48 protein-coding genes are annotated in these 48,707 nt (G+C 57.8%); 14 read left to right on the top strand and 34 right to left on the bottom strand.

Annotation, left to right across the window (positions count from 1 at the left end):
• The 3 genes from ABIL25_02240 to ABIL25_02230 form a co-directional block, all read right to left on the bottom strand.
• On the bottom strand, nt 1–1,835 hold a 1,835-nt coding region (locus ABIL25_02240; GenBank protein MEO0081096.1), incomplete at its 3' end, for a hypothetical protein.
• 225 nt (nt 1,836–2,060) lie between these two features.
• Nucleotides 2,061–4,958 carry an SBBP repeat-containing protein gene (locus ABIL25_02235; protein ID MEO0081095.1) on the bottom strand — a complete coding sequence of 966 codons (2,898 nt, stop codon included), beginning with the start codon at nt 4,956–4,958 and terminating at the stop codon, nt 2,061–2,063.
• A 185-nt stretch (nt 4,959–5,143) separates the two neighbouring features.
• The gene (locus ABIL25_02230) at nt 5,144–6,574 is read right to left on the bottom strand and encodes a metallophosphoesterase family protein (protein ID MEO0081094.1); all 1,431 of its coding nucleotides are present in this window, start codon (nt 6,572–6,574) and stop codon (nt 5,144–5,146) included.
• A 73-nt stretch (nt 6,575–6,647) separates the two neighbouring features.
• Between ABIL25_02230 and ABIL25_02225 the strand changes: the two genes are divergently transcribed.
• The 10 genes from ABIL25_02225 to ABIL25_02180 all read left to right on the top strand — a co-directional run bounded on the left by ABIL25_02225 (nt 6,648) and on the right by ABIL25_02180 (nt 19,156).
• Entirely contained in the window at nt 6,648–8,108 is a 1,461-nt protein-coding gene (locus tag ABIL25_02225; protein MEO0081093.1) for a FlgD immunoglobulin-like domain containing protein, read from the top strand.
• Between the two features lie 148 nt (nt 8,109–8,256).
• The gene (locus ABIL25_02220; GenBank protein MEO0081092.1) at nt 8,257–9,111 is read left to right on the top strand and encodes a carboxypeptidase regulatory-like domain-containing protein; all 855 of its coding nucleotides are present in this window, start codon (nt 8,257–8,259) and stop codon (nt 9,109–9,111) included.
• A gap of 120 nt (nt 9,112–9,231) precedes the next feature.
• Nucleotides 9,232–10,392, top strand: coding sequence for a DNA polymerase III subunit delta (gene holA, locus ABIL25_02215; protein ID MEO0081091.1), 1,161 nt, complete (start codon nt 9,232–9,234; stop codon nt 10,390–10,392).
• On the top strand, nt 10,385–12,985 hold the full coding sequence (gene leuS / locus ABIL25_02210) for a leucine--tRNA ligase (GenBank protein ID MEO0081090.1): 2,601 nt from the start codon (nt 10,385–10,387) through the stop codon (nt 12,983–12,985). The genes holA and leuS overlap by 8 nt, the downstream gene beginning before the upstream one ends.
• Entirely contained in the window at nt 12,982–13,386 is a 405-nt protein-coding gene (locus ABIL25_02205; protein MEO0081089.1) for a hypothetical protein, read from the top strand. The genes leuS and ABIL25_02205 overlap by 4 nt, the downstream gene beginning before the upstream one ends.
• A gap of 9 nt (nt 13,387–13,395) precedes the next feature.
• Nucleotides 13,396–14,943 (top strand): glutamine-hydrolyzing GMP synthase, encoded by a 1,548-nt coding sequence (gene guaA / locus ABIL25_02200; protein ID MEO0081088.1) that lies wholly within the window; start codon nt 13,396–13,398, stop codon nt 14,941–14,943.
• A 26-nt stretch (nt 14,944–14,969) separates the two neighbouring features.
• A complete protein-coding gene (locus tag ABIL25_02195) occupies nt 14,970–15,803 on the top strand; it encodes a DUF3108 domain-containing protein (GenBank protein MEO0081087.1) in 834 nt (277 codons plus the stop codon).
• A gap of 186 nt (nt 15,804–15,989) precedes the next feature.
• Complete coding sequence (locus tag ABIL25_02190; GenBank protein MEO0081086.1) at nt 15,990–16,916, top strand: hypothetical protein; 927 nt, start codon at nt 15,990–15,992, stop codon at nt 16,914–16,916.
• A gap of 862 nt (nt 16,917–17,778) precedes the next feature.
• The gene (locus ABIL25_02185) at nt 17,779–18,819 is read left to right on the top strand and encodes a FlgD immunoglobulin-like domain containing protein (protein MEO0081085.1); all 1,041 of its coding nucleotides are present in this window, start codon (nt 17,779–17,781) and stop codon (nt 18,817–18,819) included.
• 43 nt (nt 18,820–18,862) lie between these two features.
• Nucleotides 18,863–19,156 carry a hypothetical protein gene (locus tag ABIL25_02180; protein MEO0081084.1) on the top strand — a complete coding sequence of 98 codons (294 nt, stop codon included), beginning with the start codon at nt 18,863–18,865 and terminating at the stop codon, nt 19,154–19,156.
• 193 nt (nt 19,157–19,349) lie between these two features.
• Here ABIL25_02180 and ABIL25_02175 read toward each other — a convergent pair whose 3' ends face one another.
• Genes ABIL25_02175 through ABIL25_02160 form a run of 4 tightly spaced genes read right to left on the bottom strand, consistent with a single transcriptional unit; the run spans nt 19,350 to nt 23,631 of the window.
• A complete protein-coding gene (locus tag ABIL25_02175; GenBank protein ID MEO0081083.1) occupies nt 19,350–20,399 on the bottom strand; it encodes a uroporphyrinogen decarboxylase family protein in 1,050 nt (349 codons plus the stop codon).
• Nucleotides 20,396–21,832, bottom strand: coding sequence for a 2-hydroxyacyl-CoA dehydratase family protein (locus ABIL25_02170; protein MEO0081082.1), 1,437 nt, complete (start codon nt 21,830–21,832; stop codon nt 20,396–20,398). The genes ABIL25_02175 and ABIL25_02170 overlap by 4 nt, the downstream gene beginning before the upstream one ends.
• A 3-nt stretch (nt 21,833–21,835) precedes the next feature.
• Nucleotides 21,836–22,981: a 2-hydroxyacyl-CoA dehydratase family protein gene (locus tag ABIL25_02165; protein ID MEO0081081.1), complete on the bottom strand. Its 1,146-nt coding sequence runs from the start codon at nt 22,979–22,981 to the stop codon at nt 21,836–21,838.
• Nucleotides 22,978–23,631 (bottom strand): corrinoid protein, encoded by a 654-nt coding sequence (locus tag ABIL25_02160; protein MEO0081080.1) that lies wholly within the window; start codon nt 23,629–23,631, stop codon nt 22,978–22,980. Before ABIL25_02160 ends, ABIL25_02165 begins: the two co-directional genes overlap by 4 nt.
• Nucleotides 23,632–24,042: 411 nt before the next feature.
• On the opposite strand from ABIL25_02160, the gene ABIL25_02155 reads away from it, so the two are divergent.
• Nucleotides 24,043–24,411, top strand: a complete 369-nt coding sequence (locus ABIL25_02155) for a winged helix-turn-helix domain-containing protein (protein ID MEO0081079.1) — start codon at nt 24,043–24,045, stop codon at nt 24,409–24,411.
• Nucleotides 24,408–24,959 carry a hypothetical protein gene (locus ABIL25_02150; protein ID MEO0081078.1) on the top strand — a complete coding sequence of 184 codons (552 nt, stop codon included), beginning with the start codon at nt 24,408–24,410 and terminating at the stop codon, nt 24,957–24,959. Before ABIL25_02155 ends, ABIL25_02150 begins: the two co-directional genes overlap by 4 nt.
• Before the next feature lie 30 nt (nt 24,960–24,989).
• Here the strand turns inward: ABIL25_02150 and ABIL25_02145 are convergent, their stop codons facing one another.
• The 27 genes from ABIL25_02145 to glmM all read right to left on the bottom strand — a co-directional run bounded on the left by ABIL25_02145 (nt 24,990) and on the right by glmM (nt 45,964).
• Nucleotides 24,990–25,133 carry a hypothetical protein gene (locus tag ABIL25_02145; GenBank protein MEO0081077.1) on the bottom strand — a complete coding sequence of 48 codons (144 nt, stop codon included), beginning with the start codon at nt 25,131–25,133 and terminating at the stop codon, nt 24,990–24,992.
• A 109-nt stretch (nt 25,134–25,242) separates the two neighbouring features.
• Nucleotides 25,243–26,685, bottom strand: coding sequence for a hypothetical protein (locus tag ABIL25_02140; GenBank protein MEO0081076.1), 1,443 nt, complete (start codon nt 26,683–26,685; stop codon nt 25,243–25,245).
• A gap of 223 nt (nt 26,686–26,908) precedes the next feature.
• Complete coding sequence (locus tag ABIL25_02135; GenBank protein MEO0081075.1) at nt 26,909–27,292, bottom strand: type II toxin-antitoxin system VapC family toxin; 384 nt, start codon at nt 27,290–27,292, stop codon at nt 26,909–26,911.
• Nucleotides 27,289–27,522, bottom strand: a complete 234-nt coding sequence (locus tag ABIL25_02130; protein MEO0081074.1) for a type II toxin-antitoxin system prevent-host-death family antitoxin — start codon at nt 27,520–27,522, stop codon at nt 27,289–27,291. The genes ABIL25_02135 and ABIL25_02130 overlap by 4 nt, the downstream gene beginning before the upstream one ends.
• Nucleotides 27,523–27,617: 95 nt before the next feature.
• Nucleotides 27,618–27,872 carry a hypothetical protein gene (locus ABIL25_02125; GenBank protein MEO0081073.1) on the bottom strand — a complete coding sequence of 85 codons (255 nt, stop codon included), beginning with the start codon at nt 27,870–27,872 and terminating at the stop codon, nt 27,618–27,620.
• Nucleotides 27,873–27,985: 113 nt separating this feature from the next.
• A complete protein-coding gene (locus tag ABIL25_02120) occupies nt 27,986–28,954 on the bottom strand; it encodes a site-specific DNA-methyltransferase (protein MEO0081072.1) in 969 nt (322 codons plus the stop codon).
• Nucleotides 28,954–29,577, bottom strand: coding sequence for a ThaI family type II restriction endonuclease (locus ABIL25_02115; protein ID MEO0081071.1), 624 nt, complete (start codon nt 29,575–29,577; stop codon nt 28,954–28,956). Before ABIL25_02115 ends, ABIL25_02120 begins: the two co-directional genes overlap by 1 nt.
• A 296-nt stretch (nt 29,578–29,873) precedes the next feature.
• A complete protein-coding gene (locus ABIL25_02110) occupies nt 29,874–30,443 on the bottom strand; it encodes a hypothetical protein (protein MEO0081070.1) in 570 nt (189 codons plus the stop codon).
• Nucleotides 30,444–31,159: 716 nt separating this feature from the next.
• A complete protein-coding gene (gene selD / locus ABIL25_02105) occupies nt 31,160–32,194 on the bottom strand; it encodes a selenide, water dikinase SelD (GenBank protein MEO0081069.1) in 1,035 nt (344 codons plus the stop codon).
• 13 nt (nt 32,195–32,207) lie between these two features.
• Nucleotides 32,208–32,837: a sulfurtransferase-like selenium metabolism protein YedF gene (gene yedF, locus ABIL25_02100; protein ID MEO0081068.1), complete on the bottom strand. Its 630-nt coding sequence runs from the start codon at nt 32,835–32,837 to the stop codon at nt 32,208–32,210.
• The gene (locus tag ABIL25_02095) at nt 32,834–33,106 is read right to left on the bottom strand and encodes a putative Se/S carrier-like protein (GenBank protein MEO0081067.1); all 273 of its coding nucleotides are present in this window, start codon (nt 33,104–33,106) and stop codon (nt 32,834–32,836) included. Before ABIL25_02095 ends, yedF begins: the two co-directional genes overlap by 4 nt.
• A gap of 60 nt (nt 33,107–33,166) precedes the next feature.
• Nucleotides 33,167–33,571, bottom strand: coding sequence for a T9SS type A sorting domain-containing protein (locus ABIL25_02090; GenBank protein ID MEO0081066.1), 405 nt, complete (start codon nt 33,569–33,571; stop codon nt 33,167–33,169).
• Nucleotides 33,572–33,640: 69 nt separating this feature from the next.
• Nucleotides 33,641–33,898, bottom strand: coding sequence for a hypothetical protein (locus ABIL25_02085; GenBank protein MEO0081065.1), 258 nt, complete (start codon nt 33,896–33,898; stop codon nt 33,641–33,643).
• A gap of 3 nt (nt 33,899–33,901) precedes the next feature.
• A complete protein-coding gene (locus ABIL25_02080; protein MEO0081064.1) occupies nt 33,902–34,249 on the bottom strand; it encodes a hypothetical protein in 348 nt (115 codons plus the stop codon).
• 32 nt (nt 34,250–34,281) lie between these two features.
• Nucleotides 34,282–34,683 (bottom strand): hypothetical protein, encoded by a 402-nt coding sequence (locus ABIL25_02075; GenBank protein MEO0081063.1) that lies wholly within the window; start codon nt 34,681–34,683, stop codon nt 34,282–34,284.
• A gap of 204 nt (nt 34,684–34,887) precedes the next feature.
• Nucleotides 34,888–35,646, bottom strand: a complete 759-nt coding sequence (locus ABIL25_02070; GenBank protein MEO0081062.1) for an acyl-CoA dehydratase activase — start codon at nt 35,644–35,646, stop codon at nt 34,888–34,890.
• A gap of 18 nt (nt 35,647–35,664) precedes the next feature.
• Entirely contained in the window at nt 35,665–36,936 is a 1,272-nt protein-coding gene (locus tag ABIL25_02065) for a double-cubane-cluster-containing anaerobic reductase (GenBank protein ID MEO0081061.1), read from the bottom strand.
• Between the two features lie 12 nt (nt 36,937–36,948).
• Nucleotides 36,949–37,104, bottom strand: a complete 156-nt coding sequence (locus ABIL25_02060) for a hypothetical protein (GenBank protein MEO0081060.1) — start codon at nt 37,102–37,104, stop codon at nt 36,949–36,951.
• A 29-nt stretch (nt 37,105–37,133) separates the two neighbouring features.
• Nucleotides 37,134–37,448 carry a ferredoxin-thioredoxin reductase catalytic domain-containing protein gene (locus ABIL25_02055; protein ID MEO0081059.1) on the bottom strand — a complete coding sequence of 105 codons (315 nt, stop codon included), beginning with the start codon at nt 37,446–37,448 and terminating at the stop codon, nt 37,134–37,136.
• Entirely contained in the window at nt 37,445–38,296 is an 852-nt protein-coding gene (locus ABIL25_02050) for a hypothetical protein (protein MEO0081058.1), read from the bottom strand. Before ABIL25_02050 ends, ABIL25_02055 begins: the two co-directional genes overlap by 4 nt.
• The gene (locus tag ABIL25_02045) at nt 38,250–39,089 is read right to left on the bottom strand and encodes an ABC transporter ATP-binding protein (GenBank protein MEO0081057.1); all 840 of its coding nucleotides are present in this window, start codon (nt 39,087–39,089) and stop codon (nt 38,250–38,252) included. Before ABIL25_02045 ends, ABIL25_02050 begins: the two co-directional genes overlap by 47 nt.
• Nucleotides 39,089–39,934, bottom strand: coding sequence for an ABC transporter permease (locus ABIL25_02040; protein ID MEO0081056.1), 846 nt, complete (start codon nt 39,932–39,934; stop codon nt 39,089–39,091). Before ABIL25_02040 ends, ABIL25_02045 begins: the two co-directional genes overlap by 1 nt.
• A 3-nt stretch (nt 39,935–39,937) precedes the next feature.
• Entirely contained in the window at nt 39,938–41,074 is a 1,137-nt protein-coding gene (locus ABIL25_02035; protein ID MEO0081055.1) for an ABC transporter substrate-binding protein, read from the bottom strand.
• A gap of 110 nt (nt 41,075–41,184) precedes the next feature.
• Nucleotides 41,185–41,982, bottom strand: a complete 798-nt coding sequence (locus ABIL25_02030) for a methyltransferase domain-containing protein (protein MEO0081054.1) — start codon at nt 41,980–41,982, stop codon at nt 41,185–41,187.
• Nucleotides 41,983–42,074: 92 nt separating this feature from the next.
• Nucleotides 42,075–42,476, bottom strand: coding sequence for a DMT family transporter (locus ABIL25_02025; GenBank protein ID MEO0081053.1), 402 nt, complete (start codon nt 42,474–42,476; stop codon nt 42,075–42,077).
• Nucleotides 42,477–42,702: 226 nt separating this feature from the next.
• Nucleotides 42,703–44,556, bottom strand: coding sequence for a glutamine--fructose-6-phosphate transaminase (isomerizing) (glmS, locus tag ABIL25_02020; protein ID MEO0081052.1), 1,854 nt, complete (start codon nt 44,554–44,556; stop codon nt 42,703–42,705).
• A 40-nt stretch (nt 44,557–44,596) separates the two neighbouring features.
• Entirely contained in the window at nt 44,597–45,964 is a 1,368-nt protein-coding gene (gene glmM, locus ABIL25_02015) for a phosphoglucosamine mutase (protein MEO0081051.1), read from the bottom strand.
• A 201-nt stretch (nt 45,965–46,165) separates the two neighbouring features.
• Here glmM and ABIL25_02010 point away from each other — a divergent pair, with 201 nt between their 5' ends.
• Nucleotides 46,166–47,311 carry a PQQ-binding-like beta-propeller repeat protein gene (locus ABIL25_02010; protein MEO0081050.1) on the top strand — a complete coding sequence of 382 codons (1,146 nt, stop codon included), beginning with the start codon at nt 46,166–46,168 and terminating at the stop codon, nt 47,309–47,311.
• Between the two features lie 12 nt (nt 47,312–47,323).
• A complete protein-coding gene (locus tag ABIL25_02005; GenBank protein ID MEO0081049.1) occupies nt 47,324–47,845 on the top strand; it encodes a gamma carbonic anhydrase family protein in 522 nt (173 codons plus the stop codon).
• Nucleotides 47,846–48,707 lie beyond the last annotated feature (862 nt).

Here is a 48,707-nt window from a genome sequence, read left to right as displayed (position 1 = left end):
GTGGTGTCGTTTGACCGCCGAACGTCGTAGGACAAGCTAGTGAAGCTCACGACGTTGTGTACACCCAGCGGTTGGGCAATCCAGTTCGGAAAGTCAATCGTGTCATACTGGCCCGGAACAAGCGTTATCCCGGACACCGTCTGATTGTACACTGAGCCGATTTGTAATGTGGCCGGGAATGTCTCAGTGGTGTTGCCGAAGTTATACACGATCGCCCGTGGTGTTATCACTGTGCCTGAGTCAACTATGCCGGTTGGCGCTAGTATTGCGGTCGCACCGACGTCCATGTTCCGGACAATCACTGAGTCGCGTTTGCAGTCATTGCCCGGGATTATGTCACCAGTTGCCTCGGTTGAGCAGGAGACTGCGAAGGTGCCGCGCGGGCTTGCGGTCCAGGCCGGAAAGGTGACAACTGCAAACTGGCCGGGTTTGTGTCCGGTCACGGTCGCGGTCTGATTGTAGCCGTTGGCGACCTTCATTCGTACCGTGTAGGAGACAGTGGTGTTGCCGTAGTTGTAGGTCGAGCAGGCCGGGATAATGACTACACCCGAGTCTACGACGCCGATTGGCGCCATCAGCCGGTGGCAGGAAACGTCTACTCCAGGACGCACAATCTGGGTGACTTCGGTCCAGGTGTCGTTGGCCGGAAACAGGTCACCGGCGAGCATTGTCGAGCATCGCGCCACATACGTGCCGATGACCTGAGGCTGCCAGTCCGGAAAATAGATTGTATCCTCGGCCCCGGCCCGGATTGTCTTGGTCCTAATCTGGTTGTACCCGGTACCGATGGTTAGTCTTACCGGGCAGGCGACAGTGCTTGCCCCGAAATTGCGCACAACGACCTGGGGCGTGATGACCGTAGCCGAGTCGTAAACCCCGCGTGGTGCAACAAGCGACATAATACCTACATCCGGTGAAATCGGTGAATACCAGCCGTCCAGCTTGTAGATATAGTTGTCCGGGTTCTGCATGATGGTAATCCAGTAGTCACCGTTGCGTGGGTCCCAGGCTACCCCACGGGCATTGTTTACGTAGCCGGCTAGGTTCGGCAGTTTCGCGCGGTGGATGATTGCCATGTTGTCCGGGTTCAACTCAAACAGGACGCAACTATCGAGGATGCCAGAACCGGAAAAGAACGAATACAGAAGCAGTAAAGTGGGCCAGTTCGGGTTTGTGTTGGAGTAGTCAATGTCCAGGCATCGTGCGCCTGAGTAGCTGTACCCGAGATGGTCCAGTCCGAACCGCTGGAGCACGTAACCCATCGTGTCAGTAACGTAAAGGCTGCACGGAAACACGCCCTCTGGCATCCGGTCAACAAGGTATAGCCGCTTGGCCCGTTCGTTGAATGCGATGCCGGTCGGGTAGCGCGTGCACGGCGAAGGAAACTCGCGCTTGATAACACCGGTCACCGCATCCATCTTGTACACCCGCTTCAGTTTTGAGGAATGAAGCCAGACCGACCGGTCATACCGGCAATAGGCCAGGTCCTGAAACGAGTCGGTGACCGGCGACGGAACATAGCTGTGGATGATGGTCTCGGGCATCGCCGGGTTGGTCGAGTCGGCCGAGCGGTAGCGCCGCACCCGGTTTTCCCAGAAATAGTTTGCGTGTAACTGGTCATTCAGTCCTTGGTAGGAAACACCGTACAGCCCCCAGCCAAGCCCGCGCAAATCCGGCATAATGAATGGCCCCCAGACAACAGACGGAGGCGGGTCCTCGTAAGGCACGCGCTTCGGGTAGGCATACTCACCACCCGGCACTCCCTGGGTTGCCTGAGAAGACACAGGCATGAGCACTGCAACCATAACCGCGAGCATTATCATTCGGCTCCGCATCTTGCTCCTCCTTGAGTTACCAACTCCTTACGCCGACACTTCTCGTCCTACTGTGCAGAACGATAGGTCGGTGGATCTCGCGGTACGCGGGCCTCGACCATTCGTTCCGCACCAGGTGACATGAACCGGGCTGTTGCCAGCAGCCCTATCACTTCAGGTTTCTCCTTGCATCGTTTCCTGGCCAAGCATAATTGCAATTATTGCTGCCGTCAACGTCATTCTTGACTATCGCTGGATGACGAGCTTTTGAGTGGCAGTTGCGCCGTCCGCTTCAAGGCAAACAAGATAGATTCCATTGGCCAGCCTGCGGACGTCTAACGGGATCTCAAAATGCCGGTTACCCGTTGCCAGTGGCCGGACGAGGACACACCGTCCGGCAGCGTTGAAAATACGCAACCGGCCACCGGACGACCTGCCGGCCTTACCGCTGAGCCTAAGCGTCGCCCAGTCCTTCGCAAGTGGATTGGGGAATAGCTGAAACCGCAGCATCTCGGTCGCGACGTTGGCAGCTTGTACTCCGGTCCGGGGTTCAGGGACAGCCGTTCCGTCGTAGTCCGTACCTGGATAGTACTGCCAGAACTCAAACGTCTTGTTGCCTTTGAGCGCCCATACGTATCCGCCGCCAAAGGTGAGGGCACCGCCGCCTTTGACCGGTTTGTCGCTTGGCAGTCTTGGTAAAGAATCGAGCTCAATCCAGGTGTCGGCGAGTGGGTAGTAGGCCCAGAACTGGCACGTGCCGCCTTTGAGCGCAAATATCCGACCGGTGCCAAAGCACATTGCGGTTCCCATCTTGGCCTTCTTTTTCCGGCCGCTGATATTATACAACGGCATTGATTCGCACATGTACCAGGAGTCGCCATCGCCAGGCTTGTAGGCACAGAGCCAGTTGTAGGAACCCATCAGCGCATAAAGCGTGCCGCCGGCATTCACCAGGCAGCTGCCGTCGCCCCATCCTTTGCCTTTGGCTGTGCGCGGCAGCGTATCGAGCGCAAACCAGGTGTCACGCTGCACATGATAGGCGTAGAACTCGGTAGTCTTGTTGCCCTTCATGCAGAAGACAAGGTCCGAATCCGGACCGGCATGATAGAACGCCAGCCCAGCCCCGCCCTTGACTTTCTTCTCCTGCGGTCCGGCCGGCACGCTCTCGCACTGCGTCCAGGAATCCCGCAGCGTATAGTACTTCCAGAATTCGAGCGTACTGTTTCCCTTGAGTGCAAACACAAGCGAGTCGTAGCGGTCGTAGCACAAAGCCCCGCCTTTCTTGACTGTCTTGCGGCGGTCCGGGGCGAAGGGTAGGGACTCAAGCTGGTGCCAGGTGTCGCCGGAAATCTCGTACCGGTAGAATTCGTTGGTGCCGTTACCCTTGAGTGCAAACACTGCCCAGTTTGATGACGTGTACCGGCCATAGCAGAGCGCGCCGCCATCCTTAACCCCTCTGAGACTCAAACCAGGACTGACGTCGTCGTCCAGTTTGGACCAGCCCGGCATTGTTGTCCACTGCACCACAAACTGAATCTCGGCGGTGTCGTTTACCGGGTTCTGATCCCCTGCCCGGTAAGTCGAGCAGCGCAGCGTATAAGAACCAGCCTCGGCATAGAACGCACGGAATACGACCAGTTGGTCATCACTGGGCTCAAGCCCGGCCACCGTCTGCACATCCGAATGCACCAGCGTCGCACCACGATATAACTTGACATAGGTCTGGAACGTATCGGTCACCAGGCCGTAGTTGGCAAACCTGACCTGAGGCGCCAGTGGCTGGGGCGGCAGCTTCTCGTTCGGTTCTGGGTCAACAAACGCAGCAATTCCCGGGTCGCGTTCGAAGTACTTCAGGGTTATCATGTCGTCTTGGTCGTTGCCGTCGCTGTAACCAGTCACGTAAACTGCACCGGTGCTGACCGTGATCGCGGTCCCGCCGTCATCAAACTCCTCGCCGTCCCAAGAAACAGCCCAGACCCGGTTGCCGGCATTGTCATACTTAACCGTCAGAATATTGAGCCACCTATTCGGGGTTTCGCTCGTACCGGTTACATAAACATTTCCGTTTTCGTCAACCGTCAGCGCGAAGGCAGTATCCTCGCGACCACCACCCTCGCCATAGTACTGCCGCCAGGCTTCGCTGCCGGCCGCAGTGTACTTCACTATAGCAAAGTCGGTCCCAGGAGCAGGCCGGTTGGAATAGCCCGCAACAAAGCAGTTCCCAGAAGCATCCAATCCGAGACAGAAAGCCTCATCCGCATTTGCGCCGGACACATTATGCCGGTTTACCCAGAGTTGTGCGCCGTCCGGGTCGTACTTCAGCGTGGCAAAGTCAAGGCCGGTTGTTGTACCGGTACTTGTTCCGGTGACATAGACATTGCCCAAATTGTCAACGCCAATTGCGGTCGCGTAGTCATCGCTGCCGGCTGAGCCGTCGTAGCGTCTGACCCAGTCGAGCGAGCCGCCGGCATCGAGCCGGGCCACAAGATAGTCGCTCGTACCTGCGCTCCGCTCGTACCGGCCGCACACGTATACTCCACCCCCGGGTGCGGTCGCAACGCCGGTCGCATAGCTAGCCAGGTCGCCAACATCAGGCGGTATCTGCACGGCCCACTGCTCGATACCGTCCGGGTCGTACTTCACAACCGTGGCCTCGTCGTGACCGTTCTTGCGGACATGTCCTGCGACAAGCAAGTTCCCGAGTCCGTCCAAGGCCAGCGATGTCGCCCGGTCGTTGCCTGAACCCGGACCATTGTAGAACCTGGCCCACTGCTCAGCCCCGGTCGCCGGGTCGTATTTCATGACCAGAAAGTCCTCAGTTGCATTCTGCACGTAGCCGGCAACATACACCCCGGTGGCTGACAGCCGGATTGCGACTGCCCGGTCGTTGCCCGCGACCGTGCCGGACTTGCGCTGCTGCCACAGCGCCAAGCCGGTGGCCGAGTATTTGATGGTAAAGCAGTCTTCGTCCACGTCGGTGCTGAATCCAGTGACGTAGACGTTGCCCGCAGCGTCCGTCGCCAGTGCCAGCGCCCGATCGAAACTGTGAGCCGGGCCGTCATATCGCTGCTCCCAGCCTTGGCCATGACTGACCATGGTTACGACGACAAGCCCTGCAACCGACAGCATACTTCTGTTCATCATCTAGGCCTCCTTAATCGTTCTATGACGACGATGCGGCTCGCCCGGCGCAGACAACAAACCGGAGAGCAAAGCCAGGCTCACTGTGCCAGGATGATTCTAGCGCCTGAACCTACTCCAAGTCAAGCCGACGCTCTAGCTGTTTGGACCAACTAGACCGCCCGGTTTCAGATATGTTGCTTCTTGGCCTATCTTGCAAGCACCACTCGGACAACAGAATACCCGGGCCACCAATGCCCCGATTTCCGGCGCAGTGCACCAGACTTGGTCCTGAGTACGCAGAAGTACTGTCCCGGTGTTACACCTGCCGGCTTCCAAGTTACCGTGTGTTCGCCCGGCTGAAGCATTTGGTCGAGAAGAGCCGCAACCTGGCGACCGCTGGGGTTGAATAGCACAAGTTCGATGTGCTCTGGTTCACTCAATCGGAAGCTTATCCGAACCTGCTGAGCAGCGGGTAGCGGCAGGGCGGTAGGTCCGGATACCGATAGGTACGAGACTGGCCCGGTAGTGAGCCAGGTGTGCGATGCGACGATGGCGAATGAATCGAACACGGTTCCGTCCGGCTTGATTCCGCGTGAGAACACGGTGTCTCCCCGGATGTCAAGCAGTGTGAAGTGATAGGTCGCCTGGCGGTACACAGTCCAAGGCTGGGCTGCATTCCAGCCGGTAGCCAATGCTGCGCCGCCGCCGCCGGTCGTAATGTAGTGCACTCCGCTCACAAGGCTGTGCTCGTAAGCGTGGACATGACCGTTGAAACACACCCTGATGCCGAAACGCTCGAACAGTGGGCACAAATATTGACGTGCCCGCATGTTGCCAGTGTACGCCTGATTAGTGGTGTAGGGCGGGTAGTGAAACCAGACAAATACGTGACGAATATTCGGGTTGGCGCTATCGGCGAGAAGTTCGGACAAGAACCACTCGTACTGCTCGCTGCCCGGCGCGTAGCTCGAAGAATCGTCCAGACAGTGGAACGCCGCATTTCCGTACCGCACGCTGTACCAGCGCTCGTTGCCCGGCAAGCAGAAGAATCGGCGCCAATTGGTGATGCTGCCCAAATCATGGTTACCAAGACACGGGAAGAATGGTGTCCGGCAAAGCAACGGTCGCTCGACGTTGAAGAAAACCCGGTACTCGTCCAGCGTTCCGGAAGCAGTGACGTCGCCACAGTGGACAAGCAACCCGGGCCGGGGTTCGACGAGGTTCATACGGTTCACGACCGTCTGCTGGGTCGTGCTGTCGCCATGGGTGTCGGCGTACACGATAAGCCGAAAAGGCCGGTCTGGACTGGCGATTGTTGAGAACTGTGCGTCCGGGGACGTATCCGGCTCGGAAATCACACGGTAGTGATAGACCGTATCGGCAACGAGGCCGGACAGTGTCAGCTCATGGACGGTATCCGGCGTTGAATGTGATACTTCAAAACCGTACCCTGAGGAAAAACCGTATTGCACCAACCCTGGCGCAGCGGTAGATGTTTCCCATCGGACCACCGCACTTGAATCGGTAAGGTTCTGGACATATGGATACTTGGTAAAAGCTGCCTCGGCCGTCCCAGCGAAGAGCAGCGCCAAGCTGAATTGCGACAGTCCGGCCGGTATAATCCGCACTGCACTCACCAATTCCAGCCTACGCAAGGCAGTTCTGCTGTCAACCGTATTGGCTTGACAGTCAGACTGGCCATACCTAACCTTGTTCCCGTATATGGCTGCGCTTCTGACCATTGTCCTAGTGACGATGTCCCGCGAAAGTCTTCCCGGGCCAATCGTCCATCCGTACTCCTTTGAAGTGTTGTCGAACAGTCGTTACTCGGTCCACTCCGGGTTTACCGACTCCTTACCAAGGCAGGTACTCGCGAATGTATTGTGGGCCATGAATCGGACGCCGAGGCTGGGCGTTAACAGGACATTCTACGTCGCAACCCGTCAAGGAGTTTACACTTACGAACCGGCGGGCAATGTCCTGGTTCTACACAGGGCTGGCGACCTGCGCTATTCCTCATCGGCTGCGTTTGAAGTCGGTGTCGCTTGCGATCGGCACGAAGAGGCTGGGATGGCTGTCCAGGCCGGACTTTTGGCTGGGGTTGCGTTTGCGGACTCGGCCGGGCCGGGCGTAGCCTCTTGTCCGATGAAGTGGGCAGCAGATTATGCCAATGCAAACTGGGCACCAAGCAAGCCTATTCTGATGGTGAACCTGTACGGCCGGGCCGAAGTCAGAGGTCTTGATACCACTCGGATTGCGGCTTGCTCTGATTCCAGTCTGTCCAGACCCAGAACATCCGGCCCAGACACTTTCGAACTCGTGCTAATGGGACTTGGGCAGGATTCAGTATTCTCCTCGTTGCCATTGTCCGCCGAGGTCCTATCCCAACTGCTCTGGTCCGGATACGGCCCGACGCCGCACACAGTCTACAACGGCCGTATTGGCCTTACTGTGCCGAGCCCAGCTGCCAGCTATCATCTCACCGGCCGTATCTATCTTGTGCGCGACGAGGGTGTTGACCGTTACCACAACCGGCTACCATCCGGCAGCACGAGCACGGCCGACCATCGGCTTGAGCGCATCCTTGCCAGCGACCGCAGACCGGAATTGCGTCAGGCCTGCCCAAGGATTCCATCGACCGGCCAGGCCTATATCGTCGTCTGTGTTGGCGATACCGGTTCCTATGGCCCGATGCAGGAAGCCGGATTTACCGCGTTTCAGTACCTTGCCCAAGCCCGGGCGCTCGGCCTTGCGGGATTTGTGACTGCACCACTGACCCGGGCTGAGCGACAGGACATCGCTCTCGCACTCGGCCTGCCACCAGGCGACCATCCCGCAATCGTGTTTGCGGTTGGCGAGCCGGCAACCGGCATTACCGAGCCCAAAGACTCATGTATCGTAGAGGTCATTCGGGCTAGACCGGTGCTGGAGCCGGACGAAGAGCTGACTGTGGAATACCTATTGCGTCAACCCGGTACGGTACGAATTGACGTTTATGACATGCTGGGTCGGTCGGTCTGTATTTTGCTTGACGCCAGGCAGCCTGCAGGGGTTCACCGCATTACCTGGAATGGCCGGGACGAAAACGGCCACCGCGTCAAAATCGGTAGCTATGTCGTGAACATCCAGTCCCAAGGCTCCACCAGTCAGCATAAAGTAGCAGTGTTCTAGGACGCTACCTACGCTCAACGCTTCCCGTGCCACGCCTGCTAGCCGCCAGCCGGACAGGAGAAGAAACAAGAGCCAGCTAGTCCCGAAAAACGGAGTAGTGACCTGTAGGAGCAGGTTGGCTGGAAAGGGAGTAGCCGGAAAGGCCTGCTTGCCTTCTGGCCCTCTGCCATTACTGACCATCCTGGCCGCGCAGGTCGTGCTTTTTTTCTCCTGTTCTTCACCCGTATTGTTCGTTGCACACGTGTATGACGCGGAAACTGGCCGCCCCCTGCCTGGTGCGCTCGTGACGATTGAACCGACCGGAATGATGGCTGCGGTTGATTCTACTGGCCGTACCCCGATCGCGGCGGCTTGCCCGAACGCACGCCTCGGTGTTGCCAGCAAGGGGTATCGGCCAGCTGCCTTTGTACTGACCACACCAGTCCACAGGAATGACACGGTGCTGATTGACGCCGGAATCTACCCTGACCTGCCCAGGATAGTACAAGGCCGCGTAATCAAAGCCGGGTCCAGGACCGGCTGTTACCCGGCCGTTATCACGACCGGCAGTCCGGAAACGGTAGTGGCAGTTGAACCGGACGGCTGCTACCTGCTGACCGACTTTCCGCCCGGGCCGCAGACCGTTACCGCGTCCTGCTCAGGATTTGCCGCGCAGACCCGAATAGTACAGGCAAAGGGCGGCGATACGACCAGACTCGACTTCTTCTTGCACGATACTACCGACGTCGGTGAACTAGACGGTACCGTTCTTGATGCAACGACTGGAACCCCGGTTTCTGGTGCGCTGCTTGCCATTGAGCAGACCGGCCGGTCAACGATGTCCGATTCGGCTGGCAACTACTCATTTAGCCAGGTTCCAGCCGGCGAACACCGGATAACCGGCCATGCGGACGGGTATCGGGAAAAGACAATTCCTTTCCGCATGGTCAAAGGCTGGGCCGTAACCGTTGACTTCGAGCTCGTCCCGGCGCAAGGGACCGGGAATCAGGGACCTCGACCCTAAAAATCCCAACCGGCCAGAAACTTCGACAAAGTGGAAAGACCGAGCTCTTCCGGCTACTCCATTTCCGGCCACGTCCTGTCCAGCCTGATGAGATTGACTATCTTCAGGCTCTGACTAACATTGAGTTTTGGAATAATGATGCGAGACCGGAATCGGAAGAAGAACCCTGCAGGCCAGGACGTACTCGCGCAGATTGACCGAGGCGAGTTTCAACCAGTGTATGTTCTCCTTGGGCCGGATTCGGTACTGGTCGATACGATAATCGCCAAGCTGAAAGAAAAAGTGGTCAACCCCGGGCTTGAGGCGTTCGACTTGGAACTGCTTGCGGCCGATGACCTTGACGACGAAGACTTGGAGCAGCGACTGCGGCAATTGCCGGTTGGTGCGCGCCGGCTGGTCGTCATCAGGGACATTACCCGGCCGGGACGGGACGGTGTCGTGTTTGATCCGGAACTTCGCAAGAGTGGCGTCGAGAAACTCTGTCAGACAGTGGCGCAAGTCCAGAAGCCAAAGTCCGGAATCCACAATCCCACAATCGTAGTACTGACCGGACTTTCCTCAAAGCCACTTGCGTCCCTGCTTACTACAACCGGGCTTGGTCGGTTCATCGTCGAAATGAAGCAGCCCGAGCGGAACGACCTTGAATCGCTCGTGTCGGCATGGGCGCAGGAACGCGGCATTACTCTGACACCCGAAGCCGTGGAGTTGCTCATCGAGATTTCCGGGACTGATACCGGAACACTGCGGGGTGAGGTCGAAAAGCTAGCCACCTGTCTTGCACCCGGAGCCGAAGCAACGGCTGCCGACGTGCGCGAGCTGGCCGGTTCATCCCGCGAGTACGCATTGAATGAGTACGTGGAACTTGTGACCAGGCGTGATGCTGCGGCCGCACTCGGAGTGTTGCGCCGACTCGAAGCTGCGGGTGAGGATATTCCCCGCATTGTTGCCTGGCTGACGACCGCATTGCTTGACCTGGTCGGTGCAAAGGCCAAGTATGTCTCTTCCTACGCCCGGCGTCGTATCGGCGATGCGGTTCAGCTTTGGCCGGACTTGGCCGAGTTGAACGCAATCCTACGACAGCTATACTGGATTCAAAAGGCGATGCTTGAGGGCGACCTTGAACCGTTCGCCCGGCTTGAGCTACTGACTTACTGCGTTGGCTGTGGTCGGTCCTCTGGCTGGTGCCGGCTTGCTGCGGACGGGCAGTACTGGCGGGCGTGTGTACGCCGGCCTGGCCGTACTGGTGTCGCCGGGAAGAAAGTGGTGGAACCGGATGTTTAGGAAACAGCCATCTGAACAAAGGCGAGTTGCGTACCCGGCCCGGCAAATCGAGGCCCGCTGGCAACATTACTGGGATGAACAAGGGACGTTTCGCACCAATCCGGACCCGAAGCGGAAGTTCTACGTATTGGTCATGTTCTTCTATCCGTCCGGCGACGTGCACATGGGCCACTGCCGGAACTATGTCATTGGCGACGTGCTGTGCCGGTTTCGCAAGATGCAGGGGTTTGACGTGCTCCATCCGTTCGGGTGGGATGCATTCGGCCTGCCAGCTGAAAACGCAGCCATTGCCCATGGTAATCACCCAAGTTACTGGACATTCGAATCAATCAGAACCGCGCGTCGCAGCCTGAAGCTTCTGGGAATCGGCTACGACTGGGACCGCGAAATCACGACCTGCCGGCCTGAGTACTACCGGTGGAATCAGTGGCTTTTTCTGCGGCTGTATGAACGCGGGCTCGCGTACCGCAAGGAAGCGCTGGTGAACTGGTGCCCGGCCTGCCAGACCGTACTGGCGAATGAGCAGGTGGATGAAGGCGTCTGCTATCGCTGCAAGACTGCGGTCGAAAAGCGTAAGCTGACCCAGTGGTTCTTCAAAATTACCGAATACGCACAGGCGCTTCTTGATGGCATCGAGGAACTGAAACAGTGGCCTGAGAGCGTACGTACGATGCAGCGGCACTGGATCGGTCGGTCTGACGGGGTTGAGGTTGATTTCCGGCTGGAACCACTTACCTCGGAAACCGCCGAACCTTCCTCCTTGCCGGTGTTCACGACTCGGCCGGATACACTCTGGGGCGTGACGTTCATGGCGCTTGCGCCCGATGCCCCACTCGCTGAGACAATTGGCATAGGTACGGGCCGGGAAGCGGAAATTGAGGAGTTCCGGCACCGAGTATTGGCGCGGCCGGAAATCGAGCGCACCGCTGCGACCGGAGACAAACAAGGTGTGTTCACCGGCCGGTACGCCATAAACCCGGTGAATGGCGAACGGGTGCCAATATACATTGCGGACTTTGTGCTCGGATCGTACGGTACCGGGATGATAATGGCCGTACCGGCCCATGACCAGCGCGACTTCGAGTTTGCCCAGAAATACGGCATACCAGTAAGGGTGGTCATTCAGAATCCCAAATGTCCTATTGCTGGTCCAGAATCCCTGACTGCGGCCTACACTGAGCCGGGCGTGATGGTGAACTCCGGACCGTTCGACGGCACGCCTTCAGAAGAGGGTATCCAGAAGGTCTGCGATTATCTAGAGAAGAAGGGGCTAGGTCGTCGTGTCACCAACTACCGTTTGAAGGACTGGCTCGTGTCGCGCCAGCGGTACTGGGGTACGCCGATACCGATGGTACACTGCGAGCGGTGCGGGATTGTGCCGGTGCCGGATAAAGACCTGCCGGTACTTCTGCCGGAAAATGTCAAGGACTTCAAGCCCAAAGGCAAGTCGGTGCTGGCCGGGGTTGAGGAGTTCTACCATACTTCCTGCCCGAAGTGCTCCGGCCCGGCAACCCGCGACCCGGACACAATGGATACGTTTGTGGATTCGTCCTGGTATTTTCTGCGCTATACCGACCCACACAACGACCGGTTGCCCTTTGCCAAGGAGGAAGCAGACAAGTGGCTGCCGGTGGATGAGTATATCGGCGGCATCGAGCATGCGACCGGGCACCTGATATTTTTCCGGTTCTTTACCCGGGTGCTCTATGACCTTGGTATGGTTTCGGTCAAGGAGCCGGCAAGGGTGCTTCATACTCAGGGGATGGTTAGTCTGAACGGCGTCACGATGTCTTCCTCGAAGAATGTCGGTATCTGGGTTGGCAAGTTTGTCGAGGAGGAAGGGGCGGACGTTGCCAGACTAGCGATTTTGTTCGCGGCGCCACCGGAGAAGCCGCTGGACTGGACTGATGACCTTGTTACAGGCGTAACCCGTTTTCTTTCCAGAGTATGGCGACTGTATGAGGAACACGGTGACAGCGTTACATTCGAGCCGCCCGATACTACGAAGCTCAAATCGGCTGAACGCGAGCTGTACATCAGACTGAATCAAACGATACAGAAGGTTGCTGATGACATCGAGGCGTTCCAATACAACACCGCGATCGCGGCGCTGATGGAGTTTCTTAACCATCTTTACGCGTGGACCGACAGGATGCCGGGACGCAAGAGTGGAAACGTCGCCGATCGAGCACCGCAATCCGAGTCCCTGAACTATGACCATGCTGAACTTGCAGATGCTTTGTTTGGCTTCTGTCTGGGCCGATTGATATCCCTTCTTGCGCCGTTTGCGCCACACTTGGCTGAGGAGCTCTGGCATCGGGTACGGCCTGCAGCCGGCTCGCTTTTCAGCGAGCGATTCCCTGAGCCTGACCGTCGGTTTCTTGTGTTCGACGAAATGGAAGTTCCGGTGCAGGTTGACGGCCGGCTGCGCGGCCGGGTCCTGGTGCCGCGTAGCGCAGGCGAGGTGGAAATCAAGGCCAAGGCTCTTGCAGATGAGAATGTCGTCCGCGCCATCGCGGGCCGCAGCGTTACAAAGGTCATCTACGTCCAGAATCGGCTGGTGAATGTTGTTACGACCGGAGGCACGAAGTGAGACTCCTATTCTGGCTGTTGGCCTTGGCCGGAGCCGTACTGCTTGGCTACCTCCTGCACGAGTTCATCGGGCACCGCAAGGCGCAGGTTGAGACTCTCGACTACGGTGTGTCCGCAAGAGAAATCGAAGCATACCGGGTCCGGGCCGAGTCGCTCAAGACCGAAGCTGAGAAGTTGCGTGTCCGGCTTGAAGCCACCGGGCGCCTGCGCCGGCCTGCCGTGCGGCAGCGTCTTGAACTGCTGCTCGACGAGATTGCCGCGCTGGAGCGGACGATCGAAATGTGGTACAAGTCAAAGCGGCTTCGCTCAGACGTGGACCTGGTCCGGCAGACAATTCTGCTCTACGGTGAAGCCTCGGCTGCGGCCCGCGCACTGGCTGGTGACACCCTGCCTGACCGGTAGGGTCTAGCTTTGGACCGGATACTAGTTCTTGACTTTGGGTCGCAGTATAACCAGCTTATTGTCCGGCGGGTGCGCGAGCAGCACGTTTTTTCCGAGCTAGTCAGCCATCGGATTTCAGCGTCCGAGGTGAGGCAGCGGGGTGCATCAGGCATGATTCTTTCCGGCGGGCCGGCAAGCACGCTTGAAAGCAATGCGCCGATGCCGGACCCGGGCATATTTTCGCTTGGCATACCGGTACTTGGCATCTGCTACGGCATGCAGGCTATCGCGCGGCTGCTCGGCGGTTGGGTACGGGCCGGTGAGCGGCGCGAGTATGGACCGGCCACGCTCAAGGTCGTAGCTGACGGCTCACAGCCAGCAGCTTCACCCCTGTTTGCCGGTCTACCGGGTGAGTCCCGGGTATGGATGAGTCATGGCGACCATGTGGCGCGGCTGCCAAGAGGATTCCGGTCTATCGGCCGCACGCGCTCGATTGGGTGCGCCGCATTTGCGGATGAAGCGCGCCGTATCTATGGGGTTCAGTTCCACCCGGAGGTCGAGCATACCGAGTCTGGCCGCCAGATAATTGCCAACTTCCTTTTCCGTATCTGCCAAACCCGACCGGACTGGACTATGCGGTCGTTCATCAGGGAAAAGACCCGGGAAATCCGCGCGCTTGTCGGCAATGAGAAAGTCATCTGTGCGGTCTCAGGCGGAGTCGATTCCACGGTGATGGCCGCACTTCTGCGCCGGGCAATCGGGGCCCGGTTGCTGGCGGTGTTTGTAGACAATGGTCTTCTACGCAAGAACGAGGCGGCCGATGTCCGGCGGATGCTGGGCCGGAGATTCAACCTGCATGTCGTGGACGCAGGCGAGAAATTCCTTGCCCGACTCGCGGGTGTGGCGGAGCCGGAGGAGAAGCGCCGGCGCGTCGGCCGTACTTTTATCCGGGTGTTCGAGGAAGCTGCGGCCCGGTTCGGCCCAGTACGTTTCCTTGCCCAAGGCACGCTCTACCCGGACTTGATAGAATCCCGTTCGGCGTTCGGCGGTCCGTCCGCAACAATCAAGACTCACCATAACGTTGGCGGGCTGCCGAGGAGAATGAAGTTTGAGCTGATTGAGCCGCTGCGCGAGCTTTTTAAGGACGAAGTCCGAGAGCTGGGGCGCGCACTCCGACTGCCCGGCAAGATTACCGGCCGGCATCCGTTTCCCGGGCCCGGACTTGCGGTGCGGGTTGTCGGGCCGGTTACTAAGGAGCGGCTTCGACTGTTGCGCGAGGCCGACGATATTCTTATCAACGAGCTGCAACGCGCCGGACTGTACGACCGGGTCTGGCAGGCATTCGCGGTGCTGCTGCCGGTCAGGTCAGTCGGTGTCCAGGGCGACAGGCGTACCTATGAGCATGCGGTTGTGTTGCGGGCCGTGACTTCGACCGACGCGATGACCGCAGACTGGGCAAAGCTGCCTGCAGACTTCTTGGCCCGGGTGTCAAACCGCATTGTCAATGAGGTGCGGGGCATCAACCGAGTTACCTACGATATCAGCCCGAAGCCACCCGCGACAATCGAGTGGGAATAGCTAACCATCCATGATAGGAGCCTAATGTGACAAGAAAACAAGGATGTTGTCTGCTGTCTAGTTTCCACCGTCTGCTCTTTTCTGCCTCTTGCCTGCTTCCCATTTTCTTCCTACTCTCGTGCCAGTGCGGCCGAACTGACCTCGAGGCCCGGCTCAACCTCAGCCTGCCCCCCCTGCCAGATGGTGAGATAAACCACTATCGCGTGCGGGCACTCGACGATTCAATCGGCACGTACACCACCACGATCAAATACGACTGGCTCCAGCCGGCCAAACCCGATGAGGAACCGCTGCCGGTTTACATGGTTGTTCTTGTGACTCGCACCCGGACCGGCAACGTGCCGGTGACAGATTCTTCGTTCCTACACGTGCGCCGGGATAATCTTACCCCGCGGAGCTCGTTCCGGTTTATCTGGACCGGCCCGGCACTTGCGACGACCGCAGCCAACTACGGAACACAGTCAGTCGCCGTATCGAGCTTTGCTGCAGGTGAAGAGCGACGACAGTTGTTCCCGATTACCGCCAAGACATACGACATTGACGGTCTGGTGCTGCTTGGTCGTGCGCTGAAACTGGAGCCAAAGAAGCCTGCGCGGTTGACGGTTATCAATCCAATGGGCCCGCCGTTTGGCGGTGCGATGTACGAGGCCGAGTTCCGTCTTGCCGGAGATGAGCAGATTTCAGTGCCGGCTGGAGTGTTTGACTGCTGCAAACTTGAGCTGTCCATGGGCGAGGAGCAGATTGACCTGTGGTATGAGAAAGCCGGTACCAGACGGCTTGTCCGCTTTGTTGCAAAAGGGTCAGGCATCACAATTGAACTTCTGCCCCCATCTGGGCAGATGATACAATCTGTGCCATGACTAACTGCGTGGTATCAGGGGTTCTACTCCTGACACCAGACTTTTGAACGTCAAAGACCAGAACTGCACGCTGCGGTACAACTTGTGGCGCAGCAGGGCATTGCTAACCGGCAGAGAAACAGAGGGTTGTCTTTTGGCACATCGGTTGCAGGAATGTTGCAGGCAAGCAACAGAATGGAGGCTATAATGAAGTACGTTCGGTCAGCGCTAGTTTTCGTGTTCGTTATGCTGTTGCTCATTCCGGCCGGGTGCAGCCGGAATGACGACGAGACGGCTATCCGCAATCTGCTCGGTTCTTCAGTCTACACCGACGAGAACAGTACCCGCAGTTATGGTTCTAGTGACTCAACCCCAACCAGTGGCGATGAGTCGAGCGACCAGTATGAAATGATTCCATTCGTCCGGTTCCGCCGCTACATTCCGCCGGGTGGTATGTCCAGAGTTGTGCGCGTCCAAATCCCGGCCTATCCCGGTGACCCGGACACAACTGCGCTCGCCACGATTACCACGACGATCAACGGTGACTTCCGGACCATGTTCGACACGACGACTAACCCGATTCTAATATGGCGTAAGCCGTTTATTGACGAAGCGGTGCGTACTGTTTATCTGACCAAGAGCCGAGACCGCTGGCGCATTCGCAGGTTGTCGCCGGTCCGGTTTGCGACTGTTGACCCGCCCTATGAGCTGAAGGTAGCCAGAATCGAGGTTCACGCCTGGTCCTGGTCAGACTCAGACACGTTTCGGCTCACCACTGCTGATACGCTCCTAGCCAAGGAGGAACTGCCGAGCTTTGTCCCGGAGGACACAGTGTGGGTAAGGGTAACGGTTTCCTCAAACGGTGATTCGTCCTGGGTGTTTCTACACCACGGCCGGCCTGTTGTGCCGCACCACCGGCGTCGCGCCTATTACAGGACATCAACGACGACGTTCGAGCGGCTCTGGTATATCGGACTTGAGTCAGCCGGGGTGGTGAGTGAAGTCCGGCCATCAGGCCACGACGCCATCGGCTGGGGCACGCTCTGGGCCGACACATCCAAACCCTATGTAGCAGCCGCATGGGGTGTGCCATATATCGTGCGCCAGCCAGGACAGCCGATTCCAGAGGATTGATACGTCCCAAGTTCTTGCGCGGTGCCTGACCAGGGCTTTGCGCTGCCTGCTGATACATGCGTAGTGCGTCAATCCTGGTGTGCGGGTCGGCCTTGTCGCAGTTCGTAACTGTCTGAGAAGCGCAACTTACAGCCGCAGGCTGCAGCTAGGCCGCGCCTAGCCACATAATTGGCGCATTGTTCTGTGTTGTAAGGCGTTGAAATATCATCATTTGCCCAATAGCGTCTGGCACGCAGCTTGCAATCTTGTCTGGTAGTAATGCCTCTGCCTACAGCCTCCTTGGGACTGACTGTCGCCTGGTGGTCTGATGACAGGAAGGCCGGCGCAGCACTATACATCTCTCACCCCTTGCAGTCACCCCTCAACACTGGCCGTGTGAACCCCTCGGCCATGCTCGAACGTGCCCCATCCCATGGCACAACGACTGCATTCCAGACAGACTGTGTCGACCTTCCTGTCGTTCCACCCCCTTGCTCTTACGTGGCCTGACGTTTCCTGAGTCTTGAGTGATTTTTCTTGGCGCACCGCACAAGACGTGTGCTGGTCGTCGCAGCCGCATCATCCGTAGATTCAGCAGGCTAGCCAAGTAGTCGCGTCCGGCCTCGGACATGAAGCGAACCACGGTCTGAAGCGGCCGGTTGCCGCAAGGCCTGGTTTCTTCCGTTACTTGCTGATTTGAGCCTGGTGCCGTGGTGATGGCACGGCCTGTGCAGAAGTATAAGTATCACCCAAGTGTTGAGGGTGACAGGGAAAGGGGAAATGACGAATGTCAAACACGAGTCTTCACACGCGGGACAATCGTCGTTCACCCGAAAGGGCTGAGGTGTGCCCTTGAACACCTCACTGCAGGAGGGTATGAGAGATGAAGACGATGAACTATCTGGCACTGGTGCTGGTTCTGCCGCTCGTGGCGTTGGCTTTGGAGCCACCCACCCCAGTGTCGCCTGAGCCTGGAACCAAGGGATTGAACCGGACGGTCGAACTGGTCGTTGGTTGCCCAATTGAAGTTGAGGAGCTCAACTTCCGGGTATTCAGTACGATCGGCGAGGGTGAAAAACCATTCGCCGAGATCTACACCAACCAGTTCCAATGGCTTGCGCCCTGGGGATTTACCCGGACCCCGGGCGAGACCGGATTTGAGCCGGGCCAGACCTATTTCTGGACCTGTCGGGCTCGAATCGGTGAGGAATGGTCAGCATTCTTTGAGCCTCTGTGGTACTTCAGTATCGTCAAGTCCGAACCGCCAGTTGATGCTCCGGGTCAGCCCGAGCCGAGAGTGCCGCCCGCACCGCCGATACCGGTCAGCCCGGAGCCTGGCAAGAAAACGACGGAGCCGAACATTACGCTTGTAGTTGCCGCACCAGCCGGGATGGACCTGTTTCACTTCCAGGTATTCAAGGTCGAAGAGGGAATCCAGCAACCACAACCGAGGTGGGAGACCTACACCACCGAATGTTTCTGGAAGATTCCGATGATGCCGCCGATTGAACTTGGCATGTACCGGTGGAGCTGCCGCGTCTATGACGGCGTGGCCTGGAGTCGCTGGTTCGAACCGTCATGGACTTTTGAGCTTGGCAAACTCCCGGAGCTGACCGCGAACCAGGGTTGGCGGAATGAGAACGAGAGCAGCGCATTGACGCTGGCCCAGAATCCATGCGGCGTAAGCGGAACCGAGATAAGCCTGAACCTAGCCCGAGGCGGCCAGGTGTCAGTCGAGGTGTACTCGGCAACCGGAAGAATGGTAAAGCGTCTTCTTACGTGTTGCCGGGCTGAGCCTGGGACATACTGCGTGGCATGGGACGGCACCGACGAAACCGGCGGACTGGTGGGAGCCGGGACCTACCTCTGCCGGGTCCAGACTGACGACCTCCACCAAGTCGTCAAGCTCGTGAAATCCCGGTAGCTTCCTCCTTGCAGGGCCCCGGTGCAGGGCGCCGGGGCCCTGTATGGATATGGAAAGCATCGAGGGGTCAACCGTGGCAAATAACTGCATACTCACCGCAACCAGGCCGGTCCGGCCCAGAATTCGACCTCGGTCTGAGACCCTGCCCGGATTCGACCGGTTGCTCCTCTTCCTGCTCGGCGCGACACTCATACTGACCGCTGCTATCCTGTTCTATACGAGGCGCTCGGAAATGACCGCCAGGACGGTGCAGAACGCAATCCGAGACGACCTTGCACGAGCCTGCCAGGAGCGGGCCGAGCTGACCCGGACGTTGCTTCGGGCCGAAGGGCAGTGAACGTCCTTCGGCGTCATCGAACACATACAAGCTACTGTTGCTAGACCAAACGCAAGCGGCAGCCCGGTTTCTTAGCTGAGCCCACTAGTAGGTTTCACCTCGAGGGTGTCTTGTCGGTCATCGCTCAGCAGCGGTTTCTCAGGGTTGTTCACTCCAGGCTATCAGTGTCCAGTTGTTAGCTGTAGATGCTACGCTATACGCGGCCGAACTGCGGATTGGCGCCGGCTTCGCTGCAGGCCCGAATGAAAGTTCTAATATTCTCCGCCGGAGTAGCAAGGGGGATTTCGCACCCAGTAGAGGCAATATAGCCCATCGGACATTCTCGGCCTGTGGCAACCATCTCGCTGGCGGCCTGCGCAATTGTCTCTGGTGAAGACAGCCAGATGTCAGTGGTGTGGAAGTTGCCGATGAGGCGACAGCGGGAGCCGGCCTTCGCTACCGCCTGTTTCAGGTCAATCCGGTCAAGGCTCAAGAGATCAGCACCAGTGTCGGGCAAAAGTTCCACTATTCCTGAAGTATCACCGCAGATGTGGAGAATGACATCCAGGTCGTAGCGGTGCCAGTAGTCGATGACCCTTTTTTCGTAAGGCAGGCAGAACTCGCGGAAATGTTCGGCCGAGACGACGCTGCCTGAGGCCAGAGGGTCAACCAACAGGGGCAGGGCACCGGCTTCAATGCAGGCCCGGGAGAAGTCTATTACCGCCCGGGTGGCCCAGGCAAGCAGATCATGAATCTTTCGCGGTTCGAGCATAAGGCCGAGGAGGAAATTTTCGGTTTCCACTAGGTGCTGGCAGGTGGTGAAGGGAGCGGGAATATAAGCGAGTATCGGCACCCGATCGCCGACAGCCTCGTAGGCAACATCGATGGCTTCTAGGTAGACGCAGAGTCTGCCTTTCTCAGACAGGCTGGAGAAGTCCGTCAGGGCAGATTCGTCGGGCAATTCCTGCCAGCGTGGCCGCACCAGCATGGGCAGGTCGTCTTGGGGAAACTCAAACTCCGATCCCAGCGCTTCAGCGATAATGCCGACTTCAGAGAAAAAGGAAATAAAGTCGTGGCCGTACTTTTCCCGGGCCAGAAGTTGAGCCTCGGCCATGACTCTTCCATCGGTCACGTACTCGCTCACGCTGATGCTGGCGACCCGGGCCGCATGAGAAGTGACCAGGGGGAATACCGGGACTCTATCCTGCGGTTCGTCTATTACCAGCAGATTGAAACGTTCGCGCGGGGTAAGCAGCTCTTTCATCTGCCGGCAAGACAGATCTGACTTCTTCGTTCGGCCAGGACCTCAAGGAATGCCTCAATGCGGGTGCGCAGTTGCTGGCTTATTTCCGGAGCCGGGTCAGGCACATCAAACTCGAGCACTGGAAGACCGAGTGCTTCGCGTACGTAGTGGGAGATGAGTCTGGTTTCCATGGCGCAATGGGAGCCGCCGAATATGCCGGAGATAACAACGCCGTCTGCCTGGTGTCGGCGTGCCTGCGCAATGACTGACTCGGAGCGCTGCCGGGTCGTGCCGATGAGCGAGGCAGCCAGGAACGATTCGGCGATTGCCTCCAGGGGCGGGTTGTCTTCGGCGATGATTTCCAGGGCCTGGTTGATGACGTACTCAGTGCCGACAATCCGGCAGCCGGCGTCCTCGAAATAGCAGAGAAACAGAGGGTCAGCCGGCGGTGTAACCCAGACGATACGGAGGGCGTCTGCGGCGGTTACTGACTCGCCGTTTTCCTTCCTGCGCTCGGCAGTTTCTGCCAGGTGGACGAGTATTTCGGTCCATTCATCAATGTCTGAATAGTGGTGCAGACAGCCGAATTCCACAATCATCATTTCCAGTGCCGGCAGCAGGCCCTGGCCATAGGCCAGTTCACGCAGGTGCGCGGTCAGTCGGCGGATGCGGTTAGCCTTCTGTATACCATGATGCAGTTCTTCTTCACTGAGGTGGTGACCGGTGAGCTCTTCCAGCTGTTTGACTATGCGGCGGTATTCCTGCGCCAGAAAGGCGACACTCTTGGGGTCTGGTTTGTCTGCGATGGAAGCAGGGCGGACCGGCTCTTCAGCCCAGATAATGTCGCGGGCAAAGGCAGCGGCAAGCTGCTCCACCGCGGCATAGTCGTCGCAGGAAGCACCCGAAGAGGCAATGCACAGGTCCGGGTCAGGAAAGTAGGCATGTTTGGCAAAGGCGCCGAGCGCGGCCCGGGAATAACAGGTGGCTTCACCGATGCCCAGTTCGGCTGCGGCTTCGAAAAGCACTTTGCTTTCCATGACGAATGGCGTCCACCACAGACAGTCCGGGTAAAAAGCGGTTACGCCGGGAAAGGAATTGACAATTACTGGTACCGCGCCCAAGTCGCCCAGACAGGCGACGACCTTGCGGCCGAGCTGCCGCGCGCGGAACAGACGTTCGGTCTCGTTCTGTACAAAACCCCACAGGCGCAGCGCGGCCAGCGAGTTGTCGTACTTCAGACGTTTGAGATGTCGGCAGCCATAAACGGCAAACTGCTGGGGCGGAAACAGATACGCAGACCAGCGGGCCGGGCCACCCCGCTTCTCCTGATCCCTGCGAAAATAGTGATAGTAATCCACCAGCAGTTCATCTGGAACCTGCAGAAACAGTTCGCCCCACTCCGTAAAGCTGATGCGGCGGGCTGGCGGGTCTTTCCAGAGATTCTCAGGTACCAAGTTTCAAGCTTCCAGCGATTCGAGAAAAGCCTCTAGCCGGGTACGAATCTGGCCGCGGTTCTCGGGCGCGTAGTTGCTCTCAATGTGCAAAAGCGGCAGACCGGTTTCCTTGCGCAGCCTTACTTCTTCAAGCTTCCAGGGGTCGCAATAGAGGAGAGTTTTGAGAATGACGCCTTGCACGTGGTTGAGTCTTATCAGCTCGCGGATACGCTCGTAGGTATAGTCGTTGGGTCGGCGAAATACAGCCGGCTGGCGGAAGAAGTAAAAAGAAGCGAGGTCGGCGAGTGGGTTACCCGTATCCGGGAAGCTGTCGGCAAACCAGGCCCTACCTTCGGACAGAAGGTCGGCGACAATATCTGCCTGTTCCTCGATGGCGTTGACAATCCAGCGGTCCTCTTCTGCCAGCTCGCTGCCCAGAAGCATCAACCTCGGCCGGCCGGCCTTGGCCGTCGGTGCTGTGCTCCGCGTCACCCTCTCCCTTTCATTCCCTCCCCCTTGAGGGGGAGGGAAGGGTGAGGGTGAGTCTGGCGTGAAGCGTGAAGCGTAAAGCGTGAAGCGTTCTGGTTCCAGCACTGTGGCGAGAGTGACAAGGTCCAGCACCTGAGATTCGGCAAGGCCGGAACCTGCCAGTCGCCGCAGCGCAGCTCGCAGTGCCTCTTCGGCTCTGATCGCCGTGGCCAGGGCCGCCTGGTCAAAGTCCGTGCCACAGAAAGAAGCCATATCCCTGCCCATCTGCTCAAGCTGACGGGAGAATTCACTAAGCCGGTGTGGAAAAGGTTCAGAGTTGCGGGGCAGATATAGTTCAAACGTGGGCAGGTCAAAGTGCACCCGGACAGATTCAGGCAGTCGTCGAGCGAGGTCGCAGGTGTTCACCGAAGCAAAGGCATCAACCAGGCCATAGAAGCCGGCCTGACTCAGGGAGAAATTCCCCAGCGTGGCCAGACAGTGCGGACAAGCATCCGGCCGAAGAAATGACAGACCGGCGGTTTCGGCATCGTACCCACCGCGCAGGAGCCGCACCGGTATGGCGCCGACTGAGCGAATAAGCTCTACCGGCACGAAATGCGAGGAATAGCCGATGACTTTGCGGCCAACCTTGCGCAGCTCCGCCAGCTCAGTCAGCCGTTCCTTGAGAAGTTGTTCCCTCATCGCCCTGCCATCAGCCGCTCGAACTCGGCAACAGCCGAGTATGCATCAGGAGCGTAACCGTCCGCGCCGATACTCTGGGCAAAGCCGGCTGTCACCGGTGCGCCGCCGATAATTACTCTCGTATCCTTGCGTAGTCCAGACTTATCCAAAGCCTCAATGATGATGCCCATACGCGGCATAGTTGTTGTCATCAACGAAGAGATGCCAATAATCCGGCAACCATTCTCGGCTGCACGTATGAAGGCTGAGTCGGGCGCATTCCGGCCCAAATCCAGCACCTCGAACCCGGCTGCCTGCACCAGAACCTTCACTATGTTCTTGCCGATGTCGTGAATATCTCCCTGCACCACACCCAGGGCAACTTTTCCACGGCTTACGGTCTGCAATTCGGCTTGCGTCAGCCGCTCCTTGAGAATATCAAACCCCGCATACATTGCTCTGGCGGCAAGCAGCACCTGGGGCACGAAATACTCGCGGCACGCGAACTTCTCGCCGACTAACTTCATTCCGGCGGCAAGACCTTCGGTCAAGGCACGTTCGGGCGGTATCTTCTGATCTAGTGCCTTTCTGGTCAGCTCGGCCACAAGCTCAGGTTTGAGTCGTACCACTGCCTCGGCCAGTTGTGCCAAAAGTTCGGATTGATTGTTCACCGAACTATCTTACCGCATCAGGCCAGGTTGGCAACTTGCTTCAGACGACCGCGGTACGAACAGCGACTCGCGGGCAAAGCGGTCGCTGGCGTCCAGTGCGTTGCACCGGGATTCCCAGCGGAGACATCAGCTTCCCAGTCATCTGGTATTGTAGTGGCAATCGCGGCAGGACCCGGGGCGAGGGAGCCTCGGATGATGTGCTTGGTTTGGTGGCGAAGAGAATCCGGGAATCTTGGAGCTCCGGTGTGCCCAGACTTACTACGGCCTTACCAGGCCGAGGACTGATGTGGGAGTATGTGGTCTATTGTACTGCATCGGCGGGTATCAACGTTCCTTGGTGGTTACCAGACCGGCAGCAGCACTATTGACACTGGACTGTTGCATTATATACTGACTAACAAAGTAAGTCATATGACTAACAAAATTAGTCCTGGCCGCACTACCCTACTTGCGCCGCTGTTCGGTTCTCCCCTACGGGAGTGGATACTGCTATACATTATGACCAGGGGCGAGGCATATGCGCGCGAGCTGGCAGCGGAGCTGGGGTTCGCACTACGCGCGGTGCAGCGGCAGTTGGCAATGCTTGAGGAAGGCGGAGTTGTTTATAGCCGGATGCGCGGTAGAACCAGACTGTACAGCCTGAACCCGCGCTATCCGTTCCAACGGGAACTTGGCGCTTTGCTGGAGAAGGTATTACGGGCGCTTCCCGACGATGAACGCGATCGGCTCTACACGCCGCGGCTGCGTCCACGTCGGTCGGGAAAGCCGCTAAGACTGTGAAGATTGATGGACTGACTACCCGGCAACTGGCCGCGGCGGTCTGTGACGCAATGGAGCGTCGCGGATTCACTGCGGTTCTTGTCGGTGGAGCCTGCGTCATGATCTACGCGGAGGGCAAGTATGTGTCCCGTGACCTCGACTTCGTCATAGTACCGCAGGACCGACTTGCGGACGTGGCAGCGGCGCTGGCCGAGCTGGGGTTCTATCCGGCTGGCCGCGTGTTCGTCCATCCCGAAATCGAGATGGCGGTGGATGTCGGCAATCGCTGGCCTCTGTCTGTGGGCCAGGAAATACTACCGGTTCCGGCCCCGCGCAAAGTGTCCGGAATGCGCCTGAGGATGCTCTCGCCGACCGATTGCGTGAAGGACCGCCTGGCCGCGTTCTACTACTGGAACGACCGCCAGGGATTGGAGCAGGCGGTACTGGTGAGTCTTGCCCAGAAGGTCAACATCCGCGAGGTCGGCCGGTGGTCGCGGGCCGAAGGAATGGAGCGCAAATTCCCTGAGTTCCGTCGCCTACTGACCCGGCGGAGACAACAAGGACACTGAAGCCCCTGGTCTCCTCCTTCATTCGTCTCGTTACCCACAAGCACTGCATGCTCTCTCGAATACAACGATCAGGTCATTCTTCAGCGCCTGCTCCGGCGTCTCGCCGGTAATACCGTCAATCAGATAGTACACCGGCGGCTGCTGGTATCCGTCGCAGAACAGAATCTCATACAACTGCGCCTTCGGTCAGCCTCTCTATCTGCCGGCCCCGGTTCCTTTCGTGGAGTTTGGCTTCCCGCGGTCCGGCTGCCGGGCAGGTTCCTGCGTTCCGCTTGGGTCGCGTCTAGCGGATGACCGTGAGTTTGGCCGTCTCCGCCGCACCACCGACCTGCAGACGGCAGAAGTAGTTGCCGGCAGGCAGGCTGGCGGTGCTGAGCGGTACCGAATAGCTTCCTGGTTCTCTGCGGCTGTTGACCAGTTCTGAGACCTGGTTGCCCGCACGGTCGTACAGCCTGAGAATGACCTGACACGGCTCTGAAACCCGGTAGCTGATGTTCATACCGGTTGTCGTGACACGAGACAGGCTGAGCCGGTTTGCGCTGCCCGGACGCGCCTTTGGCTCCTCAATACCGATAGTGCCGTCGGCTCTTGTTTTGAGCAGGAATATATCATAGAACTGGCTCGTACTGTTGGAGAATCCGGTGACGGCATAGCCACCATCATTGGTGCGCACTATCCACCGGCCGTTATCTTCCCCGCCACCGGGCCAGCTCCTTGACCACACATTTTCTCCGTTCGGACCTACTTTGTGCAGCCATATGTCCGTCGCGTTTCCGCCTCCCACATTGCCGGTCAAAACATATCCGCCGTCGCGGGCCGCGCAAACCGAATACCCGGCGCCAAGTGCAGATATCGGACACCTGGTCCAGACAGTATCACCACCGGCCGTAATTTTGATGAGATAAGGCGTGTACCCGCCTCCGCCCAGCCGCTCTGCGCTTCCGACTAGGACATACCCACCATTTTCGGTCGCATCCAGTCCCCACCCGGATTCATAGTTCCATCGTTCCCCGTAAGTCTTGGACCACACTTGGTTGCCGGCCGTATCGGTCTTGAACAGGTACACGTTACTGTAGTACGGATAGCCGGGGTCGTACGTCACCCCCACCGCTACATAGCCGGAATCTGTCGCCCGCCGTACCTGATTTGCGCAATTGTGTGTCCCGGCGCTGAACTGCCGGGACCATACCGTCTGACCGGCCGCCGTCACTTTCACCATATAAGCGAGAGCGCCGCTTCCCTCACCGGTCTGACCTACAATCACATAACCGCCGTCATAAGCCTCGACCAAGGAATAGCCAACATCCCGCGCAGCGGTGCCGATAGACCTGGTCCACAGAGTGTCGCCCGATGCGGTTGTCCGAATCAACCAGATGTCATTGTTCCGCGTCAGTGTCTGCGTGTTTGCGACAATCACGAATCCGCGGTCCCCGGTCTGCAGCACGTCAACTCCGCCTTGTTCTAGAGTGTCGCCGTAAGTCCGGGTCCAGAGGGTATTACCGAAGGCGTCCGTCCTGATGAGATACACGTCGTATTTTCCTGCGCCGAAACTGCGGGTAGCTCCGACGATGACATAACCACTGTCCGCGGTCTGCAGAACCGACTGACCCCACTCGTAGTCAGTTCCGCCGTACGACTTCATAAACGTAATCTGAGCATTGGCGCTGACACCCAGCACCAGCATCACACCTGCCAACAGCGAACCGCGGTGATATAATTTCTTCATTATTACTCCTTTACGTCAGAACGGGAGCACCTGGCTTTGAGTCTTAAAAAAAACGCCGACACTTCTGCGCAGGTTGCCTGCCGTGTCCTGTTATTTCAAGTCTAGATTGCCGGCAGATGTCTGTCAAACAATGACGGACTTACCTGCTTGACCTAGCCCGCCCGGCCGCGAGACAGACAGCAATTTGCGGACCGCGCTGTTCGTTCGCAGTCGCCGAAATCTACTACCAGATAACTCGGACGCCGTATTCCCGGAACACCGGGTCGGAAGACACCAGCGGTACGCGCTCAGTCAGCGCCTGGGCCGCCAGCAGCCGGTCGAACGGGTCCCGATGGCGGAAAGGCAGTCTCTCTACCGCCGCGGCATGATGCCATTCAATCGTCAACACGGAGAAACCGCTCGCCAGTTTCTCGGCAATGTACTCTTCGATGGACGTCGACAACTCAAGCCGGCCCAGACTTGCCTTTATCGCCATTTCCCAAACACTAGTCGCGCTCAGGAGGAGTTCGGCGTCGCCGGCTTCCAGGGCGCGGCGGGCGCGACGACTCAGCCGCCTGTCGGCCGTCACAAACCACAAAAAGGTATGGGTGTCCAGCAGCAGCTTCACCTGGTGTACGGCTCCATTTCCGGCAACGGCTCGTCAAAATCGGCCTTGACTTTGACCCGGTCCTTGTCACAGCCGAATCGGGGACGGCGCGGCGGCTGGGGCAACGGCCGCAGCTCGGCGACCGGCCGACCGCGCTTGGAAATGCGATAGACCTGACCCCGGCACACCTGCTCCAAGAGTTCAGACAGACGCGTCTTGGCCTCGAAAGCTCCAATGGTCTTGATACTCATATAAACTAGTATATTAAACTAGTCGGTTCAGTCAAGACTGTGAGTACTCTCCACGTTCCCTGCTACACGCCAGGCGGCTGAAGGTGGCAACCAAGTCACGCCGGGGGTTGTGTCTCAAACCTGGCCGCGGACACAAGCCCGCTCTGCCGCAACACAAACAGCGACTTACAGATGAAGTGGTCGCTGCAATCCGAGTCAAGACGCAGCACTGCCCGCACCTTCTCGGTCACAGCGTCCAGATTATCCGCCAGCGCCTGCTCCGGCGTCTCGCCCGTGATGCCGCCAATCAGATGATACACCGGCGGGTCCTGATATCCGTCATAAAACAGGATCTCAAACAACTGTGCCATAATTGGTTCTACTTTATTCTTACTTGGGTGAACATATGGAGGTGGCTTAGGTTACAAACAGTTCTGATACTGACCTCTTGTGTCTAGGCTTCCGCTTGCTATTGCTGTTTTCGTCATAACTGCAGTTGTAGAGGTTGCTTTGTTTTTTGGTCGGCAATCTTGCGCTTACTATTGGAACAAGAGTATAGAAGCATACGCCGCGTCTCACTGATGCGCCTGTTGGCTAAGTCAACGTAGTTCTTATCAACGTCATACCCCACGAAATGGCGCCCAGCTTTTAGCGCTGCTATTGCCGTTTGTCCGCTGCCTATGAAGGGATCAAGAACGACTTCACCTTTGTAGGTATATAGTTGTATACATCGATATGGCAGTTCTTCGGGAAACGGTGCAGGATGGCCGATCTTCTTAGCTGAGACAGCGGGGAATTTCCAAATGCTTTTGGTAAGTTGCATAAATTCTTCGCTTGTCATGGTTACTTCCCGTTTGAATATATTGGGTCGGGAATAGGTATCTTTGGAAAATACGAGGATGTATTCATGAATATCTCTGAGCGTTGGATTACCAGGTGACCGCCAAGTTCCCCACGCAGTCGACGGACTCGAACTGTTGCCTTTGTCCCAGATGATCTGGCCACGCATTAGGAAACCTAGGTCTATTAGATCATTTGTCAGAAATCCATCGAGCGGGATGTATGGTTTGCGGCCGAGGTTCGCCACATTTAGACAGAGTCTGCCACCAGGAACGAGCACGCGATAAACTTCCTTCCATACGCGTAGCAGGAATTGCCGATATTCCTGCAATGTCAGGTTTGCATCGTAGTCTTTTCCTACATTGTAGGGAGGCGAGGTAACCATCAAATGCACCGAACAGTCTGGCAATTCATCCATCTTTTCGCTGGATTTACAGAAAATGCGGTCTAGGTACTCAGCTGGTATTGTGTTCTCTAAGTACTCAACCTTCTTTTCACTGGGCATTGTGTCGTAGAGACGGCTTCGATAGAAACGACTAGAATCGTGACCAATTCTACCAGGAGCACCGAAAGAGCTGGTACGGGTTCCCTTGCGAACATGCTTTGGGGTCATCAATAATCTTCTTTCCAAAGATCTATCCAACGTTTCAAAGGATTGTAATTCACTTCGGTTCTTACCCATGTGATTGTCAACGTCCTAGTAGTATTATCAAAAACCAGTCTTCTTAGGGCATCCGCTGAGATTTCAATTCCGCGTGGATTCGTGCCGGCTTTAGGCATCCTAATGTAGTGTTCGGGGCCAACTTGACTGAGTATTTTGTTCTGTGTTTCCCGGGGTATGTAGTAGAGGCCGCCTTCACTATTCCATTGTATTCGTGCGAGAAAAAGGTCACACATAGGTTTGTAGTGAGCTACAAATTTTTGGGCGATGGTTTGGTCTACAGTCCATACCAACTTTACACCCGAAAACCCCTTTTGGGTAATGGTCTTGACCGAAATAGGGTTTCCGTCAAGCATAACATCTACTTCGGACTCCGTAATTGGGATATCAGTTTTCACATTTTTTTCGCCGAACTTGTGTACCAAGAGCGCTATCAGTATTTGCTCACGCAGGGAGCCGACTTGCATTCCAACTTTTCCGGCCCGCGACGATTCCATCTCCGCCATTTGAAATAACTTTGGCAGCTTATCTCGGATTTTGGCCGCCAACGTTTCATCTTCGAAGAGCTCATTCAATCGACTAGCAATGGTACACCTCTTTTCAGCGTCCCTATGGCCGAGTCACTAGGCGTGTGTTGCTTGAAGGCCTTGACAGTCGGCCTACCGGAACACTTTGTTGTTTACTGTCCAATACTACAGATGGCCGACCACAAATCAAGAAGGCGTTTTGCCTCGCTTAAGAAAGTACCCGAAAGAAAACGTAAGGGTTTGGTTAGGCAGTAACGGCTCTTTTTTCTGTAGGGGCGATGTCCATTTTCCACGCCTGATTTCCACCCGGAATCAACCAAGTGTTAAGTTGGAAGGCGCCGGGTTCAGGGTGTGACCGGGCCGATGTTGAATACCTGAGTGCAAATCGCGGTCAAGACCGCCGGGTCCAAGGATTTGGCCTCGTACAGGTCAATCAGGTCGGCCGCGGCCCGGCACAGGGATTTGCCCGAGTAGCGACGGGACAGGCGGCCGAGTTTCTGGGCAAAGGCATAGTATCGGACAAACCGGTCACCTGTTATTCCGGCGGCATTTAGCACCGGTCTGAGCTTTGCAGCGATTTCGGCCGCGTGCTTGGAGCCCTTTGCGTGCCCGGCGGCCTGTTCCTCGACCGTATTGGCTCGGCCGAGCGGGATACGACCCTTTCTGAGCGCCTTTTCATAGGAGCGGCGGGGAAGACGCCGGGACTTGGGCCCACGTCTTTTCGGCCAGGCCATAGGTTTTGACCATGGTTTTATGTAGCCAACCTGCTCGAACCGCAGGAAGCAGATGCAGAGCAGTTCCTGCAGCAGTGCAAGGTTCAGTTCGTAGTTGACCCATTTGCGGATAACCAGCTCAATGTCTCTGGCAAGCGGCGGCCCAAACTGGGTGCGAAACAGCTTGAGCAGTTCGTGCACGTACCGGCGGTACTAGTTGACTTGTTGGCGCATGACCCCGGAAGTGCTGATGTACCGCTCGACTCTTGCCTGGACCAGACGCCAGGCCCGGCTCGGGCTCATGCCGAAGACAGACAGAACCCAGGGATAGGTGCGAATGCGGGTTAGTACCGCCTGCGCTTGATCGCTTAGGCGCAGTGATTTCACGTGTTTCAGACTCCGGCAGGCCGTTGCAAGAAACGGCAGTTGAACGGTTCGTGTGCACAGGGCATAACGCCAGTATTATCCGAAGGTTGGGGCGAAATTCAAGCCCGATAATTCAAGGGTAGGGGTCGCTGGGTAGGCGGCTACCCCAGGAGGGCTTCGGGTCTTGGTCAGAGCATGGTGCTGCTGGAGTGCAAGTCCTTTGGCTTCAGGCTGGGGTATCGGTTCTTCTCTGGGTTAGGCTGGTACAAGGGTAGCTCGTTCCGGGGCAGGTCTGGTAACTGTACCTGTGCTTCAGATTGTAATCGGCGCAGTGAATGTGCCGGCCCTGGAAGCGGCGCCTGTTGCCGCTGCTGCTCCGGTCCCAGGCTCCAGGACACAATCCGGGTCAGGGCCTCGGCGAGAACCTGGGCCTGAATCATGGCTAGACCGTCTTGTCTGCCGATGCCGTCAGTCCGTAGTTTCAGAGCCTTTAGGAGATTCTTATGGCGTCTGGTTCAGGGCAGCGAGAACAGAAAAAACAGTATTGGGCGCTAGTCCACTCTGATTCGGCCGGAGCCGGAGCGGACAGAGCCAATGATGGCCGCGGTGGTGTTGCCGGCCGCACGGAGACGGACTAGGAGTTCAGTGGCGCGTGCTTCCGGCAGTGCAATGAGAAGTCCACCCGAAGTCTGAGCATCACAGAGGAGCAGGCACAGGTCTTCCGGTATAGAGGGTGCGAAGTCGGCCCGCGGTTTCATAAAGCTGTAGTTCTTCAGCGAGCCTTCTGGGAAAAGCTGTTGGCTTGCCAGTTCCATCGCTCCGGGAATGAGCGGAACCCGGGAAGCGTCAATGAGCAGGTCAATGTCGCCAGTCTGCGCCATTTCCCAAGCATGGCCGAGAAGTCCGAATCCGGTGATATCAGTTGCGGCATTGACGCCGGTTTCACGTATGGCTTCGGCTGGCGTCCGGTTGAGTTCGCACATAAAGCGGTTGGCCTCTTCCACCGATGATGCCGGAGCCAGTCCGACTCGCAGTGCGGTGGTGATGATGCCGGTGCCGAGCGGCTTGGTCAGAATCAGTACATCGCCCGGTCGGGCGCCGGTGTTCTTGACCACACGTTCAGGATGTACGATACCGGTTACTGCGAGGCCGCACTTGATTTCGGTGTCTTTGAGCGTATGGCCGCCGGCAATCACTGCGCCGGCTTCCCTTACTTTGTTCCAGACGCCTTCAAGAATCCTCTTGACGGTCTCGTGTTCAATTTCTCCGACCGGAAAGGTGATGATGCACAGTGCCGCAAGCGGCGTGCCGCCCATCGCATAGACGTCGGATAGCGAATTGGCCGCAGCAATCTGACCGAACACATAAGGGTCGTCGGCAATCGGCGTGAGTAGGTCCACAGTGAGCACCAGAGCCTGTTCGGCATTGAGCCGATACACTCCGGCGTCGTCTGAGGTCTCGCCACCGACCAGCAGATTGGGATGCCGGAAAGCAGGAAGCTGTTGCAGTACCTGCAGCAGGTCTTCCTGACATACTTTGGCTGCTCAACCCGCGGCTTTGGCGTAGTCAAGAAGACGACGTTTCACAGTTCCTCCTGGTTCATAGTATCGTCACTCTGTCACCGGTCAGTAGCGTTTCGGCCAGTTCGTACATGTTGGAGACTGTGCCGACCCGGACCCGGTCCTTGACGCCGAAGAAGTCCAGGCAGGTGCCGCAGACCCGGATGACAACCCCTTGCTGCTCAAGCGTCTTGAGCGAAGCCAGTGGCTCCGAACCTTCGAGCGCGAGTTTGACGCCGTTGTTTGCCAGTAGGATGGAAGAGGGTTTGGTCGGAAGTTCAGTGAGCGTGCGCAGGAAAAGGGTCATGAGTAATCGGCCGAGTTCTTCGTTCCCGCGGCCGAGTTCGTCGGAGCCAAGGAGCAGGACCGGGCCGGATGGTGATATGACAGAGTTGTTTGTTGCTTCAGGTTGTGTTCCAGGCTTGGAGACTACAAGCTTGCGGATACTTATGCTGTAAATTCCGGGTTCGCGTTCAGATGCAGAAACGGTGTATCCAGCCTTCTGAGCAAACCGGACGATGTTGTCACGTGATTCCGGGCTGTCGGTAATAACCACAACCGGCCGATTGCCGGCGGTTTCAAGCGCCTTTCTGGTTCTGAGCACCGGTTCCGGGCAGACCAAGCCTCGGACATCCAGTTCCAGAGGAGCGGTATCATTCGCGCTGCTCAACGAACACCTCCTGTCAGTGGGTAGTCGGTGATTGCCTCCGGTGTGATGTTGTGAGCCTTCAGCGCCGTGAGCGCCGCGGTAACGCTTTCGAACGCAATGAGTACTACCGCGCCGCAGTTGGCGTCACGCCTGGGAGCAACAAGGACGTCGAACCCCTGCTTCTTCAGGTAATGGGCCGCACCCATCAGAGTGTGGATGGACTTAAAGGCAATGGCGGTCAGGCTCTGGCTTGAGCGGGGCGTACCGTCCCGCAGGGTATCGTTAGTCATGTGTTCCACCTTCGGCCCAGGCTTACCAGTAGCCGCATTCCTTTGCCGTCCATTTTTGTGTTACTCGAGGATAACGCAACACCCAGTTGCCGTAGTTCCAGTATTCAGACAAAGCAGGTAGATACCCGATGGTAGCTGGCCAGCCGGCCGCCATTGCAGTTCATGCCGGCCCAATCCGAATTGTCCGTCGAGGAGTGTCTCGACCAATGAACCGGTTACATCGTAGAGCGCTAACCGGCATCGGACAGAATTGGAGGTAGCGAAGCTGATGCTAGTGCCGCGGTCTGACACCGGGTTCGGGGCGGCGCGCAGGATTGGAACTGCCAGGACTCGATCGCCAGGCCGTTCTTCGATGCCCGAACCTGCCAAGGTGCGAACGGTAATGGAATCGGTCAAGGACCGGTCGCCCTGGGAGCAGACGTGCAGGTTCAGGATTTCTTCGCCTTGAGTGGTGGTAGTATACACCTTGACGTGAATCAGCGTGTCAGTCTCGCCAACGGCGAGTGAGTCATACAGGATGACTCCCGGCTCCCCTCAATGGAAGCCGACACAATAGGTGACGTACCAGCTTGGTACGCTCTGGATGACCCGCAGGTCAAACTCGTAGCCATCGGGTTCGGTTCCGGTGTTGGTCAGGCTGAAGCCGAACTCCGCGACCGCTCCCGGAGCTACCTGCTTGACCGTATCCGTGGTACTTCTGAACTCAAACTGGTATCCGGCCAGGGCTTGACCAAAAGTCAGCAGCATGACCAGGAGCAGTGTAGCAGCCTTCCAGTGGTTCAGGACTATCATTGCTTATCTCCTTTCGTAATTGAATATTCTATAGTGCGCGGTTTGCAGCACCTTTCTTGTGCTCATCTGTTGGACCAGCGCAACCGCGGAAAGGTGTTGCCGTTTCCAAGACGCCCGCGGGTAGAATTGTTCTTCTACCGTGAGAGTGTCGGACCGGGACAGCTGAATCGCACGACCATTGACGTCAGGCAGCATTGCGCGCATCACACCGTTGAATACCGAATCGGTCGCACCGGTGAGCGTGGCGCGCACACTATCCTCGGTGAGAATGACGAAGAGGCGCAGAGTCTCGGCCGGGGTCGAGTCCACGCCCCAGAGTGTGACTTTCACATTTCCGGAGACGGAGTCCAGGTTGGCGGTGAGCTCAAGTTGTACCTTGGGCGTTATGTTTTTCGCTGCAACGATGTAGTTGTGAAACGTTTCGCGGTTGTACTGCGGGCCTGGGTTCTCACGACCGGGCCGCCATCAAATACCGTGGCCGGTTCGCCACCGGTGTCGTAGTACAGCGCCCGACGGGTCTCGACGTAGTCGGGTGAAAGCGTATCGCCTGCGACCCGACGGTGATGCGTAATCACGACCACACTGTCCTTGAACTCGGTAGCAAGACTCTCCAGGGTGTGCGCCGCATATGGGCAGTACACGCACCGTTGCCAGGTGAAAAGCTCGGCCAGGACAACCCGGTTGGTCGGGATGATTTCCAGTTCCGGTGCGTCGGAGCAGCAAAGGAACGACAGAAAAAGACCGAATACTAACTTCCGGCCTACAGGCCGATGCAGGGCAGTCATATGCTTGTGCTCAGGTAATGAATCCGCTGCCAGCCGCTCTGAAGTGTGCCCACAATTAAGGCAAGAACCCCGGCGGCAAGCAGCAGTAGGAATAAGATGCGCCTTGTAAGCAAAGGTTCGTGTTTCTGAGGCAAACTGCCTCTCATTGCGTGGTTAGTCATAATACCCACCACTTTCCTAGTGTCAGCAACTGCTGTACGCCGTTCATACGGACCTCATATTGTCTGCGCTCAGCGCCGCGCCCATAGCGCCGACTGCTTGAGGTTTTTCGGGTACGAGTAATTTCACTCCCAGGCCTTTTTCCAGGAGCACGCGGATGCAGGGATTCAGCGCGACGCCGCCGGAAAGTACGACCTCAGGCTCAGCGCCGACTTTTCCCACCATCGCAAGCAGGCGGCTGACGATAGACTGATGCAGACCAAGGGCAATCGAGTGCCGGTCAAGGCCACGGGCAATGAGCGAGATGACCTCAGATTCAGAAAACACCGTGCACATCGAACTGATGGACACCGGCTCCTTGCCCTTGAGCGCCTCCTCTCCAAACTCCGCCACGGTGTAGCCCAAGGCCATTGCCATTACCTCAAGAAAACGACCGGTGCCGGCCGCACACCGGTCGTTCATCTCGAAGTTTGTCTGGCGTCCATTTTCGACTCTTATCACCTTTGAGTCCTGGCCGCCGATGTCTATCACCGTGCGGCAGGCAGGGAATAGATGCGATGCGCCTAGAGCGTGCGCCTTGATTTCGGTGATGACCGCGCACCCGAGTCGCTCGCGGGCCAAATGCCGGCCATAACCGGTGGCAATGGTAGGGAGTGGGGAGTGGGGAGTAGGGAGTAGGGAAGAAAGTAGTTCGCGGGCGCGGGCCAAAGGGTCGGTACCGGTGTCGGCTATCCGGAAGTCAATCAGCTTGCCGTCCTCAACCAGTGCGACCTTCGTCGTGCGTGAACCGAGGTCAAGGCCAATGGACCTGATGATGTCCTCCTAGCCGAGTTGCTCCAGGAATGCCTCGATGCGAGTGCGAAGCTGGCCGGAATCTTCTTCTGAGTAGTCGGTAACTATCTTGAGGCAGGGTACGTTTGCGGCTTTCAGCGCGGCTTCCACGCGCATCGCTTCGATATTGTATCCGTGGCAGGTCTGGAGTACATACTGCACCACACCCTGCACCTTGTAGTCCTTTACTTTCTGCACTATGCCGTCAATGCGGTCCTGGTTCGGGGTAAAGCAGGCGCAGTTGATTTTCATATACCGGTCGGCAATAGCGTTCAGTTGTCCTTCAAGGTCCCGGGCGGTCTCGTCCACAAGGTTCTCGAAGTAGCGCGAGCCGGTGCAGGATTCATCCGCGACAATTACCGCTCCGGCCTGCTCGATGAGCGAGTGGACCTTCCAGTTGCCCATTACAGCCGGGCACCCGGCGAAGAGGATACGTTTTGCTTTCTTGTCTACCGGCGTCTGGCCGGACTTGAGCCGGTCGCTGAGTTCGGCTATTAGCCGTTCAAGCGCAGCAGTGAAGCGCACCGGTTCGTCGTTGAGAGCGGCCTGCATCACTACAAGTGCATCCAGGCCGGAAATCGGCGGCGGGTCGGTTTTGCGCAGGTCCGCAAGCTTCTGCAACGCTCGGCGCTTGGCGTTCATCACCTTTATGGCCCTGCTCAGTGCGTCTGGTTCCACCTTAGTGCCGGATACTTCCTCTAGCTTGGCCTGAAACTGGCGCACAGAATTGCGCCAGAGGTCAAAATCCAGCGGGTCTTTCTTCTGGGGGAGTTCCATCACATGGAAGTTCACCTTGCCGGAAAGTATTTCCCAAGTTTTCTTCTTGGCGTCGCAGGTGGTCTCGCCCACAGCCAGACTCTTCAGAGGGCCATAAGGGCAGGTCTTGGAAAAGGCAAGGCCCAAGGTAGATTTGACCAGGGGGCAGATATCGCGCGGAAACATTTTCTCGGCAAATGGCACCGAGAACTGTGTGCCGCCGCAAAGTGCAATCGGCACGGTATTAGCGGCCATGGCCAGCTCTTCGGGCACATAGATGCAGAATGTGCCTACAGTTTTCGTTCCTTTCTTCTTCAGGTCAAGAAGCTCTGCCACCCGTGCGCCGTGGGACTCGTGCAGCACGCGGTCAAAGTAGGCCATCTCTCTGGGCCGGTCCTTCTGCGCCGCAACCGTGGCCTGAAACGTCCGGTCAATAGCTTCCAGCACCTGGTCATGCAGCTTTACATCCAGCCCGAGTTCTTCCAGAACCTGCTTAGGCTCAGCCATCGCGACCTCCTTCTACTTGCCGCAGCAGCCGCCGTCCGCTTCATTGACCTTCATCGGCGAGCCGCAGCAGATGATGTTGCAGTCGGCACAGCCGCACGACTTCGTCACCACCATTTCAACGCCGCAGCTGTTGCAGCGGAGGGTGTCACCTTTCTTTACCGGTTTCATGTGTACCTTCCTTTCTTAGATTAGTACTTTCATTTGTCAGAACTGCAGCAACCACCCGGCTCGGACTGAACTCCCGGTTTGTAGAACAGCCGGCAGAAGCAGTGACCGTCTTTCTCGACTTCGTCGTGCACGGTCGGACAGGGGCAGACCACGTCCTTTTGCGGGTCAAGCGGATGGGACTGCTTGCAGGGACAGTAGTACTTACCGTGCTCGGCGAAGTTCTTAGCCAGGAGCGTTGCTACCTTGAGAGTGCGGGCAAGGTCGGGGTTGAGCACGTACCCCAGCTCTTCCCCGACCTTGCGCACTCTTTCTACGTTGGCTCGGTCTGTTTCACTCAGATTCATTTCTTCTCTGGCGCAATAACCCAGAAGTCAAGACCGACACCGAATGGTGCAATTGCACCGCCTTTGCACAGGGCGGCAATCGGCACCATGACTTTGGGCCGGATGGAGAGTACTGGAACCGGCTTGACTACTGCGCCGACCTGGGTGACATGGCGGTCCTGCTGGGTCTTGTCCACTGCAGTGCCATTGACCTCGGTCTTGGCCTGCATTGTGCCAACAAGTGAAAGCCAGAGTTGAAAACTCTTAGTGAAGTCGTAGTCAAGCTTGGTCACGTACTCGAACATATTGCCGACCTTAGTCGTATCGTTCACCTTGCCGTTGAGCCAATAGGCGGCCCGCAGGTGGCCCACTATCTTGCCGAACGATTTGGTTGTGGCAATGAGACCCAGCCCACCCGACATCTTACCGTCACCAATCTTGGGCTTGGCGTCCTTGTTCGATGTCGGCAGGCCGAAGGCCGCGGCGGCAGTGAGCTTGACCGGCGCCTTCTTGTCGGCGATGAACTGATACCTGGTATGCAGTTCGACGTCACCAACGCCCATTGAGGACAGGGTGTCCTGAGACTTGCTGGCAAGAGGGACCATCGCTAGGATTTCCCATTTCTTAAGCGGCGCATACCCCAAGAGCAGCATACCGCTGATGGTGGTTGTCTTCTTCTTGGCCGCCAGGGTATCCCACTTCTTGTCGGTCCAGTTGTAGGTCTTGGCGGTCTGGGAGTATGCCAGGTCCAGCTGAGCGATGAACTGCTTTGGTTTGAGCGTACCCGCACCCCGGCCGATAATCGGAGTGGCGAGTACGGCGTTAGCGGCCACAGCAAACAGGGCCGCGACCAATAGGACTTTCTGCACGGTCTCCTCCTTTGTTTTCGGTTAGTTCTGCGCCTTCTCCTTCGAGCATCACGCGCTCCAGTACGCCGCGCACGGCAAGGAGCGCTTCGACAAAGCGGGTAGCCAGCCGGTCGCGCGGTCGGGCCAGGTCGAACCGGAAGTCGGCCGCAATTCTTCCGGGCCGGTCCGCCATCACGACCACTCGGTCGCCAAGGTACACCGCCTCGTCGATATTGTGCGTCACGAACAGCACGGTCTTGGCCGTACGCTGCCAGATGGACAGCAACTCATTCTGCAACCGGTGCCGGGTACGTTCGTCCAGGGCTCCGAACGGCTCGTCGAGAAGCAGAATCTTGGGGTCAGTGGCCAGTGCCCGGGCAATGGCGACGCGCTGCTGCATTCCACCGGACAGCTCCCAGGGATGACTGCGACTGAAACGGCTGAGTCCGACCAGCTCCAGCAAGACCGCGGCTTTCTTCCTGCGTTCGGCGCGACCTACACCACGAAGTTCCAGGCCGAAGGCGACGTTATCGGTGACATTGCGCCAGGGTAGGAGTGAGTACTGCTGGAACACCATGCCGATACTCCGCCTGTCACCAGCGGCATCATTTCCAGTTATAAGGACAGTGCCTGTAGTCGGTACAACCAGGCCGGCAACTATCCGCAAGAGCGTTGTCTTGCCGCAACCGGTCGGTCCGACTACGCAGGTGAACTCGCCCTGGCCGATGTCCAGATTGATGTTCTCCAGCGCCGTGACTGGCACGCCGGCGGCGTCGAATACCTTGCTCACGTTCTTCAGTTGCACGGCGTACATCAGCGCACCTTTGCCTGCCAGCCGATGAAAGGCCGGCTCAGGGTAGATATACCGAATGACAGGAGCGCTCCGACCGCACCGATGAGAACCATGCCGGCGATGAGCACATCCATCTCAGCCAGTTGGTATGCATAGGTGATGAGATAACCGATACCGGCGCTCGAGCCGGGAAGCATCTCGGCCGCGACGATGACCATCCAGGCCGTACCCAGCCCTACACGAAGACCGGTAAAGACGGCCGGCAGGGCAGCCGGTAGTGCGACCTTGCGAAACAGCTGGCCCCGATTCGCACCCAACACCTGAGCTGCCTCCAGGTACGCGTCCGGCACGCCCAGTACGCCATCAACTGTATTCAGGAGTATTGGAAAGAATGCGCCGTAGAACAGGATGAAGAGCATTCCGACCTGAACTACGTCGAAGACCGTGTGCGAGTAGCGGATGCCGAACAGGTTCACGACCGAGTAGGTCTTGAATACGGCCATGGCAAACGGTATCCAGGCAATCGGGCACAGCGGCCGGAACATCTCGACAAACGGCCCGACCAATCGTCGGATGATACTGATGCGGCCCATTGCCAGGCCTAGTGGAACCGCGACCAGTACGGCCAGGCTGAACCCCATGAGCACGCGCAGGCCGGATACAGCGATGTTGTAAAGCAGCGAGCCGGTGTCGAGCACGTTGGCAAACGGCTGCAACAGGTGCTCTGCCACAGCAAGGGGCCGGGGTACGAGCCACGGGTTATTCATCCGTACCGCAACCAGATGCCATACGCCAAGGAACGCAAGCGGCAGTACCAGGCCGAGTGCAATTCGGCCCAGGCGGCCAAGACCCTTTCGACGAGCCAAGTGCTACTGCTTTGGCAACCTTTTCTGGGCTGCGGCGAGAGCCGGCTTCAGAAGCGAGAAATCATAGGAGAGCTTCTCGAACTCGTCCCGGGTCTTGTCCTTGAGCGTGCCGGTTATCTTGCCAGCCTTCACCATCTCCTCGTACCAGACCCACATACCGTCGTAGAATGCCTTATCCGGCTCCATCGAGTACCCGGAAGTAGCCATTGACACCATCTCCACTTCGGGTGTAGTGCCGATCCATTTGGCCACTAGGGCAGCGGCCTCTTCGCGGCGCGTGTTGATGTAGTGGGTTGCTACTGCCATCAGCTCGAGGAACTTCTGGATTTCCTTGCCCTGCTTGGCCACCGCGGCGTTGTTGGCGGCGATACAGCAGCAGGGATGGTCGCGGAATACACCCGGTGGTAGGTCATGCAATTCGGCCACGCACTTGCCGATGCCCTTGGACTCGGCGATGGCGGCCCAGGGATTGTTGGACACGTAGCCGTCAATCTGGCCGGTCTGCAGCCCGGTGTTCAGGTTGGCCTCTTCCTTCATCATCACCATGAGTATCTTTGCCTTGGTATCGCCCGCATCGGTGGTGAAGGTGATGCCTTCTTCCTGGAGTGCGCGCTTGAAGATAAGTTCAGCAACCGCAACCGGATTCTTGAACCCGATGCGCACCTGCTTCTTCTGGGCCTTTACCCATTCGATGAACTTCTGCCAGGAATCTAGCCCAAGGTCAGGTTTCATTACCAGCATATCACCCTTGGAGTGCAGGGGCGAGATAAGCTTCAGGGGCGAACCCTTGTCCACGAAGAACTCAACCGCGGCCACCCCGCCGAATCCGACGTCAAACGTACCTTGGCTCATGGCTGTGGGCATATCCGAGCCACCACCAGCCTTGTACAGCTCCACCTCGCATACGACTTTCTTGCCGTCGTGCAGCTTGTAGAGCTCTTTCGGTTTCACTTCCTCGAACCAGATGTTGTACGGCTTCTGGAAATCCTGACCAGCAAGGCAGGCGACGTAGAGCGCGGAATGGTGGTCGTGACCAACATGGCCAACCTTGAGCACCGGCGTCTCGGTCTTCCCGGCACAGCCGATCGCTAGAACCAGCGTACCAGTCAGCAGACATATACCGACGAGCAGTCTTCTCATGTTTCCTCCTTATTGGCTTAGGACACAGCTCTGCTCCTCATCTCAATCCTCTCAAGTTTGGTGGAGAGGGAAAGGGTGAGGAGGTAGAATCTGGTCATGTCCCGCGCCGGTTACTTCGGTTTCTCGCCGATGTAGAAGCCGCGGCCGACCTGATGCCGGTGTGCCGCATCCCGCCATAGGTTCACAAGACTCTTGGCGAAGTCGAACAGTTCCGGCCCGAAGTTCTGCATGATAGTGGGCTTCAGCTTCTCTTCGACCATCGGCTTGTATTCGTCAAAGCAGCGGGCAAAATCTTCGGTCTGGTCTTGCGCGTCAAGGATGCGGAAACCGGCACGTTTCAGAACTTCCTGCCAGCCCTGAAATGTTTCCATGTAGGGGAACGCCATTGACTCGTAGAGTTTGGCCAAGAGCGGCTCGTCTATCTTGCCGGTGATGACCCAGTCGGTGAAGCCAATTTTTCCGCCGGGCTTCAATACCCGGAAGCACTCACGGGCAAGAAGGTCTTTGTCGGTGACGTAGCACCACGCTTCTTGGCCCCAGACGATGTCAAAGGTGTCCTTTTTGAAAGGCATGTCCATCGCATTACCTTCAACAAAGGTGATGACGTTGTCCAGACCAGCGGCTTTGGTACGCTCTCTTGCTTTCTCAAGCATGGTTTTGGTGAAATCAAGCCCGGTTACCCTTACTCCGTACTTCTTGGCGATGTGCCGGGCTGGTGCACCAAGGGCTGAGCACACGTCCAAGACGTGCAGGCCCGGTCTCAGACCCAGCGCCTGGGCCAGTTCGTCAGTTGTCCGCTCAGCTCCGGAGTGAATCTGCTCGGACATTACCGCTTCCCACAACAGACCGCCCGGACCGTCGTAAACGTCCTGGACATCCTTGCCGGTGTAGTCGTAGCGCTTTGGCATACTACCTCCTTATGTGCTGGTTATGCTGCCGCGGCCTATTCCGCGACAGCGAGCGAAATTGGTTCTCAGAAGGTTACAGTACCGGGCGCTGGCTAGCGACTCAGAAAGAAGACGGCCAGACCTGCACACACCAGGCCAAGGATATGCATAATGGACAGCTTCTCGCTGAGAAATATGACCCCTAGCACAGCCGGTATGAGAATGTACATACCCGACAGCGGCACTACGACCGAAGCCGGGCCGCGGCGCAGGGCCAGAAGGAAGAATATATAGGCCATTCCGGAAAGAAAACCGGACAGAATCACCAGCGGATGCGGCCGCAATAGTTTTCCCGTATTGTCGGTGAACACGAAAACGGCGACAGGAAGAATCGTGGCCAGTGTGCTCCAGAAAGCCAGATTCTGCGAAGATACCTGGCCGGCAACCACCTTGGTAAGAAAACCCCAGCTGCCCCACAGCAGCAGGGCGATGACGGAAAGCAAACGGTAGTCCATAATCAATGTTGTTTGACTCGGTAAGGCCTACTTCCGGCGCACGGCCGGAGAAGAATCGCCCGGTCACCGCTTGCCCCTCGCAGTGCCGGGTCGAACAGTCGCTTCAGGCCGAATTGTCAGGAGCGCACGGCTCCGAAGGTGACGGTTCACGTCTGCCACCTCCGGAGAGGGCAGATGTCAGGCCTCATCAAAATTATGATAGGAAGACGTGGAAACATGTCAATACCTACTCCACCGTAACAGACTTGGCGAGGTTTCTCGGTTTGTCCACGTCACAGCCACGCAGGACCGCGACATGATAGGCCAGAAGCTGCAGTGGCAGGGCAATGACGATCGGCGAGAGGTACTCTGGTGTTTCCGGTACGTAAAATACTGTCTCGGCTATTTCCTCGAGTTCACGGTCCCCCTCAGTGCCGATGGCGATGATGCGGCCCTTTCTCGCCCTGGCCTCGGCCAGATTAGACACCATCTTGTCATACACCGAGTCGCGGGGCGCGATGCCGATGACCGGTACCGCATCGGTAATAAGTGAGATCGGGCCGTGCTTCATCTCTCCTGCCGGGTAGCCGGTGGCATGAACATAGGAGATTTCCTTTAGTTTGAGAGCGCCCTCAAGTGCGGAAGGGTAGTTTATGCCCCGGCCCAGGAACAGGAAGTCATGGGCAAAGGACAGCCGGGAAGCAACTTCCCTTATGCGACGGTCGAGGCGCAGGGTCCGTTCCATCTGCTCGGGCAGTCGCCGACACTGGGCCGCAATTTCGCTGAGCCGTTCGTCATTCATCGTACCCCGGACCCGGGCAAAGTGAAGTGCGAGGGTAAGGAGCGTAAATATCTGGGCGGTGTAGGCCTTGGTTGAGGCAACGCCAATTTCCGGGCCAGCATGGATGTACACGGTTGAATGGGCCTCACGGTCAATTGAGGAACGCCGGGTGTTCAGGACGGCGAGCGACTTGATGTCACGCTGGGCAGCTTCGCGCAGCGCAGCAAGCGTATCCGCGGTCTCGCCCGACTGGCTGACCGCAAGCATCAACGTGTTGTTCGCATAGATGAACTCTGAGGTGCGGAGCTCGGAGCTGATTTCCACCGATGTCGGAAGACGACAGAACTTTTCAAAGTAATACCGGCCGATAAGCCCGGCATGGTAGGACGTACCGCAGGCCTGTATGACGATACGCTCAAGCCGCTCGATTTCCTCTGGGTAGAACAGAAACTCCGGGTCCAGCCGGACTGGAGCAGGGCCTGGTATTGTCGACCGGGACTCAGGCTCAGGAAAACGGCGGGCGATGTTTTCCCGGATGACATCGGGCTGCTCGAAGATTTCCTTGCGCATGAAGTGCGGGTAGCGGCCTTTGGACACCGCCCTGTCGCCGAGTTCGAGTCGGGTGAACGGTCGCTCGACCCTCCGACCACTAAGGTCGGTAATGGTAACCGCATCTCGGGTGATTACCGCGACCTCACCGTCGTGCAGGACAAGCATCTTCCTGGCAATACCGACGAGCGCCGGCGCATCCGAGGCGAGAACATGCTCGGACCGGCCCTGGCCAATAACCAGTGGACTGCCAACCCGCACCGCGAAGATACGGTCCGGGTGCCGTTCGGATACGAGTGCGAGCGCGAACGAACCCTGTAGCTCGACCGCAGCACGGCGGATCGCCTGAGTAAGGTCTTGGTCATAGTAGGACTCGATCAGGTGAACCACAACTTCGGTGTCGGTAGAAGAGAGGAACCGGTGGCCGGCAGCAACGAGCCGGTCTCGCAGCGGACGGTAGTTCTCAATGATGCCATTGTGGACCAGGGCGATGATGCGTTTGCAGTCGGTAAACGGGTGAGCGTTGTCGTCCGTCACGCGACCATGCGTCGCCCAGCGGGTGTGGCCGATGCCCAAGTTGCCCGAAAGCGGGTCGCGGGCCAGCATTTCCTTGAGTTTCTGCAGCCGGCCCGCGGTCTTCCTTATCCTGAGCCCACCGTCAACAGTGGCAATGCCGCAGGAGTCGTAGCCACGATACTCAAGCCGCTCGAGGCCCACCATCACGACGTTAGTGACATTGCGCCGGCCGATGTAGCCTACGATTCCGCACATCAGCCAGCTCCAGGATGGAATCTATGGAACATATATCACCTCACGTTGTCAAGACCTTGCAGGCTCGGGCCATTACTTCGGCGAGCCTGTCCTCTTCCCGGGTTTCGCCAATTATCCGGACCAATGGTTCGGTGTTGGACGGTCGGATGTGCACCCAGAAGTCAGGGCATTCGAATCGAAGTCCGTCGCGCTCGTCCACCCGGCATTCCGCAAACTCGGCACGCAGCCGGGACCGGCGCTCGGTAAACTGCGTCCGGTCAACAGAAACAGTGAGTTTTGTCATCCGGTAGGACGGCAAAGCCGCACGTAGGCTGGACAACTTGCTGCCGGTTATGGCAATCAGCCCGAGCACAGCTGCGGCGGCAACAAGACCGTCGCGGGTGAAATTCACTTCAGGCAGAATGACGCCGCCGTTGCCCTCGCCACCCAGCACGGCGGCAGTCTCAATCATCCGTTCGACCACCGCGGCCTCGCCGACCGGCGCGCGCAGCAGATGGACCCGGTGGTTGGCACAAACATCTTCGATGCTGCGGCTGGTCGAAAGGTTGACAACAACCGGACCCTTGCGATGAAGGAGAACGTATTCAGCGGCAAGGCAGATGGTGGCTTCCTCACCGAGTGCGACGCCGGTTTCATCCACGAAACTTGCCCGGTCACCGTCCGGATCAAACGCAATCCCAAGGTCAAGATGGTCGGACCGCACGAGACGACGGAGTTCGGTCAGATTCTCGGGAGCAGGCTCGGGTCGGCGCGGAAATCCCGCGACCAGTGCGGTTAGCGACCGGTCACAGTAGATTGGTATCGGCTCACAGCCGAGTGTGCGCACCAGCCGGACCGCGGCATCGGCCGCTGCACCGTTGACGGCGTCAATGCCGACCCGCAGGCCGGTGTGCACCAGCCGTTGTCGCGCCGGCGCGAAAATCGGGCTGTCCGCAATCGCCCGGATGTGGTCCTCAACTGCATTAGGGTAGTTGCTCACATGGCCGACATCCCGCCAGGATGCGCGGGTAAAGGTGCCTGACTCGGCGAACTCACGGAACCGCCTAACCTCGGATGGACAAAGGAAGCGGCCGGCCGCACCGGCGAATTTCATGCCGTTCCATTCTTCCGAGTTATGGCTGGCAGTTATAATTAGCGCTGCGGTGCGTTGCTGATGTCGTACGTGATGCAGCACGGTCGGGGTTGGACAGACTCCGAGCAGTTCGACGTTCCGGCCAACACTCGCCAAGCCGGCAGTCGCAGCCGAGGCGAAGACCGGGCTCGAAGGTCTGGAATCGTGGCCCAAGACGACCGTACCCGGGCCGATGAGCGCGCCGAATGCAGCCGCGAAGCGGCTAACCACTTCTGGACAGAGTTCCTGACCGACGATTCCCCGAAGCCCGGAGATACCGAAGACAGACGGCTGCACAAATTGGTATTATAGAGTATGACAGGCGCTATGCAATACACGCAGCGTTTGGTGCCGGACCGCATGCACCGACAAGAGTTCCAGCACTCTGCACCGAGAGCAAGAAGGACCGTCTTTGATTCCTTGGGACGGAAACAAGATACCGGAGCATCGTATGGCGTATGCCTTGACGCGGGGCGGTTTACGACTTACGCTTGAGCCATGAAAGGAGTCCTGATGAAAAGCGTGACGTTGCTTACGGCAGCAGTAGTAGTCTTCGCTCTGTCCTGCGGAACCGGCCAAGTGAAGTGGGTCCGCGTGGTTGACTGTGGAGCGGATGAAGTCGGCGCCGGACTCGCTTCGAACGGCAATATGCTTGTGGTCCTTGGCACCAAGACTACGCCTCGGCTCGGCAGCGTCTGGGTGATGCAGGCGCTCCAGCCGGATGGTGAGCTTCGCTGGCGCCGGGAATACTCTCAGGGTTCAAACAGCTTTGCCGGCGACGCAGTAATGAACCGACAGGGCGAGCTGTTCGCATGCGGCACATGCGTACTCAAGGGTAAGGACATGTGCGTTGTCGTCCGGGTACAGGCCGACGGCCGGCTCGCATGGCAACGTGCCCTTGAGATGGGCGAGGCAAGCCGGGCAAAAGGGATATACCTTACCGACAGTGCCCTGTTTGTATGCGGGTCGGTGCAGACCAAGGAGGGACAGGAGGTCATGGTCGCAGTGCTGGACCCGGAGCAGGGCAAGACTAAATGGTCACGGAACTACAATTTCGGTCCGGTCGCCGAAGCAACCGCACTTGTCGCTAACATCAAGGGCGAGATTGTGTTCGTCGGACAGGCCGGTACCGCCGAGAACCCGGATATTATCATCGGCCGGCTCAAGGCAAATGGCGACACCCTGTGGACCCGACGCTATGATTCAGGTGCGGCTGACCGTCCGGGCGGTGTAGTATTTGACGTATTCGGCAATGTCGTTGCGACCGGTACAGGACAGGAGGGCGATGCGGCCCGGTGCGTCATTCTTGAGTACCTGCCGGATGGCGGTCTGATTCGGAAGACCGCATACCACGAGCAGGTCACGGCTCAGGGCCGACAGGTTGCCGCGACGCCAGGAGGAGACCTGTTCGTTGCTGGCCGGATAAAGACCCCGGCCGGATGGCAAATGCTGGCATTCCAGTACCGGCCGGCTGCAACCTCTATCTGGGAGCGGACTTGGGCTAAGCCGGGCGCCGACGTGTCCGGTGAAGATGTCTTTGTTGAGGGTGATGTGTTTGCGCTTGGTACAATTGACAAGAAGGATGGTGGCCGTGACATGGTGGTTGTCCGATTCACGCGGCCTGAGCCGGTAAAGCAGCAGTAACCGGACCGGACAATGCTGCTGCGGTTTGAGAACAGAGTGCCGAGCATTGGTAGGGAAGTATTTGTTGCACCCAACGCAGTCGTAATCGGCCACGTTGTTGTCGGTGAGCGGTCAAGTGTATGGTTCGGGACCGTCATTCGTGGAGACGTTGATCAGGTTGTCATCGGCCAAGACACGAACATCCAGGACTTGGCGGTCGTACATGCGGACGAGGGGGTGCCTACCAAGGTCGGCAGTCGTGTTACGGTGGGACATCGGGCAATACTTCACGGGTGTCTGGTAGAGGATGAGTGTGTGGTCGGTATGGGAGCAATTGTTCAGAATCGGGCCAGGGTGGGCAATCATTCGATTATCGCCTCGGGGTCAGTGGTTCTTGAGGGCTTTGATGTCCCAGCCGGGACACTGGTCGCAGGAGTGCCGGCCAAGGTCAAGCGGGATCTGACTCAGGCCGAGATTGCCTACATTGGCGAACTTGCTGATATATACGTCGGTCGAGCAAGGGTGTACTCTGCACAACAGGAGCGCGACGGCTGAACGAAGCATCTCACCAGAAGTTAGGATATGGCGCCCGACTCAGCACGCGATACCCGCAGCTTCACCATCATCTCAGGTGAACCAGAGCGACTAACCGACAGTTGAACTAGGATGTGCATGGGGCAGGACGATTCGCCCCTGCCAGCGCGCTAAACGAAGGCAGGTCCAGCCCAGAGCTCCGGGCGCACGGCCGGGCTAAAGTCCTGGCCCGAGCAGGGACTCGGAGCTACCGTCGCTGTGGACAGCATGTTCGCCGTCACGGCCGGTTGCGGCGCGGCTAAGAAGCCGACGAACCTCCATCAGTTGATTCATGAAGTCCGCCGAACTGTCTAGGGCAATATCTTCATTATTGCCGTGCGGCAATGTCGGGAGCCCTTGGCCGGCGTTGATACCCATACCTGTTTGCAGTACAATATGCACCGTCCATGCCTTATTTGTCGCGGTGTGCACATTATGCCAAGTGGCGTGACGCCAGACTGTTACGGCTGTAATGTCTGAGCCGATCGCGACAGCATGTTGAATGCAGCCGTTTTCTACGTCACATGGGCTGTAGGATGCGGCACGTACCTGCAGTCTGTGCTGTTATTTCGGAGAAGCACGGTTGCCGAATGTTCCAGCAGTTGGACCTTGGGGGTCCGATTGTGAGTCACAATTTGTTGTCAGGAAACTTTATTTGTTGCCGGGTGGGTCTGAACTGATGACTTTCGTCGTAATTGGATCTACCCCAAATAGGTTCTGCACTGACCGTAGTCATGCAACCTCCTGAGTCGGCACACCACTAGCATATTTGCCCCTGTGCCCAGCATCAAGTCGGCGCTCAGCCCGCCGTAGGTCATAAAGCAGGCGCAGAAGGTCGGTTCCA

The sequence above is a fragment of the candidate division WOR-3 bacterium genome (assembly GCA_039801365.1).
Taxonomy (GTDB): Bacteria; Hydrothermota; Tepidihabitantia; order Tepidihabitantales; family Tepidihabitantaceae; genus JBDRUN01.
This window is presented reverse-complemented; position numbering and strand designations above follow the sequence as displayed.

What these genes read in the sequence shown, in the direction of transcription:
- ABIL25_02120 (MEO0081072.1), bottom strand. Translation starts at nt 28,954, where the DNA reads ATGACCCCAAAGCATGTTCGCAAGGGAACCCGTACCAGCTCTTTCGGT.
- ABIL25_02030 (MEO0081054.1), bottom strand. Translation starts at nt 41,982, where the DNA reads ATGCCAAAGCGCTACGACTACACCGGCAAGGATGTCCAGGACGTTTAC.
- ABIL25_02175 (MEO0081083.1), bottom strand. Translation starts at nt 20,399, where the DNA reads ATGAAAGAGCTGCTTACCCCGCGCGAACGTTTCAATCTGCTGGTAATA.
- ABIL25_02125 (MEO0081073.1), bottom strand. Translation starts at nt 27,872, where the DNA reads ATGGCACAGTTGTTTGAGATCCTGTTTTATGACGGATATCAGGACCCG.
- ABIL25_02190 (MEO0081086.1), top strand. Translation starts at nt 15,990, where the DNA reads ATGAAGTACGTTCGGTCAGCGCTAGTTTTCGTGTTCGTTATGCTGTTG.
- ABIL25_02065 (MEO0081061.1), bottom strand. Translation starts at nt 36,936, where the DNA reads ATGGCTGAGCCTAAGCAGGTTCTGGAAGAACTCGGGCTGGATGTAAAG.
- ABIL25_02075 (MEO0081063.1), bottom strand. Translation starts at nt 34,683, where the DNA reads ATGACTGCCCTGCATCGGCCTGTAGGCCGGAAGTTAGTATTCGGTCTT.
- glmS (MEO0081052.1), bottom strand. Translation starts at nt 44,556, where the DNA reads ATGTGCGGAATCGTAGGCTACATCGGCCGGCGCAATGTCACTAACGTC.
- ABIL25_02095 (MEO0081067.1), bottom strand. Translation starts at nt 33,106, where the DNA reads ATGACTAACGATACCCTGCGGGACGGTACGCCCCGCTCAAGCCAGAGC.
- ABIL25_02155 (MEO0081079.1), top strand. Translation starts at nt 24,043, where the DNA reads ATGACTAACAAAATTAGTCCTGGCCGCACTACCCTACTTGCGCCGCTG.
- ABIL25_02045 (MEO0081057.1), bottom strand. Translation starts at nt 39,089, where the DNA reads ATGTACGCCGTGCAACTGAAGAACGTGAGCAAGGTATTCGACGCCGCC.
- ABIL25_02140 (MEO0081076.1), bottom strand. Translation starts at nt 26,685, where the DNA reads ATGAAGAAATTATATCACCGCGGTTCGCTGTTGGCAGGTGTGATGCTG.
- ABIL25_02180 (MEO0081084.1), top strand. Translation starts at nt 18,863, where the DNA reads ATGGATATGGAAAGCATCGAGGGGTCAACCGTGGCAAATAACTGCATA.
- ABIL25_02130 (MEO0081074.1), bottom strand. Translation starts at nt 27,522, where the DNA reads ATGAGTATCAAGACCATTGGAGCTTTCGAGGCCAAGACGCGTCTGTCT.
- ABIL25_02235 (MEO0081095.1), bottom strand. Translation starts at nt 4,958, where the DNA reads ATGATGAACAGAAGTATGCTGTCGGTTGCAGGGCTTGTCGTCGTAACC.
- ABIL25_02025 (MEO0081053.1), bottom strand. Translation starts at nt 42,476, where the DNA reads ATGGACTACCGTTTGCTTTCCGTCATCGCCCTGCTGCTGTGGGGCAGC.
- ABIL25_02060 (MEO0081060.1), bottom strand. Translation starts at nt 37,104, where the DNA reads ATGAAACCGGTAAAGAAAGGTGACACCCTCCGCTGCAACAGCTGCGGC.
- ABIL25_02055 (MEO0081059.1), bottom strand. Translation starts at nt 37,448, where the DNA reads ATGAATCTGAGTGAAACAGACCGAGCCAACGTAGAAAGAGTGCGCAAG.
- leuS (MEO0081090.1), top strand. Translation starts at nt 10,385, where the DNA reads ATGTTTAGGAAACAGCCATCTGAACAAAGGCGAGTTGCGTACCCGGCC.
- ABIL25_02085 (MEO0081065.1), bottom strand. Translation starts at nt 33,898, where the DNA reads ATGATAGTCCTGAACCACTGGAAGGCTGCTACACTGCTCCTGGTCATG.
- ABIL25_02165 (MEO0081081.1), bottom strand. Translation starts at nt 22,981, where the DNA reads ATGAGGGAACAACTTCTCAAGGAACGGCTGACTGAGCTGGCGGAGCTG.
- ABIL25_02035 (MEO0081055.1), bottom strand. Translation starts at nt 41,074, where the DNA reads ATGAGAAGACTGCTCGTCGGTATATGTCTGCTGACTGGTACGCTGGTT.
- ABIL25_02005 (MEO0081049.1), top strand. Translation starts at nt 47,324, where the DNA reads ATGCTGCTGCGGTTTGAGAACAGAGTGCCGAGCATTGGTAGGGAAGTA.
- ABIL25_02010 (MEO0081050.1), top strand. Translation starts at nt 46,166, where the DNA reads ATGAAAGGAGTCCTGATGAAAAGCGTGACGTTGCTTACGGCAGCAGTA.
- ABIL25_02185 (MEO0081085.1), top strand. Translation starts at nt 17,779, where the DNA reads ATGAAGACGATGAACTATCTGGCACTGGTGCTGGTTCTGCCGCTCGTG.